40 protein-coding genes (2 of these 40 cut by a window edge) are annotated in these 57,671 nt (G+C 72.3%); 23 read left to right on the top strand and 17 right to left on the bottom strand.

The window, feature by feature from the left end:
- Positions 1 to 752, top strand: partial view of a patatin-like phospholipase family protein gene (locus WME75_RS21310; protein ID WP_437493765.1) — the 3' portion only. It extends 2,674 nt beyond the left edge of the window; 752 of the gene's 3,426 nt are visible here — the last part of the coding sequence; its start codon lies off the left edge, out of view; the stop codon is at positions 750 to 752.
- 38 nt (positions 753 to 790) lie between these two features.
- Here WME75_RS21310 and WME75_RS21305 read toward each other — a convergent pair whose 3' ends face one another.
- Positions 791 to 3,181: a heavy metal translocating P-type ATPase gene (locus WME75_RS21305; protein ID WP_437493762.1), complete on the bottom strand. Its 2,391-nt coding sequence runs from the start codon at positions 3,179 to 3,181 to the stop codon at positions 791 to 793.
- A 203-nt stretch (positions 3,182 to 3,384) separates the two neighbouring features.
- Between WME75_RS21305 and WME75_RS21300 the strand changes: the two genes are divergently transcribed.
- Entirely contained in the window at positions 3,385 to 4,020 is a 636-nt protein-coding gene (locus WME75_RS21300) for a cadmium resistance transporter (protein WP_437493759.1), read from the top strand.
- A gap of 364 nt (positions 4,021 to 4,384) precedes the next feature.
- Positions 4,385 to 5,179 carry a Sua5/YciO/YrdC/YwlC family protein gene (locus WME75_RS21295; protein ID WP_437493756.1) on the top strand — a complete coding sequence of 265 codons (795 nt, stop codon included), beginning with the start codon at positions 4,385 to 4,387 and terminating at the stop codon, positions 5,177 to 5,179.
- Between the two features lie 16 nt (positions 5,180 to 5,195).
- Here the strand turns inward: WME75_RS21295 and WME75_RS21290 are convergent, their stop codons facing one another.
- Both WME75_RS21290 and WME75_RS21285 read right to left on the bottom strand, forming a co-directional pair.
- Positions 5,196 to 6,548 (bottom strand): sigma 54-interacting transcriptional regulator, encoded by a 1,353-nt coding sequence (locus WME75_RS21290; RefSeq protein WP_437493753.1) that lies wholly within the window; start codon positions 6,546 to 6,548, stop codon positions 5,196 to 5,198.
- 147 nt (positions 6,549 to 6,695) lie between these two features.
- Complete coding sequence (locus WME75_RS21285; RefSeq protein WP_437493751.1) at positions 6,696 to 8,258, bottom strand: serine/threonine-protein kinase; 1,563 nt, start codon at positions 8,256 to 8,258, stop codon at positions 6,696 to 6,698.
- A gap of 76 nt (positions 8,259 to 8,334) precedes the next feature.
- Between WME75_RS21285 and WME75_RS21280 the strand changes: the two genes are divergently transcribed.
- A complete protein-coding gene (locus WME75_RS21280; RefSeq protein ID WP_437493748.1) occupies positions 8,335 to 12,465 on the top strand; it encodes a protein kinase domain-containing protein in 4,131 nt (1,376 codons plus the stop codon).
- A gap of 157 nt (positions 12,466 to 12,622) precedes the next feature.
- Entirely contained in the window at positions 12,623 to 13,474 is an 852-nt protein-coding gene (locus tag WME75_RS21275) for a hypothetical protein (RefSeq protein WP_437493745.1), read from the top strand.
- A 43-nt stretch (positions 13,475 to 13,517) separates the two neighbouring features.
- Here WME75_RS21275 and WME75_RS21270 read toward each other — a convergent pair whose 3' ends face one another.
- Positions 13,518 to 13,916: a hypothetical protein gene (locus WME75_RS21270; RefSeq protein WP_437493742.1), complete on the bottom strand. Its 399-nt coding sequence runs from the start codon at positions 13,914 to 13,916 to the stop codon at positions 13,518 to 13,520.
- A gap of 108 nt (positions 13,917 to 14,024) precedes the next feature.
- Positions 14,025 to 14,828, bottom strand: coding sequence for a DeoR/GlpR family DNA-binding transcription regulator (locus WME75_RS21265; protein WP_437494884.1), 804 nt, complete (start codon positions 14,826 to 14,828; stop codon positions 14,025 to 14,027).
- Between the two features lie 217 nt (positions 14,829 to 15,045).
- Between WME75_RS21265 and WME75_RS21260 the strand changes: the two genes are divergently transcribed.
- Entirely contained in the window at positions 15,046 to 16,260 is a 1,215-nt protein-coding gene (locus WME75_RS21260; RefSeq protein WP_437493739.1) for an MFS transporter, read from the top strand.
- A gap of 63 nt (positions 16,261 to 16,323) precedes the next feature.
- On the opposite strand, the gene WME75_RS21255 is transcribed toward WME75_RS21260, so the two are convergent.
- A complete protein-coding gene (locus WME75_RS21255; protein ID WP_437493737.1) occupies positions 16,324 to 16,944 on the bottom strand; it encodes a class I SAM-dependent methyltransferase in 621 nt (206 codons plus the stop codon).
- Between the two features lie 101 nt (positions 16,945 to 17,045).
- Positions 17,046 to 18,005: an alpha/beta fold hydrolase gene (locus tag WME75_RS21250; RefSeq protein WP_437493734.1), complete on the bottom strand. Its 960-nt coding sequence runs from the start codon at positions 18,003 to 18,005 to the stop codon at positions 17,046 to 17,048.
- A 224-nt stretch (positions 18,006 to 18,229) separates the two neighbouring features.
- On the opposite strand from WME75_RS21250, the gene WME75_RS21245 reads away from it, so the two are divergent.
- Positions 18,230 to 18,757, top strand: coding sequence for a hypothetical protein (locus WME75_RS21245; RefSeq protein ID WP_437493732.1), 528 nt, complete (start codon positions 18,230 to 18,232; stop codon positions 18,755 to 18,757).
- A 92-nt stretch (positions 18,758 to 18,849) separates the two neighbouring features.
- On the opposite strand, the gene WME75_RS21240 is transcribed toward WME75_RS21245, so the two are convergent.
- A complete protein-coding gene (locus WME75_RS21240) occupies positions 18,850 to 20,262 on the bottom strand; it encodes a hypothetical protein (RefSeq protein WP_437493729.1) in 1,413 nt (470 codons plus the stop codon).
- 242 nt (positions 20,263 to 20,504) lie between these two features.
- Positions 20,505 to 22,805, bottom strand: coding sequence for a response regulator (locus WME75_RS21235; protein WP_437493726.1), 2,301 nt, complete (start codon positions 22,803 to 22,805; stop codon positions 20,505 to 20,507).
- A gap of 845 nt (positions 22,806 to 23,650) precedes the next feature.
- Here WME75_RS21235 and WME75_RS21230 point away from each other — a divergent pair.
- Both WME75_RS21230 and WME75_RS21225 read left to right on the top strand, forming a co-directional pair.
- The gene (locus WME75_RS21230) at positions 23,651 to 24,550 is read left to right on the top strand and encodes an S-adenosylmethionine decarboxylase (RefSeq protein ID WP_437493723.1); all 900 of its coding nucleotides are present in this window, start codon (positions 23,651 to 23,653) and stop codon (positions 24,548 to 24,550) included.
- A 371-nt stretch (positions 24,551 to 24,921) separates the two neighbouring features.
- The gene (locus WME75_RS21225) at positions 24,922 to 26,406 is read left to right on the top strand and encodes a serine/threonine-protein kinase (protein WP_437493720.1); all 1,485 of its coding nucleotides are present in this window, start codon (positions 24,922 to 24,924) and stop codon (positions 26,404 to 26,406) included.
- A 142-nt stretch (positions 26,407 to 26,548) separates the two neighbouring features.
- Here the strand turns inward: WME75_RS21225 and gstA are convergent, their stop codons facing one another.
- Positions 26,549 to 27,154, bottom strand: a complete 606-nt coding sequence (gene gstA, locus WME75_RS21220; protein WP_437493717.1) for a glutathione transferase GstA — start codon at positions 27,152 to 27,154, stop codon at positions 26,549 to 26,551.
- 149 nt (positions 27,155 to 27,303) lie between these two features.
- On the opposite strand from gstA, the gene WME75_RS21215 reads away from it, so the two are divergent.
- Positions 27,304 to 29,589: an ATP-binding protein gene (locus WME75_RS21215; protein ID WP_437493714.1), complete on the top strand. Its 2,286-nt coding sequence runs from the start codon at positions 27,304 to 27,306 to the stop codon at positions 29,587 to 29,589.
- Between the two features lie 32 nt (positions 29,590 to 29,621).
- Here the strand turns inward: WME75_RS21215 and WME75_RS21210 are convergent, their stop codons facing one another.
- A complete protein-coding gene (locus WME75_RS21210; protein WP_437493711.1) occupies positions 29,622 to 30,125 on the bottom strand; it encodes a GNAT family N-acetyltransferase in 504 nt (167 codons plus the stop codon).
- Positions 30,126 to 30,955: 830 nt separating this feature from the next.
- Here WME75_RS21210 and WME75_RS21205 point away from each other — a divergent pair.
- Positions 30,956 to 33,727 (top strand): RICIN domain-containing protein, encoded by a 2,772-nt coding sequence (locus WME75_RS21205; RefSeq protein ID WP_437493708.1) that lies wholly within the window; start codon positions 30,956 to 30,958, stop codon positions 33,725 to 33,727.
- A 155-nt stretch (positions 33,728 to 33,882) separates the two neighbouring features.
- On the opposite strand, the gene WME75_RS21200 is transcribed toward WME75_RS21205, so the two are convergent.
- Positions 33,883 to 34,680 (bottom strand): DUF4336 domain-containing protein, encoded by a 798-nt coding sequence (locus WME75_RS21200; protein WP_437493705.1) that lies wholly within the window; start codon positions 34,678 to 34,680, stop codon positions 33,883 to 33,885.
- Between the two features lie 231 nt (positions 34,681 to 34,911).
- Here WME75_RS21200 and WME75_RS21195 point away from each other — a divergent pair, with 231 nt between their 5' ends.
- Positions 34,912 to 35,859 carry a glycosyltransferase family 2 protein gene (locus WME75_RS21195; protein ID WP_437493703.1) on the top strand — a complete coding sequence of 316 codons (948 nt, stop codon included), beginning with the start codon at positions 34,912 to 34,914 and terminating at the stop codon, positions 35,857 to 35,859.
- Positions 35,860 to 35,945: 86 nt separating this feature from the next.
- On the opposite strand, the gene WME75_RS21190 is transcribed toward WME75_RS21195, so the two are convergent.
- Positions 35,946 to 36,884 carry a UDP-glucuronic acid decarboxylase family protein gene (locus WME75_RS21190; RefSeq protein ID WP_437493700.1) on the bottom strand — a complete coding sequence of 313 codons (939 nt, stop codon included), beginning with the start codon at positions 36,882 to 36,884 and terminating at the stop codon, positions 35,946 to 35,948.
- Positions 36,885 to 37,101: 217 nt separating this feature from the next.
- Here WME75_RS21190 and WME75_RS21185 point away from each other — a divergent pair, with 217 nt between their 5' ends.
- The 3 genes from WME75_RS21185 to WME75_RS21175 all read left to right on the top strand — a co-directional run bounded on the left by WME75_RS21185 (position 37,102) and on the right by WME75_RS21175 (position 39,833).
- On the top strand, positions 37,102 to 38,070 hold the full coding sequence (locus WME75_RS21185; protein WP_437493697.1) for a radical SAM/SPASM domain-containing protein: 969 nt from the start codon (positions 37,102 to 37,104) through the stop codon (positions 38,068 to 38,070).
- Positions 38,063 to 38,863, top strand: a complete 801-nt coding sequence (locus WME75_RS21180) for an SDR family NAD(P)-dependent oxidoreductase (RefSeq protein WP_437493695.1) — start codon at positions 38,063 to 38,065, stop codon at positions 38,861 to 38,863. Before WME75_RS21185 ends, WME75_RS21180 begins: the two co-directional genes overlap by 8 nt.
- Positions 38,864 to 38,936: 73 nt before the next feature.
- Entirely contained in the window at positions 38,937 to 39,833 is an 897-nt protein-coding gene (locus WME75_RS21175) for a sugar transferase (RefSeq protein WP_437493692.1), read from the top strand.
- A gap of 51 nt (positions 39,834 to 39,884) precedes the next feature.
- Here WME75_RS21175 and WME75_RS21170 read toward each other — a convergent pair whose 3' ends face one another.
- Positions 39,885 to 41,150: an oligosaccharide flippase family protein gene (locus WME75_RS21170; RefSeq protein ID WP_437493689.1), complete on the bottom strand. Its 1,266-nt coding sequence runs from the start codon at positions 41,148 to 41,150 to the stop codon at positions 39,885 to 39,887.
- Positions 41,151 to 41,422: 272 nt separating this feature from the next.
- On the opposite strand from WME75_RS21170, the gene WME75_RS21165 reads away from it, so the two are divergent.
- From WME75_RS21165 to WME75_RS21140, 6 genes are read left to right on the top strand one after another with little or no spacing between them, the layout of a single operon-like run.
- A complete protein-coding gene (locus WME75_RS21165) occupies positions 41,423 to 42,820 on the top strand; it encodes a radical SAM protein (RefSeq protein WP_437493686.1) in 1,398 nt (465 codons plus the stop codon).
- Complete coding sequence (locus WME75_RS21160; protein ID WP_437493683.1) at positions 42,817 to 43,602, top strand: WecB/TagA/CpsF family glycosyltransferase; 786 nt, start codon at positions 42,817 to 42,819, stop codon at positions 43,600 to 43,602. The genes WME75_RS21165 and WME75_RS21160 overlap by 4 nt, the downstream gene beginning before the upstream one ends.
- Positions 43,599 to 44,765 (top strand): DegT/DnrJ/EryC1/StrS family aminotransferase, encoded by a 1,167-nt coding sequence (locus WME75_RS21155; protein ID WP_437493680.1) that lies wholly within the window; start codon positions 43,599 to 43,601, stop codon positions 44,763 to 44,765. The genes WME75_RS21160 and WME75_RS21155 overlap by 4 nt, the downstream gene beginning before the upstream one ends.
- 35 nt (positions 44,766 to 44,800) lie before the next feature.
- Positions 44,801 to 45,427 (top strand): YdcF family protein, encoded by a 627-nt coding sequence (locus WME75_RS21150; RefSeq protein ID WP_437493677.1) that lies wholly within the window; start codon positions 44,801 to 44,803, stop codon positions 45,425 to 45,427.
- A gap of 2 nt (positions 45,428 to 45,429) precedes the next feature.
- Positions 45,430 to 45,789, top strand: coding sequence for a hypothetical protein (locus tag WME75_RS21145; protein WP_437493674.1), 360 nt, complete (start codon positions 45,430 to 45,432; stop codon positions 45,787 to 45,789).
- Positions 45,786 to 46,007 (top strand): hypothetical protein, encoded by a 222-nt coding sequence (locus tag WME75_RS21140; protein ID WP_437493672.1) that lies wholly within the window; start codon positions 45,786 to 45,788, stop codon positions 46,005 to 46,007. The genes WME75_RS21145 and WME75_RS21140 overlap by 4 nt, the downstream gene beginning before the upstream one ends.
- A gap of 66 nt (positions 46,008 to 46,073) precedes the next feature.
- On the opposite strand, the gene WME75_RS21135 is transcribed toward WME75_RS21140, so the two are convergent.
- From WME75_RS21135 to WME75_RS21125, 3 genes are all read right to left on the bottom strand, one after another.
- On the bottom strand, positions 46,074 to 52,076 hold the full coding sequence (locus WME75_RS21135; RefSeq protein WP_437493669.1) for an AAA family ATPase: 6,003 nt from the start codon (positions 52,074 to 52,076) through the stop codon (positions 46,074 to 46,076).
- Positions 52,077 to 52,138: 62 nt separating this feature from the next.
- Positions 52,139 to 53,125, bottom strand: a complete 987-nt coding sequence (locus WME75_RS21130; protein WP_437493667.1) for a response regulator — start codon at positions 53,123 to 53,125, stop codon at positions 52,139 to 52,141.
- Positions 53,126 to 53,470: 345 nt separating this feature from the next.
- On the bottom strand, positions 53,471 to 54,424 hold the full coding sequence (locus WME75_RS21125) for a hypothetical protein (protein WP_437493664.1): 954 nt from the start codon (positions 54,422 to 54,424) through the stop codon (positions 53,471 to 53,473).
- A 524-nt stretch (positions 54,425 to 54,948) separates the two neighbouring features.
- Between WME75_RS21125 and WME75_RS21120 the strand changes: the two genes are divergently transcribed.
- Positions 54,949 to 55,530, top strand: a complete 582-nt coding sequence (locus WME75_RS21120) for a hypothetical protein (RefSeq protein ID WP_437493661.1) — start codon at positions 54,949 to 54,951, stop codon at positions 55,528 to 55,530.
- Between the two features lie 575 nt (positions 55,531 to 56,105).
- Positions 56,106 to 57,671: the 5' portion of a transketolase gene (tkt, locus tag WME75_RS21115; RefSeq protein ID WP_437493659.1), read on the top strand. It continues 423 nt past the right edge of the window; only the first 1,566 of its 1,989 coding nucleotides appear in the window; its start codon is at positions 56,106 to 56,108; its stop codon lies off the right edge, out of view.

Raw genomic sequence — 57,671 nt, 5'->3', positions numbered from 1 at the left:
ACGGGGGCATCTTCAACAACTTCCCGAGCGACACGGCGTTCTCGTACCTGAGGCGGCTCAGCGCGAAGCCCGAGACCCGGTGGATCGGCGCGGCCGAGCACCGGGTGCTCCTGCTCAGCCTGACGTCGCCCATGTTCCTGCGCGGCAAGGCCGCCGCCGCCCGCTGGAAGGACGAAGAGGGCCTGACCTTCGCGCTCCTGCGCTCCTACGCGATCGGCGAGGACGAGAAGGTGGAGAAGACCCTCATCGCGCAGCAGCACATCAACGCGCTGGCCGAGGCCGCGAACCCGATCCTGCGCAGCGCGGGGCGGCGGCAGGCCATCGTCGCGGACATGGATCTGATCTCGCCGACGTACACGATCTACGAGCACCCCTTCGCGTTCAAGTCGTACCTCGGCTTCGAGGAGCGCAAGCAGGGCGAGATGATCGCGTCAGGCTGCCGCCGCACCCGGATCGCGATGGAGTGGCGGAGCTACCAGGAGCAGCGGCCGGGGCGGAGCGACGAGCACCGGGACGGGTTCATGGAGATGATCCGGAAGGACGCGGAGGACGGGCGGCGCGAGGATCCCCGGCGGAAGGGGGGGCTCTGCGTGTTCCGGCAACAGCCGTCGACCGGGGAGCGGGAGCGAAGGCCGTGCCCCTTCTTCGAGGACGCGCGGACGCGCGGGGTGTACGAGCGGTGCTGCGACACCGTCGGCGCGGAGCTCGCGCCGTCCGACTGGAAGCTGCACTGGCGGCTCCGCCAGGGGTAGCCGGCGAAAGGGCGCGCGGGCGCCGCGGGGCCTCGCGGCTAGGTGCGGCCGAACGCGCGCAGCCGGAGGGAGTTGGCGAGCACCGACACGCTCGACAGCGACATCGCCGCGCTCGCGAGGACGGGGGAGAGGAGCCACCCGGTCAGCGGGTACAGGAGGCCCGCCGCGATCGGGATGCCGAGCACGTTGTAGACGAACGCCCAGAAGAGGTTCTGGCGGATGGTGCGCAGCGTGGCGCGCGCGAGCCCGAGCGCCACCGGCAGGCCGGCGATCCCGCCGCGGAGCAGCGCCACGTCGGCGGACGCGACAGCGATGTCCGCGCCGCTGCCAAGGGCGATCCCGACGTCCGCGCCGGCGAGCGCGGGCGCGTCGTTGATGCCGTCGCCGACCATGGCCACCCGGCGGCCGGCGGCCCGCTGCTCGCGGACGATCCTCGCCTTGTCCTCCGGCCTCACCTCCGCGAACACGGCGTGGATGCCGAGCTCCTCGGCGACGGCGCGCGCGGCGCCCGCGCGATCGCCGGTCACCATGGCCACCTCGACGCCGAGCTGCCTCATGGCCGCGACGGCGCGCCGCGCCTCCTCGGTCGGCCGGTCGGCGACCGCCACGAGCCCCGCGAGCCCCCCGTCGATGGCCACGAACGACGGCGTGCGGCCCTGCGCGGCGAGGCGCTCGGCCTCGGCCTCCAGCGCGTCCGTCTCGATGCCCGCCCGGCGCAGCCACGCCGCGGTGCCGACGCGCACGAGGCGCCCCGAGACGCGCGCCTCGATGCCGTGGCCGATCTCGGCGCGGAACGCCGAGGCCGGCGGGAGGCCGACGCCGCGGCCGCGCGCGCCCTCGACGATCGCCCGCGCCACGGGGTGCTCGCTCTCGTGCTCCGCGGCCGCCACGAGGCCGAGGAGCTCTGCCTCGCGGTGGCCCGCGTGGGCGACGACGTCCGTGAGCTCGGGCCGCCCCGAGGTGAGCGTCCCCGTCTTGTCGAGCAGCACCGTGTCGACGCGGCTCGCCGCCTCGAGCGCCGCGCCGCCCTTGACGAGGACGCCGAGCTCGGCGCCGCGCCCCGTCCCGACGGCCACGGCCGCCGGCGTGGCCAGGCCGAGCGCGCACGGGCAGGCGATCACGAGCACCGCGACGAACCGCTCGATCGCCGTGGCGAGGCCCGCGGCGGTCGGGTCGACCGCGAGCCACACGACGAAGGTGAGCGCCGCGACGGAGACGACGACGGGGACGAAGATGCCGCTCACCACGTCGGCGAGGCGGGCGATCGGCGCGCGCGACCCCTGCGCCTGCTCGACGGCCTCGACGATGCGCGCGAGCGCGGTGTCCGCGCCGGTCTTCGTGACGCGGAAGGTGAGGGCGCCGCTCTGGTTGAGCGTCCCGCCGAGCACGGCCGAGCCCGTGGTCTTGTCGACGGGCATGCTCTCGCCGGTGAGCATCGACTCGTCGACCGCCGACGCGCCGCGGACCACCTCGCCGTCGGTCGCGATGCGCTCGCCCGGCCGCACCAGCACGAGGTCGCCGGGCGCGAGCGCGGCGGCGGGCACCTCGTCCTCGGCGTCGCCGCGGATGCGCCGCGCGGTCTTCGGCTGCAGCGCCACGAGCCCGCGCACGGCGTCGGCGAGCCGCTTCCGCGCGCGCGTCTCGAGGAGCTTGCCGATCAGCACGAAGGTGACGATCGCGGCCGCGGCCTCGAAGTAGACGGGCGGCAGGTGGCCGTGCTCGGCGTGCGGGAAGAGGCCGGGCGCGACGACGGCGGCGGTCGAGTAGAGCCAGGCGGCGCCGGTCCCGAGGCTCACGAGGGTGTTCATGTCCGCGGCGCGGTGCCGGAGCGCGCTCGCGGCCAGGCGGAAGAACCGGCGCCCCGGCCCGAGGACCACGACCGTCGCGAGGGCGAGCGAGAGCCAGCGCCCGAAGGCGCCTTCGAGCGCCGGGATCGCGCCGTGGGACATGGCCACGACGAGCAGGGGGGCCGTGAGCAGGGTGGCGATCGCGACGTCGCGCCGGAGCGTCCGCTGCTCCTTCTGCTCGGCCGCGTCCATCGCGGCGGCGCGCTCGGCCGCGGCCGGATGCGGGCGCGGCGGCGGGGCGGCCGCGGCGGCCGCGGAGCGCTCGGTCGCGGCGGGGGCAGCGGGGGCGCCGTCGACGGCGGAGGTCCCGGGCACCTCGGGCACCTCGTAGCCCGCCTCCACGATGGCGTGGGCGAGCGCGGCCGGCGTGGTCGCCTGCGCGTCGTAGGCGACCGTCGCCCGCTGGGTCACGAGGTTGACGGTCGCCTCCTGGACGCCGGGCGTCGCGCGCAGCGCCTTCTCCACGCGGCGCACGCACGCCGCGCAGGTCATGCCCTGCACCGGGAGGTCCGTCCGGGCGCTCTGCGCAGCGGGCGCGGCCGTCGCCGTGGTCGGCTCCACGGGCTGGGGAATCGTCGCCATGCCCTCTCCATTACACGAGCGCGGGGCTCGTCTCCCGTCGCCCTGCACAGGCGCGGTCGCTCCGGCGGCCACGAGGAGTCTACCCCGGAACGACCTGCGGCGCTCCCGCAGGCGCAGACCGAGGCGGCGCCGGCCCTGACCTCGGTGGCCGCCCGCGCCGAGCGGTCGCGGGCTGCGGGAGGTGCTACGTCCGCGGGCGCGTCATGGAGCAGATCCTTCCGGTTCTCGGGGTGAGCGTGGTCGTGTTCATCTCCACGAACCTCGATGACCTCCTCCTGATCTCGGCCTTCTTCGCGGATCCTGGCTTCACGCCGCGCCAGGTCGTCGCCGGTCAGTTCCTCGGCATGGGGGCGCTCGTGATGGCCAGCGTCGGGTGCGCGCTGCTCGCCGTCCGCGTGCCGGACGGGTGGATCGGCCTGCTCGGCCTGGCGCCCCTCGCGCTCGGCCTGCGGGGCCTCTGGGCGCTCCGGCGCGGCTCCGGCCCCGCGAAAGCGGACGACGACGAGGACGACGACGCCGAGGCGCCGCGCGGCGGCGCGGCGCGCTTCAAGGCGCTCGCCGTGGCGAGCGTGACCGTCGCGAACGGCGGGGACAACCTCGGCGTCTACATCCCGCTGTTCTCCAGCACCCCCGGGCACGTCCCGCTCCACGCGGCCGTGTTCGCGGTCCTGACCGGCGCTTTCTGCGCGCTCGGCCACCACCTCGTCCACCACCCGATCCTGGGCAGCCGCATCCGGCGCCACGGTCGCGCGGCGCTGCCGTTCGTCTTGATCGGCCTGGGGCTCTGGATCCTGTCCGACGCCATCGCGCTCGCCCGTCCAGCGAGCGCGGGGGGTTGACCGGCCGACTGGAGCGGGCGCTCGCTGCCTGCTCCAGCCAGCACCTGCTGCCTGCTGCAGCCGGCACCCGGGCGCCGGAGGGGCCTCGGTCGTCAGCGTCGCGCTGTCCCGCGCTCGCCGGCCGCGACGCCGTCGGGCCCTCGTATCCCACCGAAATCAGGGCCGTTCGAGGCAGCGAGCGCCCTCGCCCCGGCCCGCGCCGCTCGTGGCGCGATGCCTGCTTGGGAGCGCGCGGCGGCGGCAGGGCGCCATCACCTCGTGCACCCCCGTGCACCTCGCCCGCCGTCGAGTGTGAATGCCATGGTTCAAGCAAGACACGAAGCATCCGTGACCGCGCAGCGTCGCGAGCGCACAGGAGGCCCAGTTGCCGGTCGCCCTGTTTGATGCCGAGGGCAAGCTCGCCATCGACGAGGCGCTCGATCGCGGCGAGGCGGTCGTCCTGCCCACCCCGTCACCGCTGGCTTACGTGGTCGCGGCGAAGACGGCCGCGGCCGTGAACCTCGCGCGGGAGCGACCTCACAACCATCCCGTCGCCACGTGGGAGCCGCGCCTCGACCGGCTCGCGCCGCACCTCGCGCTCGACGAGATGGAGCGCCGCCGCCTCGGCTGGCTGCTCGCGGTCGAGCGGGTGACCGTCCTCGCGCCGCAGGCCCGCGACGCCGCCGCGCCGAGCTGGATCGCGCCCGCTGCGAGCTACGGCATGGCGCTCCTCTTCGGCGTCGCGTGGGAGCCCATCGCCTGGCTGCTCGAGCGCCACGCGCCGCTGTTCGTGAGCAGCGCCAACCGCGCCGGCGCGCCCCCGGCGGTCGACCTGCGGCAGGCCGTCGCGGACCTCGGCCCCGAGGTGTGGGTGCTCGACGGCGACTCCCTGCGCGATCGCGCGCGGCCGCACGCGCCCACGACGACGCTCCGCTTTGTCCCCGGCCGCGGCTGGGAGATCCACAGGCGCGGCATCCAGGACGCCCTCCGCGCGACCGCCGGGCGGGGCGACTACCTCGCCGACGTCCTCTCGCGCGCCGACGCCGCCCTCCTCCGGACGCCGCTCCCCCGGCGGCAGGACGGGCGAGGCGGGCGGCATGCGCGGCGCTCGCGGACCTCGGACCGCGCCGGTCCCGTCGGCCTCGCGCGGTCCCATCGCCCGCGGTCCGGGGCCGCGTGAGGCCCGGGCGCGGCGCTCACGACTCGGTCGCCGTGACCCCGTGCCGGCGCAGGAGCTCCCGCAGGTGGTTCCGGTCCATCCGGCCGGCGCGCGCGGCGTGCGACAGGTTCCCCCCGTTCGCCCGGATCAGCGTCTTCACGTAGGCCCGCTCCCAGCGCGCGACCGTGCGCTCCTTGGCCTGGCGGAACGAGAGCTCGAGGTCGTCCGGGCGGAGCGCCGACTCCTCCTCGCCGCCCTCCCGCGCCGCGGCGCCGTCCTCTCCGATCGCGGGATCGCCGGTCAGCACGGCGCGCTCCACCGCGCTGCGCAGCTCGCGGACGTTGCCCGGCCAGTCGTGGTGGACCAGCCGCTCCAGGAGCTCGGCCGGCGGATCCGCCTGGTCCGCGAACTGCCGGTAGTAGTGCGCGACGAGCAGCGGGATGTCCTCCCGCCGCTCGCGCAGCGGCGGCACCCGGATCCGGACCACGTTGAGCCGGTAGAACAGGTCCGAGCGGAAGGTGCCGCGGTTCACCTCCTGCCGGAGGTCGCGGTTCGTGGCCGCGACGATCCGCAGATCGAGCGGGACGGGATCGAGGCTGCCGATGCGGCGGATCGAGCGCTCCTCGAGCGCCCGCAGCAGCTTCGGCTGGAGGTCGAGCCGCAGCTCGCCGATCTCGTCGAGCAGCACCGTGCCGCCGCGCGCCGCCTCGAAGGCGCCGGCGCGCGCCTGGTGCGCCCCCGTGAAGGCGCCCTTCATGTACCCGAACAGCTCGGCCTCGATGAGCGTGGGCGGGATCGCGCCGCAGTCGATCACGACGAACGGGCCGGCCGCGCGCGGGCTCTGCTGGTGGAGCACCTCGGCGAGCAGCCCCTTGCCGGACCCTGTCTCGCCCTCGAGGAGCACCGTGGCCTCCGACGCGGCGATCCGCGGGATCATCGCGAAGAGCCGGCGCATGGCCGTGCTCTGCCCCAGCACCCGCCCCGAGAGCACCGCGTCCCCGAGCGGCTCGCGGACCTCCTCGGGCAGGGGGTCGAAGCGCAGCGACGTCTGGCCCACGCCGAACGTGGCGCCCGGGGTCAGGTACGCCGTCTCCACGCGGAAGCCCGCGAGCGTGATGCCGTTCGTGCTGTCGAGATCGCGCAGCAGATAGCCCTTGGGGGTCGCCGCGAGGAGGCAGTGATGGCGCGACACCGAAGGATCGGTGAGCACCAGGTGGTTGCCGGCCGCGGTGCCGATCGCGAGCTCCGGCGCGTCGGCCACGTGGGACGCGCCCTGATCCGGGCCGCTCACCACCTGGACGCTGAACTTGCCGAACGCCACCTCGCGCGGGCGGACCTTCAGCACGGTGGTCGCGTCCTGGCCTGCTGCGGGTACCGGAGTGCGGCTCACTCGTACAAGCTTACCATGGTGACCCTGGCCCGAGCCGCGCCCCGGACATCGCGCGAGGCGGCGCCTGCCCGGGCACGCAGCAGCTGATGACGCTCGCAGGCAGCACCAAGAGTGAAATTTTCCAGCATGCGCTCGTGGCGGTCTTCGCTACCGTGCCGGGGCGGGCTCGGCGCTGGCGAGGACGAGCATCGTCCCCTCGAGCGCCGTCGGCCCGGCGACGATCCCGAGGCCTGCGAGGGCCTCTGGCGAGGCGAAGACGCCCTCCTGCGTCCCCTCGGGCGCCCAGCCGCCGACCTCCGCGAGCGACCCGCCGAGGAGCTCACCGGAAGGGCCGAGGAGCAGCTCCCCCGTGTGGACGCACAGGCGAACCTGCACCCTGGGATCGCGCCCGGCGCGGCCCTCGAGCCGCCGGAAGATCCAGAGCGCGGCGTCCACGGCGCGGCGGCGGGTCTCCGCGTCGTCGGCCGCGTCGTCGGGGCGCTCGGCGCTGAAGAGCAGGCTGTTGCCGGTCTCGGCCGCGGGGGACAGGCCGGCCTCGGTGAGCTCGGCGGCCACGAACGGCAGGATCGCCTCCAGGTCCGCGAGCAGGCGATCGTCCGGCGCGTCGAGCGCCTCCGGCGCGGCGCCCACCTCCGCATAGACCGCCACCCCGGGGCGCGCGCGCGCCCCGCTCGGCGTGTCGCTCACGCCCCGCGAGGCCTCGAGCGCGCCGCGGAAATCCTCGAGGAAGGCGCCGGCCGTCGGGTAGCGCGCCTCGGGGTCCTTGGCGAGCGCCCGGAGGATGACCTCGTCGAACCCCGGGGAGAGCCGCGCCTTCGCGCTCGGGCGCGGCGGGCTCGCGAACAGGTGCAGCTGGCGCAGGAGCGCGCCGATGTCCCCGCTGAAGAGCGGCTCGCCGACGAGCATGCGGTAGGCGAGGGCGCCGAGCGCGTAGACGTCCGCCCGCAGGTCGACGGGCTGGCCGAGGAGCTGCTCGGGGGAGACGCTCGAGGGGCTCCCGAGGACCTCGCGCGAGGTGGTCAGCGCCGGCCCGGGCGCGTCGAGCAGCTTCGCCACGCCGAAATCGAGCAGGACGACGCGGCGGCGGCCGCCCTCCTCGAGGAAGACGTTCGACGCCTTGAGGTCGCGGTGCACGACGGCCAGGGCGTGCGCGGCCTCGAGCGCGTCGCAGAGCGGCGCCAGCAACGCGAGCGTCTCGTCGGGCGACAGCCGGCCGCGCGACCGGAGGTGCTGATCCAGGCTCACGCCGGTGAGGAGCTCCATGACGTAGTAGGGCCGCCCGTCCTCGAGCTGCCCCTGCTCGAAGACCTGGACGATGCCGGGGTGCTCCAGCCGCCGGACCGTCTCCACCTCCCGCTGGAAGCGGATCACCACGTCCGGCTGCACGCTGAGCTCCGGGTGCAGCACCTTCACGGCGGCCGGCGTGCCGCGCTCTGCGTGCCGCGCGCGGTAGATCACGCTGAAGCCGCCCGCGCCGAGCCGGCCCTCGGTCACCCAGTCGCCCGCGCGCGCCCCGGGCGAGAGGTCGTCCAGCGCGCGGCTGTCGCCGAGCGCCCCCGCCGGGGGGCGCATGTCCGTGAGGGTCGGCGTGCTCGGCGTGAGCCGCGTGTCGGCGTCGGCCGGCGCGGCCGTGGGCGCCTGCGCGGACCGGACGGTGTGCTCGGTGGATACTCCCGCGCTGGGGAGGGTGTCGGACTCTTCGCTCGCCATGGACCGGCCGACCGACGGTACCATAAGCGGGGCGGCGAGCTGATGGCTCTCCGTCCTGCCCCCTGGGAGCAACGACGTGTCCCGCTGCCCACAGTGCCACCGCCGGCTCCCCCCGGCGGGGGTGTGCCCTCGAGACGGCGGGACGACGCCGCCTTCGGCCGAGCGCACCCCCGCGCCGGGGGCGCCGCGCGTCCCGGGCTTCCTTGTCGGCGGCCTGCTCGGTCAGGGCGGCTTCTCCGCCGTGTGGTCCGCGCGGCGCGAGGCGGACGGCCTCCCCGTCGCCCTCAAGGTCGGGCGCTCCCCCCGCGCGACGCTCCAGGCGCGGTTCCGTCGCGAGGCGGGCGCGCTCCGGCGCATCGGTCCGCCGCACGTCCCGCGGGTCCACGCCGAGGGGCAGCTCGAGGACGGCCGCCCCTGGTTCGCCATGGATCACGTCCCCGGCGAGACGCTCGCCGAGGCGCTCGCGGCGCTGCCCGGGCCCCCGGAGCCGGCCTGGGCGGCGGCGCGCGCCGCCGCGCTGCTCGCCGCGCTCGCGGCCGCGCACGCGCGCGGCGTCGTCCACCGTGACCTCAAGCCGGAGAACGTGATCCTCGCGCCGTCCCGCGCGCGCGCCGGTGCGGGGGCGGGCGCGGTGCGCGCGGTGCTGCTCGATCTCGGCCTGGCGCGGCCCGCCGGAGCGCCGCACCACGACGACGAGATCGAGATCACGCGCGGGGGAACGGTCGTCGGCACGCCCGAGTACATGGCGCCGGAGCAGATCCGCGCCGAGGTCGACCTCGACGAGCGCGCGGATCTCTACGCGTTCGGCGCGATCCTGTTCGAGCTGCTCACCCTGAGGCCGCCGTTCGTGGGGGACACGGGCGCGGTCGAGCACGGGCACCTCACGCTGCGCCCGCCGCGGCCGGGGGAGCTCGCGCCGGTCCCCGCGGCCCTCGAGGAGCTCGTGCTCTCGTGCCTCGCGAAGGATCCCGGCCGCCGGCCCGCGAGCGCGCTCTGGCTCCGGAGCGCGATCGAGGAGGCCTGCCCGCTCGGCGCGGCCGCGGAGCCCGGCGCGGCCGCGGAGCCGACCTCGCGGCCGGCGATCGCGCCGGGGCCGCCTTCCGGCAACGGAGGCGGCAGGCTCATCGCCGAGGGGCTCCAGCCGGCCGTCGTGCTCGTCGCCGAGACGGGCGCCGCCACGCCGGTCGTGATCGCCGCGCTCGCGAGCCGCAGGGGGATCTGCGTCCGCCAGCGCGGGCGCCGCTACACCGCCGTCTTCTCGGCCCACGACGCAGAGGACCCGGTCCGGCTCGCGCTCGCCGCCGCGCGCGAGCTCGTCGAGCGGCACGGCGCCCGCGCCGCGCTCCACCTCGCGGGCCTCATCATCCGCCCGCGCGACAGGGCCCCGCCCGCGGTCTACGGCGCGGCGGTGGATCGCCCGGAGACCTGGATCCCCGCATCCCCATGGACCGGCGTCACGCTCACCGAGGAGATCGAGCGCGCCCTCGCGGAGGCCGAGGCGACGATGACCCCCACCTCGCCCCCGGCTGCGCCGGCGTCGGAGCTCGAGGCGCCGCCGCCGGCCACGGTCGGGCGGAGCGACGTGATCGCGGCGCTCGAGGCGAGCGCCGCCGTCGCGTTCGGCGGCGTGTGCCCGGCGCTCGTCACGGTGCTCGGCGACGACGGCCTCGGCAAGAGCCGGATCGCGGCCGAGGCGGCCGCCGTGGCGCGGCGCCTCCGCCCCGGCGCCGCGGCGCTCGTCGTGCGGGCGGCGCAGCCCTTGCCGGGCGAGGCGAGCAAGGACACCGCGGCGATCCTGCGCTTCGCGCTCGCCGCGCCCGCGGCCGCGCCGGCCGACCCCCGCGCCTTCTGCGTGGCGCGGCTCGGCCCCGAGATCGGCGCCTCGACCTTCGCGTCCGTCGCCGCGGCGCTCGGGTGGGCGCTTCCCGGCGCCGCGCGCGCCGCGCCCGCCGCGACGCCCCACCACCTGGCGCGGGCGATCGCCGAGGGGCTGCGCCGCCGCGCGCGCCGCGCCCCCGTGGCCGTGATCGTGGACGATGCGCAGTGGGCGGACGTCACCGTCCTCGACGCGCTCGAGGTCGCGACGCTCGACGGCGCCGGCGTGACGCTCTGGGCGGCGGTCGTCGCGCACCCGCGCTTCGAGCGTTTTCGCCCCACGTGGGGCGCGCGGACGCAGCGCGCCGACCGGGTGACGCTCGCCCCGCTCGACGAGGCCGCCGCGGCGGAGCTCGCGGCGCAGCTGCTCCTCCCCGCGGCGTACCCTCCTGCCGACGCGCTCCGGGGGCTCGCCCGCTGGGCCGGCGGCAACCCGGGTTGCCTCGCCGCGATCATCCGGTCGCTCAAGCAGGCTGGCCTCGTGCGCCGCCGCCCTGGGGGCGGCGACTACTGCGTCGAGGCGGCGGCGCTCGAGGGCCTGCCGGTCTCCCCGGCGTGGCAGTGGCTGGCGATGCGGCAGCTCGGGGCGCTGCCGCAGGAGGTCGCCGCGCTCGCGCGGCTCTGCGCCGTGCTCGGCGAGTCGTTCACCCGGGCCGAGCTGGAGTGGGTACAGGACGCCGTGGATCGCGCCGGAGGCGCCGGGACGCCGGTCGACGCGGGCTACGGGCTCGGCGTGCTCCTCGAGCGGGGCATCATCGGGCGCGGCGCGCACGGCGGGGACGCGGCGCGCGGCGCCGCCGAGCGGTGGTGGTTCCAGAGCGGGCTCTTTCGCGACGCCGTGTACGAGACGCTCGATCCCGAGCACCGCGCCCAGATCCACCGGCACGCGCTCGCCTTCTGGCGGGCGCGGGCCGAGCGCGGGCGCCCGCCCGCGCCCCCGGCGGCTCCGCGGGCCGATCCGGTCGCGACGTCCGCCGAGGTCGATCCGGCCGCGGCATCCGACGAGCTCTCGGCGCAGCCGGGGCCGGAGGAGCTCGAGCCGCTCGCCCGGCACGCGGGCGCGTGCGGGGAGGGGGAGGAGGCGGCCGAGGCGCACCTCCGGCTCGGGGATCTCGCGTTCGCGCGGCACCGGCACGTCGAGGCGGAGCGCTGCTACACCGCCGCGCTCAGGCTCGCCGGCGAGGACGATCGCCGCCGGCGCGCGCTCGCGCTGGCCGGGCGCGGCAGGATCCGTTACCGGCTCCACCTCATCGAGGAGGCCCTGGCCGATCTCTCCGCGGCGCTCGAGCTCGCGGACGACGCGCTCCGCGCGGACGTCTTGCTCGAGGAGGCCACCGCGCTCGACTGGACGGGCGCCTACGAGGCGTCGTCGGGCCGGGTCGAGCTTTCGCGGCCGCTCGTGGAGCGCGCGGGCTCGCCGCGCCTCTCGGCGCGCCTCCGCGTGGCCGAGGGGCGCACGCGTCTGCGGCGGGCCGAGGTCGCGGAGGCGATCGCGCTCCTCTCGGAGGGGGCGTCGCTGGCGGAGTCCGCGGGGGACGAGGAGAGCCGGATCATCGCGCTCGTGCTGCTGTCGACCGAGCTCGCGCACGCGGGTCGCTTCGCCGAGGCGGAGCGGCGGGCCGCGGAGGCGATCGCGCTCTGCGAGCAGGCCGAGGACCTGCCGCACCTCTGCGTCGCGATCATGAACCGCGTCGTGCTCTGGACGCTGAAGAAGGACCTGCCGCGCGCGACCGCGGATCTCCGGCGCGCCATCGCGCTCGCGCGGGAGATCGGCAACCCGTGGCTCGAGCGCGTCGCCACGTACAACGTCGCCGAGCTGCTCTACTGGAGCGATCAGCAGGGCGAGGCGCTCGCGCTCGCGCGCCGCGCGCACACGCTGGAGCGGCGGTTCGTGGATCGCCCTGTGCCGGAGTGCTCGCTGCTGCTCGCGCGCATCCTTGCGGCGCGGGGGGAGCTCGGCGAGGCGCGGCGCCTCCTTGCGTGGATCGCCGGGTCGTGCCCACCGGAGCCGTCCGCGAAGGCGGCGCACGGGTGCTACATGATGCTGCGCTGTCTCCTGTCGCACGACAGCGCCGGCCTCACGCCGCGCGAGCTCCTCGGCGGTCTCGACGAGGCCGAGCTCGAGGCCGGCCCGTTCCTGTTCGTCGACGAGCTCCTCGAGGTCCTCTACTGGCGCGGCCGTGCGGCATTGCGCCACGGTGCTGTCGAGGTTGCCGCCGCGAGCCTGGGCAGGGCCGGCGCGCTGCTGGCGGAGCATCCGGCCTGGCGCTCGCGGTTCGACGAGCTCGCGCGCCGGCTCGGCGGGTCGCCGGCCGCGTCGAGCGGCCGCTGATCGCTCCGCACCCCCCCTGCTGAGCCCGGTCCCGGCGGCTGCGGCGACCGGCCGGGCGCGGCTGCGGATCGAGATTTGCTAAGAAGAGTAGCTAATAAAAGTCGCTAACAAGCCGGTGTGATGCGCACACATGTGCGCCTGAACTGGAGGTCGGGTGATGCTTCGCTTACGAAACGACGCTGCCGGGTTGATCGGTTTCTGCTTGCTTGCGGTCGGGTGCGGCGCCGCGCCGGCCGAGGAGGGCGAGTCGATCGGGGTCGCGGAGCAGGGGATCATCGTGATGAACGGCCTCGATCCGGACTTCTTCTGGAGGTCCTCGACGCAGCAGGGGCTGCGGGCGCTCGCGCAGGCGCCGCTCGCCGACGCGCTGGGCGGCGCCCGAGGTGCGGTGCTCCTCCGGACCGAGCAGGGCAGGCACCTGGCCGAGCGCGTTGTCGCCTGCGCCCTGCCTGCGGGGGCGGCGGTGGAGGAGGGCACCGGGCGGTCCTTCCGCGGGTCGATCGGGCTCGCGCCGGAGTGGGCCTCCGCGCCGCTCTCGGATCCTGCGTCGCGGCGCTGGGTGACGGCTTGCCTGCTGCAGTCGCTGAACGCGCTGAGCGCGCGCGTCGCGGTCCACCTGACCGGTGGCCACCCGGCCCTTGCCGACGCGCCGGACAGCGAGGCGTCGGAGTACACGGTCCGGGACGCGATCATGTTCGGCGATCTCTTCGACCGGGCGCGCCCGACGGCGTTTGCTTGCGCCGACAACTCGCTGATCGACGACTGCGGCGTGGCGCTGAGCGCGAAGACCCTCGAGCGCATCTGCGGGCAGTCGCCCACGTGCAGGCTCACCCTGCTCGGCCGTTGTGATGCGGTCTGCACCCGGGACCGCGCGGGCGCGCCGACCTGCCGCGCCTCCGGGAGCGGCGTTTACCCGGAGTCGATCGCGTCGAGTTTGGAGCCCCTGGTCGCGCTCTCCTCGGGGGGCCTGACGTGCGATGTCCTGGGGCTGCTCCCTGGGTTGCTGTAGGGCGATGGCCGGGGTCGGGCTTGCCCGGAAAGAGCTCACAGGATCAATCGCACACGACCGGCGGCAGAGCGTCCAGCGGCGTGACACCGTGGTTGTCGAGCAGCGTGGCGTTGCTCGAGGGCACCACCGTCTCGCCGCAAAACACGTTTCGCACGAACGCGCCCGAGTTGCCGGTGATGCTGACATCGCCTCGGACGAGCGAGAAGCTGATCCCGAAATTGTTGCCTCTTGAGACGAGATCGCCCGCGATCGTCAGGCCGCGCAGCCGCACCGCCTCGCCTGCCACCGTGACGCTGCCATCGAGGATCACCGCGCGATCGAGGAACCCCTCGCCGTAGAGGAGCGTGCCCTTGCCGGTGATCGTGATGCTGCCGGTGTATGTGCCCGGGCGCAGCACGACGATGCGCTCGTCCTCGGCCAGGTGCGCCTCGATGTCCGCCATGGGCACCGACGGATCGAGGAAGATCGCGCCCGAGGCCTCGCCGATAGCGTAGCGGATCGGGGTGTTCTGCTCCGGAGCGCCGATGGGCCCTGAGTCGCGGGTCGCACCTCATCCTCCAGGTTCGTCCCTGGGCGAGAGTGCCTGAGCCGGATCCGTCTCCAGCGCCTGCGTGATCGTGACTCCCGCTTCCCGATAGGGCGCGAGCGCCTCCTTCGACACCCCGCGCTCGGTGAAGAGCCACGTCAGCTCGCCCAGCGGGGCGACGACGTACGGCGACACCGTGCCGAGCTTGTCCGCGGTGACCAGCGCCACCACCTCGGCCGAGGCCTCGACCATCGCCCGCTTCACGTACGACTCATCCAGATCCACCGTGGTGATGCCGAACGTCGGATCCAGCGTGCACACGCCGAGATAGCAGAGGTCCGCCCGGATCTGGCGCACGCCCGCGATGGTCACCGCGTCGGCCGCGGCCAGCGGGTCCTTGCGCATGCGCCCGCCGAGCAGCACCACCTCCACGCGCGGGTGCTCGGACAGCGCGATCGCCACAGGGGGGCTGTTGGTCACGACCGTCGCCTCGAGATCACGCGGGAGGTGGCGCGCGACAGCCACGTTGGTCGTACCGCTGTCGATGAACACGATCTGACCCTTCTTGATCAACGTGGCCGCGGCCCGTGCGAGCTCTTCCTTCACGCGCGGCTGCTGCCGCTCGCGCGCAGGGAAGCTCGGGCTCACCCGGGCGAGCGGCAGGCCGCCGCCGTGCACCCGCTGCAGCAGCCCCTCGTTCGCCATCTCGCGCAGATCGCGCCGGACCGTGTCCTCCGAGACGCCGAAGGCGCGGCTCAGCTCGGCCGCCACCACCTTCCCGTCACGTTCCAGTGTCGCGAGAATATGCCGCCGCCGCTCGGCGACCATGAGGCCGGAGGTGTCTGCGTTGTTTTGCACGTTTATTCCTGTTTGTGCACGCAACTGCTTGATTCTGTCGCGTTCGGCTGCATGATTCTTCCTTGATGTTCACGATAATGCACGAAAATTCGTGGGCGCTCCCTGCTCACCATGCCGTCCGCTGGACGGCCCTCCCCGATCCGCCCGGCGCCGGCGTCTCGTTCGGCTCGGCGCGGGGGGTGCCGTGATGCTCGCGCCCCCGGCGCCCGTCGACGACGTCGCGCGCGCCCGGCGCGCCGTCTCGGTCATGTTCGTGGCGAACGGCATCGCCTTCGCATCGTGGGCCGCGCGCGTCCCCGCGGTCCGCGAGCGGCTCGGGCTGAGCGACGGCGCGCTCGGCCTCGCCCTGCTGGGCATCGCCTGCGGCGCGATCCTCGCCTTCCGCGCAGCCGGGCCGCTCCTCGCTCGCTTCGGGAGCCGGCGCGTCACCCGCGTCTCGGCCGTGCTCCTCTGCGCGGCGCTGCCCGTGCCCGCGCTCGCGCCCTCCTTCGCCGCGCTCGTCGCCGCGCTCCTGCTGCTCGGCGCGAGCAACGGCTTCATGGACGTCGCGATGAACGCGCAGGCCGTCGAGGTCGAGCGGCGCCACGGCCGGCCGATCCTCGCCTCGTTCCACGGCATGTTCAGCCTCGGCGGCCTGATTGGCGCGGCCCTCGGCGCGCTCGCGGCCGACCGGGCGCTGTCGCCCGCGGCGCACCTCCTCGCCGTCGCCGCCGTCCTCGCCGCGGCGGTCACCGCCGCGGGCGGGGCGCTCTCGGCCGACGCGCGCCCCGAAGCCCCGGCCACGGCGGCCGCGGGCGCCTCCGCGGAGGGCCGCTCGACCCGGCTCGTCCTGCTCGGCCTCATCGCGTTCTGTTCCTCCATCGGCGAGGGCGCGATGGCCAACTGGTCGGCCGTCTACCTCCGCGATGAGCTCCACACCTCCGCGGCCGTGGCGGCGACCGGCTACGCCGTGTTCTCGCTGGCGATGCTCCTCGGGCGGTTCTCCGGGGACGGGCTGACGCAGCGCTTCGGCGCCGAGCGGCTCGTGCGCGCGGCCGGGCTCCTGGTCGCGGGCGGGCTGGGCGCGGCGCTGATCGCCAACGTGCCCACCGCCATGTTGCTGGGCTTCGGGTGCGTGGGCGCCGGCCTGTCCGTGGTGGTGCCGCTGGTCTTCCGCGCGGGGGCGAGCGCCCCAGGCGTCGCGCCTGGAAGGGCGCTGGCGACGCTCGCCACCATGTCCTACGGCGGCTTCCTCGTCGGGCCGCCGGTCATTGGCCTCGTCGCCGACCACCTCACCCTGCGCGGCGGGCTCGTCCTGGTCGTGGCGCTGGTCCTCGTGATCGTCGTCCTGGCCCCGGCGGTGGCTCGTGGATCCGTTGCGGGCGCGCCTGCCGCGCGCCCGCACGCGATCAGGGCGCACTGACCGCCGACGCCATTGCCGTGGAGCCGGCGTGCCGGGCAGCGGCTCGACGATACGCCGCCCTACTCAGCGCTTGCGCCACACCGACGCCAGCCACGGCTGCTGCTCGCGCGGCCGGCCTGCCGGACGGTAGTAGTGCTCGATCTCCTCGAACCCGGCGGCGGTCACGTGCTCGCGCCACCGCTCGAGCGACCAGTAGGAGCCGTACCGATCGCCCGACCACCCCTCTCGATCGTCGCCGCGCGGGTTCGAGCTGAACAGCACGCCGCGCGGGCGGAGCGCCGCGTGGAGCTCGCGGAGCACGCGCGGCAGCTCGCGGCCCGGCACGTGGAACAGCGATGCGTTGGCGAAGATCCCATCGAAGCGCTCGGCCCCGAGATCGAGGTGCAGGAAGTCCTGGTGGAGCACCTCGCACCCCGCGTGCCGCCGCGCCATCTCGACGAACTGCGCCGACCCGTCGAGCCCGATCGGGAGGTGCCCCGCCGCGCGGAACGCCGCGAGATCGCGCCCGGGGCCGCAGCCCAGATCGAGGATCGTGAACGGGCCCGCCCCCTCCAGCGCCGCGATCAGCGCGGCGCGGTTCTGCGAGACGTCGTGGTCGCGCGTGCCCTCCCAGAACGACAGGGCGTGATCCTCGTAGTGAGCCAGGGTCTTCGCGGTGAGCTCGGAGCTGTCGTCGTCGCGCATGGCGGCAGTGTGGGCCGGAAACGCCTCGCCGAAAAGGACCCGTAGGCGCTCGCGGCGCGGCGCGGTGGGACCACCCGCCCGGCCCGCCTGCGCGCGCTCCCTCACGCGGCGTCGAGCCAGGCCTCGAGCTCCGCGGCGAACAGGGTCGGCGCGTCGAGCATCAGCCAGTGGCTCGTTCCCGGCAGCACGACGGACGTCAGCGCGGGCCTCAGCACGTGCAGGCTCTGCGGCCACGCGTTCGAGGGGGCGAGGAGGGCGTGGGCGCGGGCGCCGGGGGCGGCGAGGTAGCGGTCCAGCGCGTTCACCGCCTCGAACTCCAGCAGATGCCGGGACATGCCGAGGATCCGGTCGTGCGGCGTTGAGGCGACGCGCGCCAGCACCGTCTCCCGCGTCGCGGGCGTGCTGCCCGCGAGCGCCTCGTTGAAGGTGGCCAGGGCGGTGTCACGCCAGCTGTCCGCCTCGAGGGCGGCGAGGTAGGGTGGGAAGTGCTGCGCCTGGACCTCCGCCGGGATCTGCGTGACGTCGCGGGGCGGGTCCGCGAGCACGAGGCGCGCGACCCGCTCCGGATGGGCGGCCGCGGCGGCGAGCGCCACGAGCGCGCCGTAGCTGTGGCCGACGAGCGCCACGCGGGGGAGAGCCAGGGCGTCGAGGACCGCGAGCACGTCGGCCGCGCACGCGGAGGGAGCGTAGTCCGCGTCGGACGGGGGCTCCGACGCGCCGTGTCCCCGGAGGTCGATGGCCACGGCGCGGCGCTGGCCGGCGACGTGCGCGAGCGGCGCCTCCCAGAAGCCGGCATGGCCGACCATCCCGTGCACGAGCACGACCGGCAGCGCCTCGCGCGAGGGATGAGCGCCTGCGGCGGGGTGAGCGCCTGCGGCGGGGTGAGCGCCTGCGGCGGGGTGAGCGCCTGCGGCGGGGTGAGCGCCTGCGGCGGGGTGAGCGCCTGCGGCGGGGTGAGCGCCTGCGGCGGGGTGAGCGCCTGCGGCGGGGTGAGCGCCTGCGGCGGGGTGATCGACGATGTGGAGCGCGCCCGCAGGGCCCGCGACGGTCAGGGAACGCATGTGCGTCTGCTACCTCGGTGTGGTTGGCCGCGTGAAGGAGCCGTGTTGCGCTGCGCGAGCTGCCCTTGGATGCGCCGCTCGATGGTGGATGTCAACTTTTGGCGTGAGGGCGGCGTCTTCGATGCATGGATGACTTGTCGATGTGCCCGGGATCGCGCCTCGCGACGCTCACGGCGTCCTACGGGGGCACGCGCGCCGCCGAGCCGTGCTAGAAGGCGGCGCACATGAGCAGGCTCTCCGAGCGCGCGTTTGCCGAGATGGTCGAGGCGGGGTGTCCCTCGTGCGGGGGACGACAGCTCAACCTGCGCTCCTACGTGGACGGGCTCGTGCCGCTCATGGAGGGCGAGCCCGTCGGCCCGGTCAAGTGGGTTTACAAGGGCGAGATGTTCGTCGACGGGCTGTACGAGATCGCGTGCGGCGCGTGCCAGCACCTCCTGTTCAAGGACGATCGCTGCCCGCGGTGCCACGACGAAGGCGGCCTCGCGCGCGGGCTCACGACGACCAACGCGTACGCGGCGCCGGAGCGGTGCTCGCGGTGCGAGCACATCGAGGTGCGCTTCATCGCGTTCGTGCCAGCGCGCGTGAAGTACGAAGGAAAGCGCGCGAACAAGGCGCAGACGAGCGTCGAGCTGCACGACCCCGGGTTCCACGGCTACCGCGTCGACTGCAAGGATTGCGGCAAGGTCGCCGAACGCGCGGACGCGTGCCCGATCTGCGAGAGCCCGGCGCCGATCCGGGCGCGCTTCAGCTGACCGAGCGGCCAGGAGAGGCCGCGGCCGGCGGCGTGGAAGGGGCGGCGTGGGCCGCGGAGGCCCGGCGACAGAGCGGGCGGGCCGAGCGCCCGTCAGTTCTTGATGAACCCGTTGAAGAGGCCGACGCACATCTCGTCGAGCGAGCTCTCGCCGAGGACGATATCCCGCGGAGCGGTGAGGTTCTCCTCGTGGAGCGCCCTCCTCACGAAGGGATTGTCCATCGTGTTGTCGTAGAGGCAACGCGCGCTCATGATATCGCCGGTCTTCAGGACAGGGAGCTCGTCGATCGGCGCATCGAGGGTGTACGTCTGCTGCCAGTTGAAGTCCCACCGCGGCGTCTGGACCACGCACTCCTCGGCCGGATCGCCGCCCTGCGGGCTCGGGCGCTGAACATCGACCTTCATGTCGGTCCCGACATAGTGCATGTGGGTCATCGCGCTGTAGAGCCTGATGCCATCCACCAGCGACTCCCCCATGAACGTCTCGGGGAGCGTGATCTTCATGACCTCGGTGTGGTCCTTGACCCCTGCCGGGACGAAGAACTCGACCCCATCCCTGTCATTGGGCCCCGGCTGGAGACCGTCGCCGTCCGGCCACTGCGATGGGAAGTTGCCGAACGCCAGGAAGACGACCCTGTACTCCGGCGGCTCCGGGAGGAATCGCAGCTCCAGCTTGGACTCGTCAGGCTCGGCGACGGTGCCCGCCGGGTGGTAATGGACCTGCATCACCAACCTCGAGCCCGCGGGGACGAGGAAGCCGGCGTTGGGAGGGTACTCGGTCGGTCGTCCGCCCGGCACCCACACGCCGAGGACCTGGGTGTCCTGGACGCCGGCGCTGCCAAAGCACTCGTAGCCGCCGTCGGCGTCGGCCAGAGCGTCGCTCTCCGCGTGCGGGTCGGTGAAGACCACCACGTGGTGGACGACCTTGGAGTTCCCCGGGACCACGTTCATGCCGTTCACGAACGTGTCCTGCGTGAGCTTCGGATCCATGACGAAGCAGCGGAACTGGTCCTCCTCGCCGCTCGTTACATACGGCTTCGCGGGCTCGATGGTGGCGCTGACGCCCTCGAGGCCGTGGAGCGCCGACGGCTCTAGCGCGGGGGGCGCGTCCGCGGGGTCGCCCGCGGGGGCGCCGGCGTCATGCCAGGCCTCGAGCGTCGCGAGCTCCGCGTCGGAGAGCCTGCTGTCGTCCTTCCACCCGAAGCGCGGCGCGCACTCGTCCGTCTCCATGGCGCCCCAGGGCGGCATCGTCCGGTCCTGCGTCACCGCCACGATCCGGCTCGAGACCTGCTTCACGTCGGCGTAGTCGGTCAGGCCAAAGGGCGCGATCTCGCCGGGCGAGTGGCAGCCCTGGCAGCGCTTCTGCAGGATGGGCGCCACGTCCTTGTGGAACGTCGGGCCCGCCGCGGGGGCCTCGAACAGAGGATTCGTGCCCTCAGGCTCGCTGGTGCAGCCCATGACGGGGGCAAGCGAGGCGAGAACGATGATCCAAGGCTTGTTGATCATGGTCATGATCTCCTCTTCTCCCACGCGTCATGATTTCTCTCGGGTTCGCCGTCAACAAGGAGCGCCTTGGTCGCGCCGTACGGCGGCGCCCTCGTCGGTCAGCACGAAGTCGTCGCTCGTGCGCTGGAAGAGGGTGTGTCGAGCCGCCTCCTCAGATCGCGCGGAGCCGTCGTCCACGGAGCCGGGCGGCCCGGCAACACCTCCGGTACACCCGGAGACGAGCTTCTCTGTGCGCCGAGGCGCTAGGCCTCGGCGCGGTGGAGCTCCTGGACGAGCGCGGCGAGCCCCGGCGGCGAGGACGTGAAGTGGATGCGCACCACGTCCTCGGCGCGCGGGTCGAGCTCGATCACCTTCGCGTGCAGCTCGCCGCCGAGCTGCTCCGCGAGCGCCACGGACGGGTGGAGCTGGAGGTTGGTGAACGGCGCAGGGCGGGGGTGCAGGCGCAGCACCGCCCCGAACGGGGAGAGCCCGAGGATGAAGGCGGACTGCGGCTCGCCCTCCACCCGCTTGCCCGCGAGGCGCGCGCACACGACCGGCAGCGGCGAGGAGAGCGCGAGGATCTCGACGCGCCGCTCGGCCAGGTAGAGCCGCTCGGGGTTGTCGAGGCCCAGCACCTCGTGGACCAGCACGCGGTTCGAGAACCCCTTGACGGCCAGCGCGTGGCTCTGGCCGAGCAGGATGCCGCCGCCGGCGGCGCGGCGCGTGGTGTCCGCGATGAGGATCTGCCGGCCCACCGTGCACGACTCGATGCGGGACGTCAGGTTGACCTGCGAGCCGACCACCCCGTATTTCGTGCGCGCCTCGGAGCCGATGTTGCCGACGATCACCGGGCCGGTGTTGAGCGCGATGCCCATCTGGAGCGTCGGCAGGCCCTCCGCGCTGTTCTTCTCGTTCACCGCGTCCATCGCGATCTGCATCTCGAGCGCGCAGGCGACCGCCCGGCGGGTGTCGTCGCCCGTGGCGAACGGCGCGCCGAAGAGCGCGAGGATCGCGTCGCCGATGAACTCGATGATCGTGCCGCCGCGCGAGACGATGATGCGCGCCATCTCGCCGAGGTAGCCGTTCAAGAGGCGCATGACGACCTCGGGCGGCATGTTCTCGGTCATCGTGGTGAAGCTGCGCAGGTCGGTCATCATGATGGTGACCTCGCGCTCCTCGCCGCCGAGCAGCTGGGCCTCGGGCGAGGAGAGCAGGCGGTTCACCACGTCCTCGCTCAGGTAGCGGCCGAACGTCTTGCGGATGAACTCGCTCTTGACCGACAGCTCCCCGGCGAGCTGCGAGAGCTGCTCGCGCGATCGCTTCAGCGTGAGCTGCGTGTCGAGGCGCCCGAGCAGGATGTCGAAGTCGATGGGCTTCGTCACGTGGTCGTTGGCGCCGAGCTTGAGCGACTCGACGACGTCCTCGCTCGCGCCCCGCGTGGTCACCATGATCACGGGCAGCTCCGCCTGCGACCGGCTCTGGCGCAGCGCGGAGAGCACGCCGAGGCCGCTGATGCCGGGCATGTTCACGTCGAGCAGCACGGCGTCGAACCGCTCGCGCGCGGCGAGCCCGAGCGCGCGGGGGCCGTCCTCGGCGGCGACCGCGCGGAAGCCGTTGTTCTGCAGCACGCGGCAGAGCACGTCGCGGTTGCCCCGGCTGTCGTCGACCACGAGGATCGCGCCGCGCCCGCCGCCCTCGATCTCGGCCTGGAGCGCGGGCTCCTCGCGCGGGGAGCTGACGTTGAGGTTCACGCTCGAGGGCGCGTCCTCATCGCCGTTCTCCATCGCCTGCACGATCCCGAGCAGCTTGCGCGAGGCGAGCTCGATGTTGCGGATGTCCTCGATGTGCTGCGGCGCGACCTTGCCCTGCAGCGACGCCACGAGCAGGCGCGTGTAGCCGAGGATCTGGTTGATGGGCGTGTACGGGTCGTGCCCCCCGCCGTGCGGCTCGTGGAGCCGCTGCGGCTCGCGCCCCGCCGACGGGCGGGCGGCCGGCTGGTGCGCCGAGGGCGGGCCGCCGGGCGAGACGCGCCTGCCCGGCGACGAGGCCGGCGCGTGGCCGCGGCCCGGGTCGTCGTGGCGCGACATCTCGGGCACCCGCGAGCTCGGCGGCTCGGGCGGCTGGGTCGCGGGCATCGTGAGCGGCCCCTCCGGCGGGTCCCATCGATCGAACGGATCCTGCAACGCCTGGCCGCCGCGCGCCGCGGCCGCTGCCGCGCCGATCGGCCGCTCGCGCCAGCGCGCCTCCTGCGAGGGGGGGCTGCCGTGCGGCACGTTCGGTCCGCTCGGCCGCTCTCGCCGCACACGCGCGTCGGTCGGGAAGTGGCTGCCGCGCGTCGGGGGCGGCGCGAGCTGCGGGGGCGGGAGGGTGCTGCCGCCGCGGTTCGATGCCGGCGCCGGCGGCAGGCCGCTGCTGTTGTTGCGCGCCGGGTGCGGCGCTGGAGGCACGTAGCTGCCGGTGGTGTTGCCGCGCGACGGGATCGTCTCCGGCGGGGTCCCTCGCGACGACACGGGGCTGACCGGTGCCTTCTTGTGCGCGTCCTTGTCGGAGGGGGATCGGGTCATAGCTCCGGCGATTCTACGCCTGCGCGCGCCGGGGCAACGATGGATGACACCTGCGCTTCAATTTTTATCGCACCCCGCCACCTGATCCACAGCAGGTGGATTTCCTCCGCCGGCGCAACGCGCGCCCCGAGGGTGTCCGGGCCGTCCTGGTGAACTCTTTCAGTGTGCCGGCATCCCGAAGGCGAGAGAGGTTCTGGCTCTCTTCCGGGGCCAACCCGCCTGTCGCAGCGCGTGATCCCCGGAGGGAGCGCGCGCGCCGGGCCGCGCTGGGGACCGGGGAAACGGCCTCGGGGCGCCGCAAAGGGGGCTTCGAGCGCCCCGCCGCGCGTGGGGCGGAAGACAGGCCCGTCTTGGACGCCGAGCGCCCCATCGATATCGTCCAGTTACACGACTCCTGCGCTGCCTGACCGACATGCGCGCCGCCGGTCGCGCGGTCCGGAAGCGATTCGGCGCGTGGTCTGGAAGCCATTCATCACGCCGCCTGGAAGCGAAATGAAAGACTTTTTTTGAAGTCAAGCGTCTCCTGCCTTCCCCGCGGGCCTCGCCGCTCCCGCTGCGCAGCGGGGCGGCGGCCGCTCTCAGAGGGAAGCCCGGCGGCGGGCGAGCGCTGCCGTACCGTGCGCCGTCCCGGCGAGCTCATCGTGCACGGCGAGGTGAGCCGATGGGCGAATCGGTAGCGGATCGCGGGTCATGGCCGCACGACAGCCATGCTTGTATCCGGATTCCCCACCTGATCATCGGATGGCGCACACGAATGTGCGGACGGAAGGCAGCTCGCGAAATTTCTCCGCTCGCGCCTGCTCCGCGTGGAGTAGCATCGCTCAACTCATCGACGAAGGGGCAACATGCATACGGCACGCAAGAGTCTCACCCATTTCACGATGGATGGCTTCCACGGCTTCCGCAGCCGTTTTGACGATGTGAAGCTGGCGCAGGAGCTCCTGGAAGAGATTCCCGGCGTGCTTCGGCTGAAGCCGGTGATGCCTCCGTTCATCCTCCCGTACTACAACGGCGTCGTGGCCGAGGACTGCGGCATCAGCGCCTTCGTGCTGCTGCTCGGCGGCCACCTCACCATCCACACCTTCAGCTTCCGCGAGTGCTTCTTCGCGGATCTCGTGTACCCGGGGGCGTTCGATCCCCAGCGCGTTCAGATGATGCTCCAGACGACGCTCCCCTGCCGCAGCGTGTTCACGCAGACGGTCGATCGCGGCGACGGGGGCGATCTCCAGGAGCGCAGGGGGCACGAGGTGGTGAGCCCCGACGCCGATTTCGGCCCCCACCTCTTCCTGCAGTTCAGCCCGTACCGCGGGCCCACCTCGCTCGACACGCTCTTCGACATCTTCGATAGCCTGCCGTCGAAGATCGGGATGACCCCGATCATGCGCCCCTTCGTGGTGAAGACGGCGACGCGCGATGGGGCCCCGGTGATCAGCGCGATGGTGATGATCGCGGAGTCGCACATCACGCTGCACATCTTCCCCGACAGCCAAGAGGCGTTCTTCGATCTGTTCAGCTGCAAGTTCTTCGATGTGCCGTCGGTCGTGCAGGTGCTGGCGGAGCAGTTCGGCGGCAACGTGACCGAGCAGGTGCTCGTCCCGCGCGGCCAGCGCTACCTGCAGCTCAGGACCGAGCGCCCGCACGTGATGAGCCACGTGAACCAGTGGCTCGCCGCCTCGCACCCCGGCGTCTACGCGCGGATGCCGGGCGACGGGGGCCCGCTCGGGCCGAAGCCCTCCAAGGGTTGAGGCGCGGCGCGCGACGGAGCGCGGCGCGCGAATCCCCTCACATCGTGCGCGCCGCCCTCTGGGCTCGACCGGCTGGATGATATTTGTGCGGCTGTACGCCTATGCGCCGACATCGGTGCAGGCCAGGTGTCCGTCCATGCCGTGAACCCCGCGGTATCCCGCGTGAATCCTCCGCGGGATCCCTGCGGTCGTGGGAAGTGGGAATCTTAACGTTGCGACATTGCGGCGTCGTGAAGTTGCGACGTCGCGGGAGAGCGCTTGTTTCTCTTGCGGAGACAATGAAGGCGTCGTAGTGATCTATTTACGCGAGTTATCGGCTAGAGCTGACACGAACCACCGGCTCGGGCCTCTTCGAGAGGAGTAGCAGAGGTATGCCCCTGCACACCGGACAGATGGTGACCCCTGCGCTGCGGCTCGTACGCATTCTCCGGCGGGGCGGGATGGGGAGCATATGGGTCGCCGATCGCCTTTCGCTGAAGGCGCAGGTGGCCGTGAAGTTCATGTCGCCCGAGTTCGCGGACGATCCGGGCTACGTCGAGCGATTCCGGCGAGAGGCGGTCGCGGCGGCGCAGATCACGAGCCCGCACGTGGCCCAGGTCCTCGATCACGGGCTGACGTCGGAGGGCATGCCGTACATCGCGATGGAGCTCCTCCGCGGCGAGGACCTCAGGGCCCGCATCCGTCGCCTGGGCCGGCTGCCGCTCGGCGAGGTGGCGCGCATCGTGGCGCAGACGGCCAAGGCGCTGGGGCAGGCGCACCGGCTCGGCATCGTCCACCGTGACATCAAGCCGGACAACCTGTTCCTGACCGAGGTGGACGGGGAGACCTTCGTCAAGGTGCTCGACTTCGGCATCGCCAAGCGGGCCAGGGACCTGCGCGTCACCTCGACGGGGAACGTCGTGGGGACGCCGCTCTACATGAGCCCCGAGCAGCTCATCAGCTCGCAGGACCTCGATTTTCGCGCGGATCTCTGGGCCCTCGGCGTCGTGGCTTACCACGCGATCACCGGGCAGGCCCCGTTCGGCGGGGATACGCTCGTGGCGCTCACGCTCTCGGTGCACACGGGCAAGTTCAGGCCGCCGAGCGCGCTCCGGCCCGAGGCGCCGCCCGCCCTCGACGACTGGATGCGGAAGGCCCTGCAGTTCGACCCGAGCGCGCGCTTCGGCTCCGCCAGGCAGATGGCCGACGCGCTGGAGCGGGCGCTCTCTTCGCGCACGCGGGGCGCCGAGTCGTGGGACTCCGCAGCCCGAGACGCCGGCGCGGAGACCCTGACCCCATCACGGATCGCGGACGCGCAGGACTGCGCGGTCACCCGGCGCCACCCCGCGCCGGCGCTCCTGCCGTTCGCGCTGGCGGAGACGGATCCCTGCGAGGCAGACGCCCCCGATCGCACGACGACGGTCTTGATGGCGACCTCAGGCCGCAAGAAGCTCAGGCCCTCGGTGCGGCTCGCCTCGATCGTCGCCGTCGGCGCCGTGGTCGCCGCCGCCGGCCTGTTCCTCGGCGTCCGGCACCTCGCGTCCACCGCGGACGGCGCCGCGCTCGCCGCCGTCGCCTCCCGCGGCGCCGGGTTGACCGGCCCGACCGAGGCGATGCTCCTCGCCAGCGTCGTGGATACGCCGCGGCTGCTGCTCGCGCCGGAGCTCCCGGAGCCCGTCCAGGCCGGCGCCACGTCGGAACGGCCCGAGAACACGCCTGCGAGCGAGGCGACCCGGTCCGCCGCGAAGAAGAAGCCCACCGCGCGCCCCGCGCGGTCCCCAGGGCGGGCGAAGCCGACGCCGTCGACCCCGTCGTCGGGGAGGCTCACCCGGCGCATCAAGCCGTTCCCCCGCAACGACATCGCGATGCACAGGTAGCCCCTCGCGCCGCTCCTGCGAGCGGTGGTGCGGGGCGCGTCAACGCGCGGTCGCGCGCAGCGCGCCCGCCTGAGCGGCGGGGCGAGCACGCCGGCAAGCTCGTGATCGCGGTCAGTTGAGACGCTGGAGGGGGAAGGGGCCGCTAGCTCCCCTGCTCGGCCGCGACGGCGGCCTGCACGGCAGGACGGGCGCCGACGCGCTCTCTGTACTGGCCGAGGACAGGCCAGCCGCCGAGATCGACGCCCGCGAGCTTCGTCCAGGTGAGCACGGTATAGAGGTAGGCGTCCGCCACCGTGAACTGCTCGCCGAGGAGGTGCGTGGTGCCGTCGAGGCGCTGCGCCACGTAACCGAAGCGCCGGCCCAGGTAGGCCCTGGCCGCGCTCTTCTGCTCGTCCGGCAGCCTGGGTTTGAAGAGGGGCGCGAACTGCTTGTGCAGCTCGGTGCCGATGAAGCTCAGCCACTCCTGCAGCCGGTAGCGACCGAGGGTGCCTGCCGGGGGCGCGAGCCCGGACTCGGGCCTTCGATCGGCGATATACTGGACGATCGCCGGCCCCTCGGTGAGCACCTCGCCGCTCTCTAGCTCGAGCGCGGGGACATAGCCCTTGGGGTTGATCAGGGTGAAATCGGCGCCCGATCTCGTCTTCTTCGTGCCGAGGTGGACGCGCTCGAGGTCGAACTCCAGGCCAGCCTCGCGCAGCGCGATGTGGGGAGAGAGCGAACAGCTGCGAGGGCTGAAATAGAGCTTCATCGTGGCCTCCACCGGAGCTCGGAGGGCCGCATCCTTCCCGTCGCCGACGGCTCCGTCAAGAGGAGCGCTCGGTCAACCTCGCTGTCCCGCTCGCCGACTCCGTTCGTTCACCGCTGCTTGCGCGCGTGCTATGGAGCCTCGTGGAGCGGATGCGTCCTGAGGGCGAGAGCATGAAAAGCCCAAAATTCCTGGCGCCTGGTACCCCGGTCGATCTCACCAATTGCGACCGGGAGCCAATCCATATTCCCGGAGCCATCCAGCCTCACGGAGCGTTGTTCGTTCTGCAGGAGCCTGCGCTCGTCGTCACCCAGGTGAGCGCCAACGTGGGCGGATTCCTCGGCATGGGCCCGGAGGATGTGCTCGGCGCTCCGCTCGGGAAGGTGCTTGGAGAGCTCGCCGGCGAGCGCGTCCGGCAGGCGCTCGACCGGGAGCACCTGGAGGAGAGCAACCCGCTCGCGCTCGCTGTCTCGGGGCGTCCATTCGACGGCATCCTCCATCGGCACCTCGGAGCGACGATCCTGGAGATCGAGCCTGGGGTCCCCGCGGCGTCACCCGGCCTGCATCGCCCGCTGCGCGGGGCCATCGGCCGGATCCAGAGGACGACCGGCCTGAAGGAGCTGTTCGAGGTCACCGTGGAGGAGATCCGCGCCCTCACCGGGTTCGAGCGGGTCCTGCTCTATCGGTTCGATGAGGAGGGGCACGGTGAGGTGAGCGCCGAGTCGCTCGCGGAGGGCCTCGACCCCTACCTGGGCCTGCGCTACCCGGCGTCGGACATCCCCCGGCAGGCGCGGCAGCTCTATATCTCGAACTGGCTGCGGATCATCCCCGACGCGCGCTATCGGCCGATCCCTATCGTCCCAGCCCTGCGCCCCGACTCCATGGAGCCGCTGGACCTGAGCTTCTCGATCCTGCGGAGCGTCTCGCCCATCCACCTGGAGTACCTGCGCAACTTCGGCGCGCGCGCCTCGATGAGCGTCTCGCTCGTCCGCGGAGAGCAGCTGCTGGGGCTCATTTCCTGCAGCGACCGCTCTCCGAGGTACGTCCCGTACGAGGTCCGCTCGGCCTGCGAGATGCTCGGCCGCCTCATCTCGCTGCAGGTCGCGGCGCAGGAGGAGCTGGAGATGCGGCAGACGCGAGCTCGGAAGAGCGCCATCCGGTCGAGGCTCTTCGACGCGCTCGCCGCCGGTCCAGCGGACGACGTGCTGATCGACCTGCTGAACCGCTCCGACGACCTGCTGGCCATCGTGGGCGCCACAGGGGCGGCCGTGCAGTCCGACGACCGCTGCGCGACCGCCGGCAGCACGCCGCCGGCGGGGGAGATCCAGGAGCTCGTCCGCTGGCTGGAGCCAGGGAGGATGACGGGCGGGCTGTTCTGCACGTCCTCCCTTCCGCACGCGTTTCCACCGATGGCGCCGTACCGGGACGTCGCGAGCGGGCTCATCGCCATCATGCTGCCTCGCCCCGAGCCGTATTATCTCCTCTGGTTCCGGCCGGAAGCGGTCCAGACGGTGCGCTGGGGCGGCGATCCCAACAAGCCCGTCGAGGTCGAGGAGGGGGCGCCGGGGGTGCGCCTGCACCCGCGCCGATCGTTCGACATCTGGCGGGAGGTGCTCCGCGGCAAGTCCGTGCCCTGGAGCGACGGCGACCGCGAGGCGGCGGCGGATGTCCGGCGCTCGGCGATCGAGGTCGATCTCGGGCGCCAGGTGGCGCGCGAACGCATCGCCGTACGCACGCGGGACGATCTGATCGCCGTGGTCTCGCACGATCTGAAGAACCCGCTGAGCGTCATCCGGATGGCCACGGCGCTCCTGCTGGCGCCGCTCGCGCCCCAGCCCACCGAGCCCGCGCGCCGGACGCTCGGCATCATCGAGCGCATCCAGCGCTCGGTCGAGAGGATGGAGACGCTGATCCATGACCTGCTGGATCTGGCCAAGATCGAGGCGGGGCGCTTCGTGATCTCGCCGCGGCCCGCCCTCGCATCGGCGTTGCTCGACGAGGTGCTCCTCGTGGTCCTTCCGCTCGCCGAGGCGAAGAGGATCGAGGTGAGCCGCGCTGCACCGGAGGGCCTCTGGGTCCTCGCTGATCCGGAGAGGTTCTTTCAGATCTTGTCGAACCTGGTCGGCAACGCCGTGAAGTTCACGCCCGAGGGCGCGACCGTCCACATCGAGGCCAGTCGCACCCCTGCTGAAGCGCAGTTTCTGGTGCGAGATTCCGGCCCCGGGATCCCGGCGGCTCAGCAGGCGCGCCTCTTCGATAGATACTGGCAGGCGCCCCGGCGCGCCGGCGGCGGGAGCGGGCTCGGCCTCTACATCGCGAAGGGGCTCGTCGAGGCCCACGGGGGCAAGATCTGGGTCGAGAGCGAGCTCGGCCGAGGCAGCTCGTTCCTGTTCACGATGCCGCTGGCGAACGCCGACGAGGTCGAGCCGCCGCCGTGAGCTCCGGCGCCCGCGGGCCGAGCAGCTGCGCCTCACATCGGCTCCGCGCCGTCGCGCGGGGCCGGGTTGCTCAACGGGTCGGCGTAGACCCCCGGGGTGGAGTCGGGGATGAGCGTCGCGCCGACCGTGCGCGCGTAGAACTCGGCAGGCCCGACGCCGCCGATGATGCCGTACGCATAGCCCATCTGCGCGAGGCCGTGCAGGGAGGCGAGGAGCAGCGCCTTGCCGACCCCGTGGCCGCGCTCGCTCTCGGCGACGCCTGTCGGGCCGAAGAAGCCGCGGCGGGTGCACTCGTAGGCGGAGAAGCCGATCACCTCGCCGTCGCGGATCGCGAGATAGATGCTGATGGGCTTGTTCGCGTAGCCGACGCTGAGCTCATCGGCCCAGGCCGTCGTGAAGCGCTGCTCGACGAACCGCCGGACGCGCGTGATCTCGTAAGGCCCCGCCCGTCGCACGACGACGGAGGCCCGCCGCATGGCCTCGATCACCGGTTCGAGCGGCGGCAGCTTGAGCAGATTGACGAGCATGTCGGACATCGGTCCTCCCGAGCAACAAGAGACAAGCGCTGAGGGCGGCCCCGGAAGCGAGCCCGCCCCGGTCGTGCATTTTACCAGGATCCCCGAGCTGCCGGCGCGGAGCTCGGCGGTCTCTGCCGCAGGAATCTGGATCAATCCGCCGAGAGCGCCCACAGCGCCCTGGGCGCAAAAGCACCAGGGAGCGCCGAAATTTCAAAGCACCAGGGAGCGCCGAAATTTCCTGTCTCGCGGGCGCGATTGGCATCTTGACGCCTGTGCGTCAAATTTCTTCTCCTGACGTCCTGGTGCCCCGGCCCCTCGGCCGCTCGTGCCATCCCGTCCAGTCCCCGCGTAAAAGAACCGACCCCTCTGGATTCTTGAAGCCGTCGGCGCTCGCGAAGACCTGGTCGCTGGTGGATCCACCCGGGCGTCGCAGCGCGCTCGATTCAAACAGGGCTTAACCAGTTCAGTCTCACGGGCGAACTCACGGGCGAAACCCCGCCGAGGCTTCGGTTGATGTCGGATAGTGCGCTACCAATTATCACCTCATAAATGTCGTTGTTGTGACTCCGGAATAGTCACGTCGGCTCGCAAAACACCTCGAATTGCAGGTTCTTCTTGACCTGCAAGTCGACATGAAACAATAACTACCCTCGTCGCAGTGCCTGACCGAGCACGGAACGAGCCCACTCGCTTCGTGCACCTCGCGAGAGAGATTCACCGGACGGCCACCGCGGCAAACTCTCGGCAGCCTTAACCTTCACCGCGCGGCGAGCGCGTCCGATCAACGAAGGGCAGCGTCGAGCTGTAGACAGATCGGCTTTTTACTTGGTTACAATGAGGAGAATCCTATGAGACTCACATCCAGGCATGCCTTGCTTGCCGCCGCGACGGGCCTTCTCGCCGTCTCCTGCGTAGGGCTCGCGGAGGACTACGACAGCGAGGAAGGCGGCGAGCTCGACGAGAGCCTCACGATCGATCCGAGCGCGGCGTACACGATCGTCGGCGTGGCCAGCAACAAGTGCGTGGAGATCCGCGGCGCGAGCAGGTCGAGCTCGGCGGCCGCGCAGATCGCCACCTGCAGCACCGGCAACACGAACCAGCAGTTTCGGGTGGAGTCCGCGGGCAACAACTTCTTCCGGCTGCGCAACGTGAACAGCGGCCTCTGCCTCGGGGTCAACGCAGGGTCGACGTCGAACGGCGCTACCATCGTCCAGTCGAGCTGCGGCAACGCCACGAGCCAGCAATTTTCTATCGCGGACGTCGGCGCCAACCAGCGGCTCACGAACCGCAACAGCAACAAGGTGCTCGACGTCACGGGGCGGTCGACGTCGGACGGCGCCGGCCTCCAGCAGTGGAGCTGGGCCAACGGACAGAACCAGATGTTCTCGATGAGGGCCGTGGCGGGCTCCTCGTCGTCGTCGACGACCTCCTCCTCGACGACCTCGTCGTCGTCGACGACCTCCTCGTCGACCACCGGGACCGGCGCGGGCGGCGCAGGCGGTGCGGGTGGCGCAGGCGGCGCGGGCGGCACCGGTGGCACGGGCGGCACCGGTGGCACGGGTGGTACCGGTGGCACCGGAGGCGGCGGCACCGGCGGCACCGGCGGCACCGGCGGCGGCGGCACCGGCGGCGATACGGGGGTTTCCCCCGCGTCCGGGTGCGGGCTCGGCTATAGCCAGCTCCCGAACGGCAAGGGCGGCGTCAACGTCGAGGCCGTCTGCATTCCGAGCGAGATGAACTTCAACATGGCCACGTCGCTCGCGGCCTTCAAGACGACGGTCTATCCGTTGCTGACCGCCAACTGCTCGGGCTGCCATAGCTCGACGGGCAAGGCCCAGGCGCCCCTCCACTCCGACGTCGATCCGGCGCTGGCCCACGAGTACGCGCTCACGCGCGTGAACTTCAAGAAGCCGGCGGACTCCAAGTTCGTGGTCCGGATGGGCATCGACCGGCACAACTGCTTCGGCTCGAGCTGCAGGGACGCGAACACGCAGATGCTCTCCGCCGTGCAGGCGTGGGCAAACGCCGTCTCGTCGACCCTGCCGGCGACCCCGCGCCCCGTCGCGGCCGGCGAGCAGGTCACCGAGGCCACGGTCAAGTCGTGGATCGCGACGGACAAGGCGACCGTCCCCGCGGCCGACGCCGAGTTCATCAAGTACGCCTCGCTGCACGAGATCCACAACAAGGGCGTCACGGCGGAGGAGATGAACGTGGCCCGCGTCGGGGTGTCGAAGGCGCTGAACTCGACCGCGCGCTGGGCTCCCACGATCGTGAACCCGGTGGACATCAACGGCAAGGGCATCGTCTACCGCTTCGATACCCGCAACTACTGGGGCTACAACAAGGGCGTCACGAAGCTCCACTTCGGCGGGTCGGACGACGACGTCTTCTTCGGGAGGACCAGCGTCAACTACCTGGGTGAGCCGGTCGGCTCCGACGTCACCTTCAGGGAGAAGTACCGGTATACGTCGGAGGTCCAGAGGGATCCGAGCTTCGCGCGCCTGGTCTGGGGTCGCGTCCTCGCCGGCAACGTGGAAGGCGCCACGGACAGCGCGGTGCTGCCGCCCTACGTCGACGGCTTCAAGACGGATTACATCGAGGCGAGCCAGCTCGTCTACACGCTGACCCGTCCGGACGTCTACAACTCCATCATGGCGATCCCGTGGTACGCCCAGGATCTCGAGAGCGAGCTCGGCGTCATCAAGGACGCGGGGATGAAGTCGTACGAGTACATGCTCACCAAGCAGGCCATCACCGTCGACTCCCGCATGTACTTCAGGGCGAAGACGAGGCGCGGCGGGTACTACTGGAAGACGTGGGACGTCTTCTCCGGGCAGCTGGACGGCGTGAACACGATCGAGCAGGCGTGGGACTCGGGGCAGATCCGGTTCCCCTTCTGGGCGCACCCGATCCCGAAGTTCATCAGCGGGACCGGCGTCGGCGGCACGGCGAATAACTACAGCTTCATCGCGACGCTGGCTCAGCCCCAGGGCACGGAGCCGCCGGGGTGCGACGCGGCGCCGAGCTACGGCGGCAGCGGCTTCGTGAACTGCCGTTACTACACCGGGACCGACGGGCTCCAGCAGTCGGCCGAGGAGGTCATCTGGGATCTGCCGAACGGCCTGCAGGGATACTCCCTGTGGGGCGGCTTCAACCAGCGCCGCGTCGACGCCTTCGTCAACATCGTGCGTGATCCGCGCATCCTCCGGAACGCCTCGGACGCGGCGATCAACAGCACGCTGGGCTTCGCCGCCCAGGACCGCCGCCTGAACACCGGCAGCTCGTGCATCGGCTGCCACGCGGACGGCATGAACCGTGGCAACAACGATCTGCGCGACTGGCTGGACGCCGGCGGCGAGCGCCTCCCGAAGGGCGAGCACGGGGTCGACGGGTGGATCAACGACGCGGCGGTCGTGGCGCAGGTCAAGGAGCTGTACCCGCCCTCGACCGTGATGCGGTCGCGGATGGAGGACGACCGCCGCGTCTTCCTCGCGGCGATGGCGAAGATGAAGCGGGAGATGATCCTCGGCACGGACAAGAACCTGTACGTGGAGCCGACGATCTGGACCATCGAGTGGGCGCAGAACTTCTACAAGTACCCGGCGACCCGCTCCAACTAGCGCGATGACAGGCTCTGTCTGACGAGCGCCGCCCGGCGGTTCGTCAGACAGAGCCGAGGCCGCGCCTGGTACATCGACCCTCCCCTCGCAGCACCGACCCTCCCCTCAAGAAGAACGCCAGGAGCGCCGAGGGCGCCGAGAGAGCCCGCGCGCGCTCATCTCGCCGGCAGGAGCGGGGTAGCCCCGCCGCCGATCCAGGCGAGCGCCCGCTGCGCTCGGTCCTTCGCGTTACCCTCGTCCTTCGCGTTACCCTCGTCCTTCGCGTTACCCTCGTCCTTCGCGTTACCCTCGTCCTTCGCGTTACCCTCGTCCTTCGCGTCGCCCTCGACGACGTCGCCGTGAGCGACGACGACGCGCTCGAAGTCCCACGCGAGGACGTCGGCGACGCTCCGCGCGGCCGCGGCGCGGTCCCTCATGAGCACGCGCCACACGTGGTCCTGCGCGGTCTTCTTCCACGCGCCGCCGAGCCAGAGGAAGACCTTCATGCCGAAGCTGCGGACCTCGTGCACGTTGAAGAGGAGATCCGTCACGATGAGCGTCCGCGAGCGCGCGTGCAGGAACACGTGCTCCGTGATGTACGGCACGCCCTCCACGAGGCGAACGCCGAGGTCGTCGCCGAGCTCGGGCGCCACGCCGGACCGAGGCAGCGGGGTGAAGCGAAGGCCGGACAGCTTCTTCTCCAGCCCGGGCGCCCCGAGCACGCTCGCGCGCGGCCAGCGCTCGGTCGCGGCCTTCACGAAGAGGTGGTGGAGGCGGCTCGGGGCGACGATGGCGCGCACCTCGCCGAGCGCGTCGATCGCCCGGGCCGCGGCGTCGTCGAACGCGAGCGGCGAATGGATGACGATCCCGCCGTCGGCCCGCCTCACGACGGTCGCGCGCGACGGCAGATAGCCGACCGGCAGCCGGAGGTCCCTCTCGTACGCCCACACGTCCTCGGCGATCGCTCGGAGCATCCGCTCATACAAGGCGCGCCCGACCCCGTCGTCAAGGCGGCAAAACGGCCTCGATCCGCTGCCGGGTCGCCCGTTCGTCGTCGTACGCATAGCCCAGCAGGCGGGGCTCGCTCCAGAGAGGGACGACCCCATAGGCGTCATTGCTGATTCGCCGACGCGCCCCGGGAGACGCCGGCGCGGCCCGCGCTTCGTGTGACATCCGAGCCGGCGCGGTGCTATGCGTCGGAGCCGATGTCAGCCAGTGTTTGCCTGCCGGCGTACAACGAAGTCCGCACCATCGAGGCGACCCTCACCGAGCTGTCGCGGCTCGGTTCCGACGTGGACGAGATCCTCGTCTGCCTCAACGGATGCACGGACGGCACCGAGGGCGTCGTCGACGCCTTTCGAGGGCGAGAGCCGCGACTCGCCGTCATCCAGAGCGACCTCGGCAAGAACCACGCGTGGAACGCCCTTGTGACCCGGGCGCGGAACAGCCGCCTCGTGTTCACGGACGCGGACGTGCGCCCGGCCCCGGGCGCCATCTCGGCCCTGCTGCGCGCCCTGGAGCGCTCGCCGCGCGCCGCCGTCGCCGCGGCGTTCGAGCAGCCGCGCGGGGTGCCGCCGGCGCCGCTCGGCACCGTCATCCGCCTGCTCACGACGAGCCTCGGTCAGGACTACATCTCCGGTCGCCTCTACGCCATCGACCGCGACCGCCTGGGCGCGGTGATGGCGAACCGAGGGCTGCTGCGCGAGGGGACGCTCCCTCAGCTGCCCATCGACCTCGTCACCGAGGATTCGTGGCTCACCGCGCTCGTCGCGGGCGACACGCTTGTCGTGGTCCCCGAGGCGCCCATCCATTTCGAGGTCGACAGCCTGGCCGACGTGGTCCGCGCGCTGGCGCGCAACGCCGCCGCGAGAGAGCAGCTCCGCTCGAGCTACCCGGAGCTCTATCGGCGTGATGACGCCCGCCTGCTCTCGATGCGGACCGCGCCGCGGATCCTCATGGAACGGTTGAAGTCGGCGCCCGGGCCGGGCGCCGTCGTGCGCGGGCTGGGCGGGATGGCCCTCAGGGCCGTGCTCCACCGCGCGCTCGAGCGGCGGATCGCGGCGCAATGCGATCGGATCCTGGCGGACGTCCGCGCCGGCCGCGGCGGGCGCGTCATGGCCACCTCCGGTCGCCTCCCCTCGAAGGGCGGCTGAGCGCGGAGCGGCCGGAGCGCGGACCCATCGATAGAGGGGGTGGCGGGCGAGCGCCTCGACAGGCCTCGCCCGCCCGGGCCGACGCGTCAGACGCGCGGGCGGAACCAGTCGATCGTGCGGTCGAGGCCCGACTCGAGATCCACGACCGGACGCCAGCCGAGGAGCTCGCTGACCCGGGAAATGTCGGGCCTGCGCCGGTGGGGGTCGTCGATCACGGCGGCGCCCGTCGTCAGCTTCGCGCGCCCGCCGGTCTTGCGGATGATGAGCTCGGCGAGCGCCGTCATCGTCGTCTCGGCCGGATTCCCGAGGTTGACGGGTCCGGTCAGGTCCCCGGCGTTCATCACGCGAACCAGCCCCTCGATCAGGTCGCTCACGAAGCAGAACGAGCGCGTGCGATCGCCGCCGCCGTACAGCTCCAGCGCCTCGCCGCGCAGCGCCTTGACCACGAAGTTGGCGATGACCCGGCCGTCGTCCCGGGCCATGTTCGGCCCGTAGGTGTTGAAGATGCGGACGATGACTGTGTCGACGTTCCGGGTCTGGCGGTACTCCCAGAAGTAGGTCTCCGCCACCCGCTTGCTCTCGTCGTAACAGGCCCGCGGCCCGATCGGGTTGACGTTCCCCCAGTAATCCTCGTGCTGAGGGTGGACCAGCGCGTCACCATAGACCTCGGACGTGGAGGCCTGCAGGACGCGGGCTCCCAGCTTCTCCGCGAGCCGGAGGACGTTGATCGCGCCGAAGACGACCGTGTTGAGCGTGTGCACCGGATCGGCCCGGTACTTCGGCGGCGAGGCCGCGCAGGCCATGTTGTAGATCTGGTCGACCTCGAAATGGAACGGCTCGCTGACGTCGCAGCGATGCCACTGGAACCGCGGGTTCTTGATCAGCGGCGCGAGGTTCTCCTCGCGCCCTGTCACCATGCTGTCGACACAGATCACGGTGTTGCCCTCGGCCAGCAGCCGAGCGCAGAGGTGCGACCCGAGGAAACCTGCCCCGCCAGTGACCAGGATTCGCTTGCTCGCGCTCATCGTAAAAAATGCCTCCTTGACGGCCGCTCGGTGAGAGCTCCGGAACGTCTTGAACCGTCCAACCCTTACCATAAGAAAATGTGTTTATAAAGAGTGGATGACATCCGGGGGCCAGTTCTCTATAGTGCCGGGCGTGCACCGCTCTCCTCGGTACCTGGGCTCACTCGTTCGCGCCAAGCTCGCCCGTGAAGCGCGTCCCGTCTGGGTGGACGTTTCCGTGACCAATCGATGCCACCTGAGCTGCGAGTACTGCTACGGAGACTACCACCACCGGCGGGACAGCATCGGGCAGTTTAACTATGAGCAGCTGTGCGCCATTGTGGACGATGCGGCGGCGCTCGGGACTGCTGTCATGACACTCACGGGCGGCGAGCCGATGCTGCACAAATCGATCGGCCGGGTCGTCGAGCGGGCGGTGGGCCGAGGGATCTCGGTGGGGATGGTCACGAGCGGATTCCGCGTCAAGGAGCGCGTGGACGAGCTCGTGCACCTGAGCTCGATCGTCGTGAGCGTCGACGGGCCAGCGCCTATCAACGATCTGAATCGCGGCGAGGGGACCTTCGCCGTCTCCGTGGGGGCGCTGGAGGTATGCCAGGCGCGCGGCATCCCGCGCATCGTGAAGGCGGTGCTGAACCGCCGGAACAAGGATCAGGTGCCCTGGCTCCTCGACCTCGCGGCCCGCTTCGACGCGCGGCTCGAGGTCGTGATGAGCTACGCCCCGCAGTCGAACCGTCAGCTGCGCATCCACGGCGACAACTCCCTCGACTCGGGCGAGCGCCAGGTCCTGGCCGACGCCCTGCTCGCCCTCAAGCGCGAGGGGGCGCCCCTTGTCTTCCGCGAGCGCGTCTGGGAGAACATGGCGCGCTGGTGGGAGCACCACGGCGAGGACCGCGTCACCGAGGAGGCGCGGCGGGCGAGCTTCCCGTACCTCCCGTGCAGCGCGGGCCGGTACTATGCGTTCATCGACGGCGATGGACGCATGTACCCGTGCAACCAGCGGCTCTCGGACTTCCCCGCGAAGAACGTGCTGGAGGTCGGCTTCCGGGCCGCGTGGGAGCACCTGCACGATCATGGCTGCTTCGCGTGCGCGGCGCCGTGGCTGAACCAGCAGCACCTCGTGAGCAACGAACAGCTCCTCGTGCGCAGCCTGGGACGAGATCTGCTGGCGCGGGTCGCGCGTGCCTGAGCGCGCCCTCGCCATCGTCGTGCTCGGCGGCTCGCGCGGGATCGGGCGGGCCATCGTGGCGCGCGCGCTGCAGGAGGGACATCGGGTGTTCGCCGGCGCGCGGGGCGAGGAGGCGCTCCTCGCGCTGCAGCAGCGCTTCGCGTCGGAGCACGCGGGCCGGCGGCTCGGCACGGGCGCGGTGGACGTCGGCGACGACGCCTCCCAGGGCGCCTTCTTCGGCGCGGCGCGCGCTTTCCTGGGCGGGATCGACGTCGTCGTCAACAACGCTGCCCGGGAGGGCTACGGGCGCCTCGACGAGATGGCTCTCGAGGAGGTCGAGTCGATCGTCCGCACCAACCTCGTCGGCGTGCTCCTCGGCTGCCGGCACGCGGTGCAGGCGATGGGGGGCGGGGGAGGGCACATCATCAACGTCGGCTCCGAGGTCTCGTTCCGCGCCGTGCCGCTGAAGAGCGTCTATTGCGCCACGAAGTTCGCCGTCCGTGGCCTCAGCGACGCGCTGGAGCTCGAGCTCGCGCCCCGGGGGATCCGGGTCTCCCAGGTGCACCCCGGCTGGGTGGATACGGGCCTGCACGAGGACGAGCGGCGGCGCCGGGGGGCTGTGTCTCGACCGCAGGACGGCGGCGTCCCGGTGGACCAGGTCGCCGAGAGCGTGGCCGCGCTCTGGCGCGCGCCGCGGGCCCGCGGGAGCGCCGCGCTGCGGCTCCGCCTCCGCAGCGCGGTGGGAGAGCTCTTCCCGGCGTGGGCGCGGTGGCGAACACGCCGGGCGTTCGGGGAGCAGCTGAGAGAGGGCTGAGACGAGACGGCAGCGCGTCCGGCAGCGCGGGAGCACCGTCGCGACGCCGGACCGGACACCCCAGGAGGTTTGCTTGAGCTGTGCATCGACGTCTTTCGCTGGCAGTGAGACCGCGTCGCCTCCTCCGCTGGATCCGAGCGCTCCCATCGCCGTCGAGGGCCTCGACGCCATCGGGGAGGTGCTGCGGCGGGCGCGGCGGGCGAGCGGACAGGCGCGGGCCGTCGCGATCGCATCGCGGGACCTCGAGTGGCTCGCGGTGCGCCTCGGCCTCACCGAGCGGACCGCGGAGGGGATCCCTGTGGTCCGGTTCGGCTCGGGCGAGCGGAGCGGCCTCGACGCCACGGCGACCCAGGCCGTCGAGAAGCTCGTGGCCCTGGCGGTGCTGCTCGGGGGCGCGCCGCTGTGGCTGGTGATCGCGCTGCTGATCCGCCTCGAGTCCCCGGGCGGGGCATTCCACGTCGCCCCGCGCGCAGGGCTGGGCGGGAAGCCGTTCGCGTTCTTCAAGTACCGGACGATGCGAGCGCGGCGACGCGACGGCGAGGACGGGGGCGACGCCGCGCGGCTCTCGGTCATCCGCGGCGACATCCCCGGCTTCGTGCGCGAGGACGGGGTCGTCATCCCCAAGCACCCCAGGGATCCGCGCATCACGCGGCTCGGAGGCGTCCTCCGCTGGCTGTGCCTCGACGAGGTCCCCCAGCTCTTCCACGTCCTCACCGGCGACATGGCCCTCGTGGGCCCCAGGCCCTATCCGATGGCGGAGTTCGACGCGCTGAAGGCGTGGCACCGGCTTCGCAGCGACGGCCGGCCCGGGATCACCGGCCTGTGGCAGGTCGCGGCGCGCAACCAGGTCACCTTCGACCAGAGCGTCCTCCTCGATATCTATTACCTGGCCAACGCCAGCTTCCGGCTCGACCTGAAGATCATCGCGCTCACGCCGCTGCGCATGCTCTTCGGCGTGGGGAGCTACTGACCCGTGCGCCGGGCGATCGACGAGCGCGGGAGTGACCCGCTCCGCGGCCGCTCACGGCGCCCCGAGGCGCTCCCGGACGCGCCAGAGGACGAGCACCTCGCCTGCCACGAGACCGAACGTGACAACGAGCTTCACCAGGGCGGCGCCGGCGGCGCCGTGCGCCGGGATCGCCCACAGGTTGCCGGCCGCGATGAGGAGCACGCTCGTCACCCAGAGGGCGGCGTACGGGCGCTGCTGGCCCGTCGCGAACAGCATCGGGCCGATGGCGAACTCCGGCAGCATCCACACGAGCGCCGTCGTGAGCAGCTGCAGCGGCAGCACGGCGCCTGCGTACTCCGCGCCGAACACGAGCCGGACGAGCGGCTCGCCGAGCCACCACACCGCGGCGCTCAGGAGCACGCCTGCGGCCATGAGGCCGAGGAAGGTGGACGCGGCGAGGCGCCTGCGGACGCTCGCCGAGCCGCTGGCGACGAAGGCGGGGAAGACCGCCGCGCGCACGACGCCCGGCAGCACCATGGCGCCGCCGATGACGCGCTGGACGGCGCTCATGTCGCCGACCGCCCCGGCGGTGCTCATCCAGCCCAGCATCAGGAGATCGATCTGGAAGTAGGCGGGGCTGGCGACCATCACCACCGCGAGAGGCCCAGCCTCCCGGAGGAAGCCCCGCGGGAGCATCGCGCCCCCGCCGGACCCCGGCCGGCGCTCGATGAGCTGGGCGGCGAGGGCCACGGCCAGCGCGAGGGCGAGCAGGTGGCCCGCGACGAGGGCCCACGCGAGGCCGAGCGCGCCCAGACCCGAGAGCAGCGCCGCCGTCCCCAGCCCGAAGGACGCGAGCGCCATGGTGATCGCCACGAGCACCTCGCGCTCCATCCGCTGGTGCCCGCGAAACACCTGGTTCAGCATCTCGACGAACGAGGCCATGAGCCACGCGGCGGTCAGCAGCCACACGAGCGCGCGGCGCGGCGAGGCCGCGTCCGCGAGGAGGCCGACCCCGAGGCCGACGCCGCCCGCCGCCAGCGTCACCGCGAGCTTGAGGCGCACGAGGGGGCCGATGGGCGCGCCCGGATCCCGGGCGACCTCCCGCGCGATGAAGAGGTGCAGGCCGAGGTCGGCGAGCTCGCCGAGCAGGAAGCCCACCGCGAAGGCGTAGCTGTAGTCGCCGAAGCCCGCCGGCCCCAGCTGCCGCGCGGCGACCACGGCGAGGAGCATGCGGACGCCGCGCGAGACGAGATCGCTCGCGGTCTTCAGCGCCATGCTGCCGGAGACGCTCCGCCTCGCCGGAGGCGGGGGGTCCTCGCGCGGGGCCGGCGCCGTCACGGGTGGAGGAGCGCCTTCGCCGGGGGTCGTGGCGTGAGCATGGCGCTCCTCTATCGCCCTGATCGCGGAGCAGTTCAACTGCCCGTCAGCGGATCCGGCGAGCGGCGGGGCGCGGCGCGCGAGGCCACGTCGCCGCCCACGTCGCCGCCATCGAGAGACGAACCCCCGAGCCGTGTCGGCGCCTTCGCAGCGCGCGGCGCGTTGCCGCGCGTGAAGGATTGAACCCAGGTGAGGCCCAAGTGAAGACCAGCACGGATGGTAACGGTTCGTTGGTGCAGCTCAAGCGCAAGGGGTCGCAGGCCTCGGCGCCGCAGGAGCCCGTGGAGATCGAGCCGCCGGAGGTCCTGCTCGAGCGGGCCCTCGCCCTGGCGGTGCCGGCCGCGCGCCCGGCCGCGGCGCCGCCGCTGCACACCCGGCGCCGGGAGATCACGCGCCGTGGCGTGCTGTGGCTCGGGCAGACATGCAATCTCCGCTGCCACTTCTGCTACTTCCTCGATCGGATCGAGGACAAGGAGCACCCCGAGCACCCGTTCATGTCGCTGGAGAAGGCGCAGGCCATCTGCCGGACGCTCGTCGATTTCTACGGGAACACAGCGATCGACATCCAGGGCGGCGAGCCGACCATCTGGCGCGACATCCACGCGCTGGTCCGGTACTGCGTCGGGATCGGCCTCTCGCCGACGCTCATCACCAACGCGCTGGTGCTCGACAAGCGCGACAAGGTGCAGCAGTTCAAGGACTCCGGCGTCGCCGACTTCCTTGTCAGCGTCCAGGGGCTCGGGAAGGCGCACGACCTGGCCGTGGGAGCGGACGGCGCGCACGTGCGCCAGATGCGCGCGCTGAACCACCTCATCGCGCTCGCGGTGCCGTTCCGGGTGAACTGCGTGATGTCGAAGCGCGCCGTGCCGCAGCTGCCGGCGGTCGCGAAGCTGGCGGTCGAGGTGGGCGCGCGCGCGGTCAACTTCCTCGCCTTCAACCCGTTCGCGGATCAGCGCAACGCGGGGGTCCGCACCGCCGAGAACGTGCCTCGCTACGCCGAGCTGCGGGAGCCGCTCGACGAGGCCCTGGACGTGCTCGCGCGCGCCGGCGTGGAGGCGAACGTCCGGTACCTGCCCCACTGCGTCGTGTCCGAGCGCCACTGGCCCTCGGTGTACGATTACCAGCAGCTCCCGTACGACCCGCACGAGTGGGATTTCGCGAGCTGGACGTGGACCAACAAGGGACCGCAACGGATGCGGGGCGGTCTCCTGACGCCGCCCGTTCCGCTCGGCGCGCGGCCGCGCCTCGGGCCGCTCCGGCAGCCGCTGCTCCGCCTGGCCGACGCGCTCGACCTCCGGGGCCGGCTGCTCCGCGCCGACGTGAGCTCGCGGCTCGGCCCCTCGCTGAGGAAGCTGGAAGGGCTCTCCTACCGGCTCTTCCGTCGCCGCGGGGATCAGGACGCCGCCTACCGCGGCGACGCGCTGAACCGCGTCGAGCACAACGGCTACGAGAAGGGCGCCGGATGCCGGAGCTGCGCGCTCCGTGGCATCTGCGACGGGTTCCACGGGGACTACGTCGCGATGTTCGGCAGCGACGAGGCGCGGCCCGTCCTCGATCGCGGGCCGGTCACCGATCCGCGCGCGTTCATCGGCACCCAGGCCAAGGTGGCGCCGGCCGGAGGTGCTGCATGATCGCGGACCCGCCCGCGGCGTCGCGGGTCGACGTGCTCGGCGTCCCCGTCGCGCGGCTCACGTTCGAGCAGCTGCTGCTCGATCTGGACGACGCCTTGCTCAGGTCGTCGAAGGCCGGCGGCAGGCCGTCGTACTACACCTATGTCAACGCGTACTGCGCCACGCTGGCGGAGCGCGAGGCGCCGTACCGCGCCGCGGTCGGCCGCGCCGACGTCGTGTACGCCGACGGCATCGGGGTGGTGTGGGCGGCTCGCCTGCTGGGCGGCCCGTGTCCGGAGCGCATCAACGTGGGCCCGATCGAGCTGGGGAGGATCGTGGACCTGTGCGCCGAGCGCGGGGCCTCGGTCTTCCTGCTCGGGGGGGCGCCGGGGATCGCCGACGAGGTCGCTCGCCGCCTCGTCGCGCAGCGGCCGGGCCTCCGGATCGCGGGGGTTCACCACGGCTACTTCGGCCCCGAGGAGGAGGCGGCGGTGGTCCGGACGATCAACGACTCGGGCGCGGCCTTGCTCATCGTCGGCCTCGGCCCGCCCAAGCAGGAGCTGTGGGTGGACCGGCACCTCGCGGCGCTGCAGGTGCACGCCGCGTGGTGCATGGGTGGGCTGCTGGATCAGGTGGCCGGGGCGGTGACCTACCCGCCCGAGTGGGTCCGTCGACATCACGTCCAGTGGCTTTACCGCCTCGTTGTCGAGCCGAGGCGGCTCTGGCGGCGGTACCTGCTCGGCATCCCCGAGTTCATCGGCCGCGTTGCGCTGCAGCGCCTATCCCTGGAGAGACAAGCATGAGCGACCCGCGACCCTTGATCCCCATGGTCCTGCCGCAGGTGGACGATCCGGACGCGATCGCGGCGCAGCTCGCCGAGGTCCTGCGCTCGGGGCGGCTGAGCAACGGCGGCCCGTTCGCGGAGGACTTCGAGCGGGCGATCGCGACGTTCCTCGGCGTCGAGGAGGCCGTGGTCGTCTCGAACGGCGCCGTCGCGATCAGCCTCGCCATCGAGGCCGCGGCGGTGCGCCGTGGTAAGGCGATCCTCCCTGCCTTCACGTTCATCGCGACGCTCAACGCCGCGGTCCATGCGGGCTTCGAGCCGGTCTTCTGCGACATCGATCCGGAGACCTGGACGCTGGATCCGGAGCACCTGCGCGGCCTGCTCGCGAAGCACGACGTGACGCTGGTGCTCCCGGTCAACGTGTTCGGCGTCCCGCCCGATCTGGCCGGCGTCGCGCGGCAGGCGCGGGCCGCGGGGGCGGCCGTCATCTACGACAACGCGCACGGCATGGGCACCGAGGCGGCGAGCCGGGAGGCGGAGGCGCTCCTCACGGCGACGACCTACTCGCTGCACGCCACGAAGATCCTCGTGGCCGCGGAGGGCGGCGTGGTCGTCTCCCCGGATCGGGAGGTGAGCGCGGCGATGCGCCGGCTGCGCAACCACGGGCTCACGCAGCCGCTGCGGGCGTCGGTCCCGGGGATGAACGCCAAGCTCGACGAGCTGCGCGCCGCGCTGGCGCTGGCGTCGCTCCGCCGGCTCCCCGAGGCGCTGGCCCGCCGGCGGACGTACCTCGAGCGGCTGCGCGCGGCCCTGTCCGGGCATCCGCAGGTGTACCGCACCCAGCGCATTCCGCCGGGCGTGATCCTCAATGGACAGAACCTCGGGGTCCGGCTCGTCGACGTCCCGATCGACGACGCGGTCGCCGCCTTCGCCCGGCGCGGCGTCGAGGCGCGCCGGTACTTCTACCCGCCCTTGCACGAGCTGACGTGCGCCCCGGCGGGCGACGCCCTGCCGAACACGGACCGGCTCTGCGCGGGCCAGGTCTGCCTGCCCCTGCACAGCCACATGAGCGAGGAGACGCTCGAGCGCATCGAGGCCGCCATCCACGGCGTCGCGGAGGAGCTGGAGGCGCCGCGGCTCGCGGTGCGTCCCTCGCGGCCAGCCCTCCTGGCCGCGACGTAGGGCACGACGCAGGGATCGGTTCCGGGATCAGCGTCATGCGCATGGGAGCAGCGTGGGACCGCCTGAGCACGGCGGCCGGCGGGGTCGGGCTGGCGGTCTTCGCCGTCGCCGCGTTCACCCCGGCCGCCGCGCCGCTCGATCGCTGGATGGCGTCGGCGCCCGACGCCGGGCAGGCCGACGCCGTGGTCGTCCTCGGAGCGGACGTCGATCCGGACGGGCGGCTGCCGGAGGATTCGCTCCGGCGCGCCGTCGAGGCGGTCGCGCTGTACCATCAGGGGCGCGCGCCGCTCGTGCTGATGCTTGGCAGCCGCAACGGGGCGGCCAGCGAGGCCGAGTCGCGCGCCCGCCTCGCGCAGGGCCTCGGCGTCCCCGCGTCGGCCCTCCTCACGGAGCCGCGGGGGCTGACGACGGCGGTGGAGGCGCAGCGCAGCGCGGAGCTCCTGCTGGGAAGGGGCGCGAGGAGGATCTTGCTCGTCACGGGCGAGCACCGCGTCTGGCGGGCACGCCGGCTCTTCGAGCGCGCGGGCTTCGAGGTCCTCGCCGCGCCGGTGCGCGAGGGGGCGCCGACCTCGAACCTCCCGGGCGAGCGCCTCTCGACGATCGGCGGGCTGCTCCAGGAGCTCGCGGCGCGCGCGCTCTCCTGGCTCCGGGGGGACGTGTAGCGATGTCGGACTCGCTCTACATCCTGGGCGTCGTCGCGGCCACGTCGTGCGCGGCCTACGCGGTGGGGCGCCGCCGAGGGATGCGCGCCGGGCTCCTCCCGCCCGCGGTCCGGCGGGCGATCCGGCTTGCGGGCGTGTGCCTTTTGTTCTGGGGCGGCAACGTCGCGGTCGGGGTGGGGGTGGCGCTGCTCGTGCGCGGCCTCGGGCTGGGGTTCATCTGGCTCTACGTCAACACCGACGTGTCCGTCCTGGTCCTCTCCGTGGTCCAGGCGCTGATCTTCGAGGCGTGGCGCACCCAGCACGACCTCGAGCGGGGGCGGCCGACGGCCGGAGGCGGTCCGGGAGGAGGCGGGGAGAGTTGAAACTCAACCCGGAGGTTGTCGAGAGGGTCCGGGGAGAGTTGAAACTCAAACCGGAGGCTGCCGAGAGGGTCCGGGGAGAGTTGAAACTCAAACCGGAGGCTGCCGAGAGGGTCCGGGGAGAGTTGAAACTCAACCCGGAGGTTGTCGAGAGGGTCCGGGGAGAGTTGAAACTCAACCCGGAGGCTGTAGACAACCGTCTCACTGAACGAATCTTGTGAGACTGTAGCGCCCGCGCACCCTGCGCCGCTCCTCGCCGGATGCCCCGGACCCGTTCGTCGTTCCACCTACATCGATGCCTGCGGATCCGCGGGGCCGTCGGCGCCGACCGCGCCGCCCGGGCCGTATGCATCGAGAAACTCCCGCAGCTTCCGGGTCTGGTAGCCACGCGCGAGCGTCACGAGCTGATCGAGCCAGGGCCTGAGGCGCGGATCGCGCTGCCTCATCCGCTCCGCCTCGTCCAGGATCTTGTGGACGAGGCCCCTGTTCGCGAGCGCCGACAGCAGGGCCAGCTCCTCGGCCGGAGGCGGCGCGAGGGGGCCGCCGTCCGTGGGGACCTCTGCCGGTGAATCCCGCGCGGGGGCCTCTTCGCGGTGGAGCCACTCGACCCCCAGCAGGCGCGATATCCGGTCCAGGAGCGCGCTCGCCTGGATGGGCTTGGGCAGGAAGTCATCGCAGCCGGCACGGGCGCACTTCTGCCGCTCGGCCTCGGAGACGCTCGCCGACGAGGCCAGGATGACGGTCCGCCGGAGCTCGGGCACGAGCCTGAGGCGGCGCGCTGTCTCGTAGCCATCCATGCCCCGCATGTACACGTCCATCAGGACGAGCGCCGGCGCGCGCAGGGCGGCCACGCGCAGCGCCGCTTCACCGCCGTCCGCCTCGCACAGGTCGAAGCCGAGCGGACCCAGGAGCCCGCGCGCCACGGCGCGATTGTCGGCGTTGTCGTCCACGATGAGGATCGTGCGGCGCTCCCCGCGATAGCCGACGATCGTGTCCCAACCCCTGGCCTCGCCCGGGCTCGCCGCCGGCTGCACCTCGGCGAGCGGGAGCGTCACGGTGAAGACGCTGCCCACGCCGATCTCGCTCTGCACCTCGATCGCTCCACCCATCTGCTCCACGAGCTTCTTCGTGATGGCGAGGCCAAGCCCCGTGCCCTCGCTCCTCGCGCTCTGCTCCCCCACCTGCTCGAACGGCTCGAAGATGCGCGACAGGTGCTCCGAGGCGATGCCAGGCCCCGTATCCTCGACGCGGAAACGCACCCTCCGGCCCGCAGGGACGCTCTTCTCCAGCGCCTCGACATGGAGGGATACAGCGCCCCGCTCGGTGAACTTGATGGCATTGCCGAGGAGGTTCAAGAGCACCTGCATCAGCCGCTTCTCGTCGGCGTGGACGGCCCCGAGCGCGGGGCCGCGCAGCTCGTGGGTGAACGCGATCCCCTTCGCTTGGGCGCGCACCCGGCACACGTCGACGACCATCTGCGCGAGGGCGGGCAACCGGACCTCCGTCAGGACGGAGTCCAGCTTGCCCGCCTCGATCTTGGCGAGGTGCAGCAGGTCATTGATGAGCGAGAGCAGATGCTCGCCCGACTTCTGGATGACGTGCAGCCCTTCCCGCCACGCCGGCGCGAGTTCGGGTGTTCGCTCCAGGATCTGAGCATAACCGATGATCCCGTTGAGCGGAGTGCGCAGCTCGTGGCTCATGCTGGAGAGAAAGTCGCTCTTGGCCTGGCTGGCGCGCTCCGCCGCCTCCTTGGCGACGCAAAGCTCGAGGGTGCGCTCCTTGACCTTGGCCTCCAGGTCCCGGTACAGGAGGGCGTTCTCCACGGCGATGGCCGCCTGCGCGGCGAGCACCGACAGGAGCTCTACCCGCCTCTCGGGGAACGCCGCAGGCGCCTCGCGGTGCTCGAGGTACAGCACGCCAAGGAGGCGCCCTCGATGCGCCAGGGGAAGCGAGAGGAGCGAGAGGACGGGGCGCGAGGCCACGTACGGATCGGCCGCGAAGCGGGCGTCGGCCCTGGCGTCGTCCAGCACGACCGGCTCGCTCGTGCGCGCCACGTAGCGCACGACCGTCCTCGCCACCTCGTCGCTCTGCGCGAGCGGCTCGGACAGGCCCGTCTCGATGCGGGCCCCCTCCACCGAGAGCCGCGCCACGATCGAGAGCTCTTCTCCTTCGACGAGCAGGAGGACGCCGCGCTGCGCCCCGGCGCTCTCCAGCAGGAGCTCCATCAGCCGGCCGATGACCCGCTCCGGATCGAGCTCGCTCGACAGCGCCTGCGCCGCGCGCACCGCGGTGTTCACGTCGAGCTGCGCGCCGCCTTCGACGCCCGTGGTGGTCAGCGAGACGCCCGCCGCGAGGCGGCGCTCGGCGCTCGCGGGCATCGCGGGCTGGGCAGGCGCGCGGAGCAGGGCGGGCCACCTCGCGTCCAGGTGGGCCACCACCGCGTGCGCGCCCCAGCGGACATAGGCGTCCCTCGCCTCGCGCAGGTACAGCGCGGCGATACGGCGCCTGCCCGCCTCGAGGTGGAACTCGGCGCAGAGCTGAGCGGCGAGGGCCTCGATGTGCAAGAAGCGCTGCCCGCGGGCAAGCTCGATGGCCTCGTCGTACCTGGCCATGGCCTCGTCGGTCCTGCCTTGCACGCGGGCGTGCTCGGCCTGGAGGAGGCGCAGCTTGTGCAGGAAATTGTCCGCGCTCCCCTCGGCAAAATACGAGAGCCGCGCGAGGCCTTGCTCGATGTGCTCGCCGAGCCTGGCCCGCTCCTCCGCGTCCGTGGTCCCCGGCCAGCACCTCGCGGCCGCGAGCGCGAGCCAGAGCGGTACGTCCGTCACCGGGGGAAAGCCGAAGATGGACATGCGGTGCTGCTCGGCCTCCCGAGCCCGCGAGAGCGCCATCGGGTACGCGCCGGCGACGAGGAACAGGTGGGCCTCGAGGATGCGCGCAAGCTCGGCGGCCATCCCATCGCCGTCGGCCAAGAGGGAGCGCGACCCGCGTGAGAAGGGCTGCTCCGAGAGGAGCTGCCCCGCGCCGCCCGCCGTCATCAAGAGGCCGCACCACGAGGCGGCCGCCTCGAAGTAGTGGGCCCCGAGCGCGGTCCCCGCGCGCTGCACGAGCCCCGAGCGAGCCGCCCGGTGCGCCTCGATCTGTCCGAGCGGCTGGCCACGCCACACCCGGTAATAGAACAGGTCGCCTTCCAGCCCCCAGCTCGTGCCCTGGAACGACCCGATCTTCAGCCCGGTCGCGCAGGTCCGCTCGAAGATGGGCGCCATCTCCTCCGCGGGGCGGACGTAGGCCGTGTACTGCCCCTGGAAGGACAGACACTCTGCCAGGAAGGGCGACGCGACGCGCTCGGCCGCGCGCACCCCCGGCCCGATCCAGTCCGCGGAGCGGCGATATTGCCCCCTGGTCAACGACCACACGTTCGCGAAGCAGACGATGATGAAGGGAGAGACCGGCGTGAGCACGCCCTGTCGCCGCACCCTCAGCACGGCGCGGACCACCACGAGCCCCGACAGGAGCGGCTGACCGCCGATCGCGGCGCACACCATCAGGTGCATCGTCAGCGCATCGACGAGCACGCGCTCCGGGGAGGGATCGGCGGGCATCCGGTCGAACGCGTCGGGGTCGCGCTCGAACCATCGATCCAGCTCGGCGGACTCCTCGAGGAGCGCGGCGTGGCGCGCCTCGTCCGTGTCCGGAAACACGATGTCCTGCTCGGCGAGCGCGGCGAGCCCCAGCTCGACCCCTCGCGCGAACTGGCCTGCCGCCTGGGAGCAGCGGACGCGGATCTCGTGCACCGAGAGCCTGGCGAGCGCCGGCAGCGGCGTCGCGAGCAGCCGCACCGCCCGCGCCTCGACGTCGTCGAACTCCCGCATCAGAAAGGCCGCCTCGAGCCGCTCCAGCGCGAGCTGCGCGGAGAGCGCCGGGTCCTTGCGAGAGGCGTCGTCGCCGAGCAGGGCCTGCGCGGTCTCGGTGAGGCTCGCCAGGAGCCGGTGCGAGCTCGCCGCCTTCGCGGCGAGCGCGGCCTCGAGGTTCAGCCGCGCCAGCGCCTCGCGCTCGTCCACGGAGTCCATCCGCGACGAGCCGAGGTTCAGGTGCCGCACCAGCTCGAGGAGCTGCTGCGGCGTGCCCGCCTGTGTCCGGTGTCGCGCCCAGAGCCGCCGGCCGATCTCCAGGTGCGCCAGGACGCGCTGCTCGGGCGGGGCCCGCTCGTAGCTCGCCTGTTGCACGCGGTCGTGCAAGAAGCGGTATTCCGCGTCCAGCGCCCCTTGCCCGACCTGTCCCAGCGCCTGCGCGGGCCGGTAATCCCCGTCGGCGGGCACCAGGAGCTCCTCCTGCAGGGCGGGCCACAGCGCCCCGGTCACCCGGGCGCGCTCCCATCCGCTGAGCCGCTCCAGGTCGTGGAGGTGGAACGTGTGCCCCGCGCACGCCGCGAGCCCCAGGAGCTGCTGGGTCGCCTCGGGCATCTCGAGCACCTTGTCGGTCAGGAGGGCCACGACGTTGTCCGTGACCTGCGCCTGCGCGAGCTCCCTCGGGTCCCAGCCCCACGCGCCGCTCTCCGGGTCCCGGACCACCTTGCCCTGCCGGTGCAAGGAGAGCAGCAGCTGCTCCATGAAGAACGGGTTGCCTCGCGTCTTCTGCCAGAGGACCCGCGAGAGCGGCTCCACCCGCGCCGCCTCGCTGCTCAGCGTCCGCGCCACCCACGCCTGCACGTGCTCTTCCGACAGGGGGCGCACCGACATCCTCGACACCTTCGCCCCGCTCTCGTCCACCGACGCCACGAGCCGCCACAGCGGATGCTCCGGCGGCGCCTCGTTGTCGCGGTACGCCGCGATCACCAGGAGCGCGCTGCGCTCCGCGTCGGTCAGCAGCGTCTTCAGGATCTCCAGCGTGGCGCTGTCGGCCCACTGCATGTCGTCGAGGAACATCACGAGCGGCGCGTTCGGCGTCGTGACCGCCCGCACGAAGCTCAGCCAGGTCAGCCGCTGGCGGGCGAGCACCTGCTCGCCGTGCACCGGCGGCACCGGCGCGAGCTCGCCCATGATCCGGTCGAGCTCCGGCACCACGTCGGCGATGAGCCGCGCGTTGTCCCCCACGTCCGTCTTGATTCGCTCCTGCCATGCCGTGAGCACAGGCCTCGGGCTCGCCAGCCACTGCTGCATCAGCCCCCCGAACGCCTGCGCCATGGCCGCGTAGGGCGTCGACCGCGCGAGCTGGTCGTGCTTGCCCGAGATCAGGAGCCCGCGCCCTGCTCGCGCGATGTCCCGGTAGACGGTGCGCACCAGCGCCGTCTTGCCGATGCCGGACGGGCCGCCGAGGAGCACGAGCTCCACCGCGCCCTCGGCGGCGCGGGCGAAGGAGGCGCTCAGCAGATCGCGCTCGCGCTCGCGCCCGACGAGGACGTCCGGCAGCCGTAGCTTGCGCGAGAAGTCCTTGTTCCCGAGGGGGAAGGGCTCCACCGTGCCGCGCTCGCGCCACATGCGGAGCGCTTGCTCCAGATCCTCCGCCGTCCCCCTGGCCGTCTGGTACCGCCGGTCGGGGTTCTTCGCCAGGAGCCTGGACGCGATCGCCGCGAGCCCCGGAGGCACCCCCGGGGCGACCTCGTCGAGGCAGGGGGGCTCTCGGGCCAGGTGCGCGTGCACGAGCGAGAGCGGGTCGCGCTCGGTGAACGGCAGCCGCCCTGACAGCGCCTCGAAGAGCGTCACGCCGAGCGAGTAGAGGTCGGCGCGCGTGTCGATCGCCCGCGCGGTGCGGCCCGTCTGCTCCGGTGACATGTACGCCAGGGTCCCCTCGAGCCCTTCGGGGATGCTCGCCGCCGTCGCCTCCAGCGGCAGCGACGAGGCGATGCCGAAGTCGAGCAGCTTGACCTGCGTATACGCCGCATCGACGAGCACGTTCTGCGGCTTGATATCCTTGTGCGTCACGCCCGCCGCGTGCACGGCCTCGAGCACCCGCGCGAGGAGCGCGCCCAGCCTCAGCCCCGCTTCCACCGGCAGGCGCCCGCGCTCGGCGAGCAGGCGATCCAGCGACCGGAGGCCCGGGTCCTCGAGCGCCAGCCCGACCGTGCCGTCCTGCTGCACGAGCTCCCGCGCCCGCGCTATCCCTGGCACCGCCCCGAGCTGCGTCAGGATCTGGTGCTCATGCAGGATGCGCCCCGTCACGCGCGAGCTCGGCGCGGCCGCCGCGGGGAGCTTGAGCACCACCCTGTCGCCCGAGGGACGATGGACCGCGCGGCACACGCGGGTCTCGGCCCCTTCGTGCAGCACCTCCCCCACAGCGTAGTCTCTCAGATCCATCCCGGTTAAGCTCCTCTTCAAGCCCGGCGGAGAGGCCGGGGAACGACGGATTCATCCGGTCTTCAGGGCTCGCCCTCGCCCCGGCGACGACCGCGCGTCCGCAGCGCGTGCTCCACGCCCGACTGCAGGGTGCCCTTCGTCACGAGGCAATCGAGGTGCAGGTCGAGCCCCACGAGCGTCTGCGCCACCTCGGCGCGGATGCCCGTGACGATCGTGCTCGTGCCGAGCAGGGAGAGCCCCATCGCCGCCTGGACGAGCATGCGCGCGACCGTCTCATCCACCGCCCTGACACCGGTGATGTCGATGATGAGATGGTCCGCCCCGCGCTCGCTCGCTCCGTACAGCGCTGTCTGGATGGCTTGCCTGGCACGCTCGACGTCCACCGCGCCGACGAGGGGCATCACGAGGACGCCATCGATGATTGGAATGAGCGGCGCGGCGAGCTCGAGGAGCCGCTCCCGCTGGGCCGCGATGACCTGCTCCTGCAGCGCGGCCCTGGCCGCTTCGGCGCGCTCGTTCTGCGTCAGCTGATGCGAGAGCTGCGCGTTCGCGTCGCGCAGCCTCTGCGCGGCCTCCGCCAGCGCCTCCTCGGCCCTGACGCGCTCCCGGACCTCGTCCGAGAGCCTCGCATTCTGCTCCTCGAGAGCCCGCGTCGCGCGCCGGAGCGAGACCTGGGTGTGCACCCGCGCCAGCAGCTCGGTCTTCTCGAACGGCTTGGTCACGTAGTCCACAGCGCCCACGCGAAAGCCCTGGAGCCTGAACTTCGCCTCGGCGAGCGCCGTCATGAAGATGACGGGGATGCTCCGCGTCGCCGCGTCGGCCTTGAGCCGCCGGCACGCCTCGAACCCGCTGAGGCCGGGCATCAGCGCGTCGAGCAAGATGAGGTCCGGCTGGGACCGGCCGGCGAGCTCGATCGCCTCCTCGCCGTCGCGCGCGACGGCGACCTCCAGTCCATCCGACATGAGCGCGTCCGACAGCACATTCAGGTTGTCCGCGCTGTCGTCCACGATGAGGACGAGCCCAGACGGCGGCGTTTCTTGCTCTTGCATCGATCTCTGCCGGTCTCGGTACGCCTGAACGGGCCTCCCGCGCCCGGTCGGCATGTCTCGCCGGACAGCGAGCGAACAGACACATGCACTGTGAGCAGTGCGGCTCTGCCGCAGAGGACATTCCCCCTGACGTTTTCCTCTCGTACCACGGGACGATCGGCTTTCACATGTGTTTTGTGGACGGAAGAGGAGGGTGGGCTGCGCCACACGGGTCGTCGATGACTACCCCCTTCGTGTCATCGGCGTCGCCCTGAAGAAGCGACCCGACCCAGGTTCGGGCGGGGCGACCACGTACGGCTGGCTGCTACCCCGACCCGGATCGGGGCGCTTCGACGCGCCGGCCGTTCATGGTGCGATGCGGCGGGCCTCGTAGATGTCGGTCCCGCCGCTCCGCTCCGAGGAGAAGAACAGGATGGACCCGTCCGGCGACAGGTAAGGATCGTTCTCGCGCGCCTCCGGTACGTTCACCTCGTCGAGCGCCTGCGGCGGCTCGAAGGCGTCGTTCGTTCCCGGGCGTCGTGCCCAGAACAGGTCGTCGCCCGAACGGAACAGGAGCTGCCGGCCGTCATCGAACAGGAACGGCGCCAGCTGGTCGCCCGCGTCGTTCAGCTCGGCCAGCGGAACGAACTCGCCCCAGTCGTCCTCCGGGCGCTCGCGGGACGCGATGGCGAGGTCCCAGCCCTGGGTTTCAGGCCCGTTCAGGCCGACCACGGCGCGGAGCTCGGGCAGATCGACGTGAGGGTTCATCGCCTGCGTGCCATCGTCGCGGCCGGGGTTGAGCGCGTCGACGAAGGAGGGGTCGCCCCAGGGGTCGCCCCGGCTCGCGCGCTCGGACATCCAGATGCCTGATTGTTGCTCGCTCTTGCGGAAGAACCACATCCTGAGCCCGTCATTCGAGATGGCAGGCGTGTCGTCGTCGTCCGCGCTGTTGAGCTTCTCGGCGAGCTCGACGGTCGGTGTCTCCCAGGGTGAGCCCAGGTCCGCTCGGCGCGAGACCCAGATATCCTGGCTCGCGCCGCGCTCGGACATGAAGTGGATCTCGAGCAGATCGCCTGTGAGGGTCGGGTCTTCGTCCCTGGCGGTGTCGTCGTTGAGCGTGGCGACCTCCTGCGGTGCTGTGAACCGCGGCCGCTCCGGCGCGAACGCGCCGATCACGACGCGCTGATCCTCGCACGCGACCGCGCCGAACGCGAGCGCCAGCCCCGAGGACGCGCTGAGCCAGCGGGAACGCCACGCCGGGGCGGTCCATTCGAGCAGACCGGCGGAGGGGGTAGGCCGAGCAGATCGCTGTTCAGACATGGACAAGCCGGAACCTCCAGGGTCGATGAGCAGGGGATGAATGCGCGCGCGCATCTCGGCATCTAGCACATCGTGGCCTACGCTCCCCGCGTCCAGCACCAGGGGAGCGTTCGGATACCAGTTGCCTGTCAACGAAAGATGGAGCGCATGGGATACAGAGGCACCGGAGCGTGGCAGGGGTTCAGAGAAGCCGCGATGCTGGCGATGTCGCTGGCCATCGGCTGCACGAGCGGAGGTGGCAGCGGCGGGGGGCAGGGAGGCGGCGGGGGAGAGCCGGCGACCGGCGGCGGGGGGCAGGGAGGCGGCGGGGGGGAGGCGGCGACCGGGGGAGGCGGGCAGGGAGGCGGCGGAGGGGAGCCGGCGACCGGGGGAGGCGGGCAGGGGGGCGGCGGAGGAGAGCCGGCGACCGGGGGAGGCGGGCAGGGAGGCGGCACAGATGTTTGCGTGCCGGGATCGCAGCTGAGCTGCTATTCGGGGCCCCCGGGGACGCAAGGGGTAGGACTCTGCACCTCCGGCGCTCAGCCGTGGACAGCGCCGGCAACGTCGTCGTGGCCATGGCGCACGCCTCGGGCGTAGGGCTATGTCCCTGCGACTTCTACTTCGACGTCCAGAAGCGAGACCCTGCGGGCACCATTCTCTGGCGCAAGCTCCTGTCCGGATCCGAATCGCACTTCTCGGATGACGGCGGCGAGGCAAAGGATGTCGCCGTCGACCCCGAGGACAACATCCTGGTCGTGGGCCGCAGCCTGGGAAACCTCGATCTCGGCGGTGGGCCCATCGCTCCTGAAACGCACTTCGTGGTGAAGCTGAGCCCGTCCGGCGATTACATCTGGCACCGGGAGTCCCCGAGCGACGCCGTGGTCACGGACTCCGCCGGGAACGTCATCGCCCTGGGAGGGCAGTCCCTCGCCAAGTTCGATGCTTCCGGCGCGGAGCTCTGGCGTCGCACGTCCACGGACACGCTCGCCACGATACACGGCCTGACGAGCTATCGTGACGACCAGCTCGCGCTGGTCGGCGAGTTCACGGGTACAGCCGACTTCGGCACCGGCCCGCTCACCGCGGCGGGCGGCAGGGACGGCTTCGTCGCGGTCTTCGCTCCCTGACGCCCGCCATCGCGCGTGCGTCAGGGGTGAGGGCCGCCGGTGTCCGCGAGCTTCCTCCACGCCCGGCCGGCGCTCGCCGCGCTACACCACCCGGCGCGGCCCCGCCAACCTGGGTCGGGTCACGGCCAACCTGGGTCGGGTCGCGGCCAACCTGGTGGTCGCGGCCAACCTGGGTGGGGTCGCGGCCAACCTGGGTGGGGTCGCGGCCAACCTGGGTCGGGTCACGGCCAACCTGGGTCGGGTCGCGGCCAACCTGGGTGGGTCGCGGCCAACCTGGGTCGGGTCGCGGCCAACCTGGGTCGGGTCGCGGCCAACCTGGGTCGGGTCGCGGCCAACCTGGGTCGGGTCGCGGCCAACCTGGGTCGGGTCGCGGCCAACCTGGGTCGGGTCGCCGCCGGCCAACCTGGGTCGGGTCGCGACCTGGGTCGAAGCTGGCGACCGGCGATCGTCGCGCATCCCGAGAAATCGTGGACATCGAGCGCGCGCCGAGGGGCCCTCTCCAGGCAGACCCGACGCCGGCCGGGAGGGTGAGCGAAGGGGCGCGCTTCGCGGCGAAGTAGGTTAGAGTGCGCGCCATGCCTGATTTTGCCAAGCTCGCCGCCGCGTGCACGATGGCCCGCGGCCTCGCCATGGACGCCGTCCACGCCTGCTCGTCCGGTCATCTCGGCCTGCCGCTCGGTGCCGCCGAGGTCGGAGCCGCTCTCTATGGCGACCTCCTCCGCCACGATCCGAGCGAACCGCACTGGTTGAACCGCGATCGCTTCATCCTGTCCGCCGGCCACGGGAGCATGTTCCTGTACAGTTGGCTGCACCTCTCGGGCTACCCGGTGTCCATCGACGACATCCGCCGCTTCCGGCAGTGGGAGTCGAAGACGCCCGGCCACCCGGAGTACCACTACACCGAGGGTGTCGAGGCGACGACGGGCCCGCTCGGCCAGGGCGTGGGCAACGCGGTGGGGCACGCGGTGGCCGCCAAGATGCTGGCCGCCCGCTACAACACGCAGGAGCACACGATCTTCGATCTGAACGTCTACTGCCTCGCCGGCGACGGCTGCCTCCAGGAGGGCGTGGCCGCCGAGGCGGCCTCCTTCGCGGGCCACTTCAAGCTCGACAACCTGGTCCTCATCTACGACGCCAACGACGTCACCCTCGACGCGATGGCCGCGAAGACCCAGAGCGAGGACACGGCCAAGCGCTTCGAGGCCTACGGCTTCGAGGTGCTCCACGTCGAGCAGGGCAACGATCTGGAGGCGGTCCACCGGGTGCTCAGCCAGGCGCGGGCGTCGAAGAGCGGAAAGCCCAGGTTCGTCGTGGTCCACACCCTGATCGGCAAGGGGATCCCCGAGGTCGCCGGCACGCAGAAGGCGCACGGCGAGGGCGGCGCCAAGTTCGTGGATCAGGCGCGCAAGAGCCTGGGGCTGCCCCCGGAGCACTTCTATGTGAGCGAGGAGGTCAAGCAGTTCTTCGCGAAGCGCAAGGAAGCGCTCAGCAAGGGGCGCGGCGCGTGGGAGGCGACGTTCCAGGCGTGGCGCGCGAAGAACCCGGAGCTCGCCCGGCAGCTCGACGAGGGCACCTCGAGGAAGGTGCCTGCGGATCTTGACGCGCGCGTGCCCGCCTTCGCCGCCGGCACCAAGGTCGCCACGCGCAAGGCCGGCGAGACGGTGCTGCAGGCCGTCGCCGAGGCGGTGCCGGCGCTCATCGGGTCGAGCGCGGATCTCTACGGCTCGACGTTCAACTACATCGCGTCGAGCACCGACTTCGATCCGGAGCACCCGGGCGGCCGGAACATCCGCGCCGGCATCCGCGAGCACGGCATGGGCGCGATCATGAACGGCATCGCCTACCACGGCGGCCTGCGCCCGAGCGGCGCGACGTTCCTCGTGTTCGCCGACTACCTGCGGCCGAGCATCCGCCTGGCGGCGCTGTCGCACCTGCCGGTCATCTACGTCTTCACGCACGACTCGGTGGGCGTGGGCGAGGACGGGCCGACGCACCAGCCCGTGGAGACCGTCGCCGGGCTGCGCGCCATCGTCGATCTGGACGTCATCCGGCCGGCGGACGCCGAGGAGACGGCCGGCGCATGGATCTCCGCGCTGGAGCGCACCGACGGCCCGACGGTCCTCGCGCTCACGAGGCAGGCC

Origin of the sequence: Sorangium sp. So ce1014, from assembly GCF_051521505.1 — a bacterium.
Classification (GTDB): domain Bacteria; phylum Myxococcota_A; class Polyangia; order Polyangiales; family Polyangiaceae; genus Sorangium.
The sequence above is the reverse complement of the archived record's forward strand: the minus strand, read 5'-3'. Positions and strand labels throughout refer to the sequence as shown.

What these genes read in the sequence shown, in the direction of transcription:
- WME75_RS21305 (WP_437493762.1), bottom strand. Translation starts at nt 3,181, where the DNA reads ATGGCGACGATTCCCCAGCCCGTGGAGCCGACCACGGCGACGGCCGCG.
- WME75_RS21300 (WP_437493759.1), top strand. Translation starts at nt 3,385, where the DNA reads ATGGAGCAGATCCTTCCGGTTCTCGGGGTGAGCGTGGTCGTGTTCATC.
- WME75_RS21285 (WP_437493751.1), bottom strand. Translation starts at nt 8,258, where the DNA reads ATGGCGAGCGAAGAGTCCGACACCCTCCCCAGCGCGGGAGTATCCACC.
- WME75_RS21275 (WP_437493745.1), top strand. Translation starts at nt 12,623, where the DNA reads ATGCTTCGCTTACGAAACGACGCTGCCGGGTTGATCGGTTTCTGCTTG.
- WME75_RS21270 (WP_437493742.1), bottom strand. Translation starts at nt 13,916, where the DNA reads ATGGCGGACATCGAGGCGCACCTGGCCGAGGACGAGCGCATCGTCGTG.
- WME75_RS21265 (WP_437494884.1), bottom strand. Translation starts at nt 14,828, where the DNA reads ATGGTCGCCGAGCGGCGGCGGCATATTCTCGCGACACTGGAACGTGAC.
- WME75_RS21260 (WP_437493739.1), top strand. Translation starts at nt 15,046, where the DNA reads ATGCTCGCGCCCCCGGCGCCCGTCGACGACGTCGCGCGCGCCCGGCGC.
- WME75_RS21255 (WP_437493737.1), bottom strand. Translation starts at nt 16,944, where the DNA reads ATGCGCGACGACGACAGCTCCGAGCTCACCGCGAAGACCCTGGCTCAC.
- WME75_RS21250 (WP_437493734.1), bottom strand. Translation starts at nt 18,005, where the DNA reads ATGCGTTCCCTGACCGTCGCGGGCCCTGCGGGCGCGCTCCACATCGTC.
- WME75_RS21245 (WP_437493732.1), top strand. Translation starts at nt 18,230, where the DNA reads ATGAGCAGGCTCTCCGAGCGCGCGTTTGCCGAGATGGTCGAGGCGGGG.
- WME75_RS21240 (WP_437493729.1), bottom strand. Translation starts at nt 20,262, where the DNA reads ATGATCAACAAGCCTTGGATCATCGTTCTCGCCTCGCTTGCCCCCGTC.
- WME75_RS21235 (WP_437493726.1), bottom strand. Translation starts at nt 22,805, where the DNA reads ATGACCCGATCCCCCTCCGACAAGGACGCGCACAAGAAGGCACCGGTC.
- WME75_RS21230 (WP_437493723.1), top strand. Translation starts at nt 23,651, where the DNA reads ATGCATACGGCACGCAAGAGTCTCACCCATTTCACGATGGATGGCTTC.
- WME75_RS21225 (WP_437493720.1), top strand. Translation starts at nt 24,922, where the DNA reads ATGCCCCTGCACACCGGACAGATGGTGACCCCTGCGCTGCGGCTCGTA.
- gstA (WP_437493717.1), bottom strand. Translation starts at nt 27,154, where the DNA reads ATGAAGCTCTATTTCAGCCCTCGCAGCTGTTCGCTCTCTCCCCACATC.
- WME75_RS21215 (WP_437493714.1), top strand. Translation starts at nt 27,304, where the DNA reads ATGCGTCCTGAGGGCGAGAGCATGAAAAGCCCAAAATTCCTGGCGCCT.
- WME75_RS21210 (WP_437493711.1), bottom strand. Translation starts at nt 30,125, where the DNA reads ATGTCCGACATGCTCGTCAATCTGCTCAAGCTGCCGCCGCTCGAACCG.
- WME75_RS21205 (WP_437493708.1), top strand. Translation starts at nt 30,956, where the DNA reads ATGAGACTCACATCCAGGCATGCCTTGCTTGCCGCCGCGACGGGCCTT.
- WME75_RS21200 (WP_437493705.1), bottom strand. Translation starts at nt 34,680, where the DNA reads ATGCTCCGAGCGATCGCCGAGGACGTGTGGGCGTACGAGAGGGACCTC.
- WME75_RS21195 (WP_437493703.1), top strand. Translation starts at nt 34,912, where the DNA reads ATGTCAGCCAGTGTTTGCCTGCCGGCGTACAACGAAGTCCGCACCATC.
- WME75_RS21190 (WP_437493700.1), bottom strand. Translation starts at nt 36,884, where the DNA reads ATGAGCGCGAGCAAGCGAATCCTGGTCACTGGCGGGGCAGGTTTCCTC.
- WME75_RS21160 (WP_437493683.1), top strand. Translation starts at nt 42,817, where the DNA reads ATGATCGCGGACCCGCCCGCGGCGTCGCGGGTCGACGTGCTCGGCGTC.
- WME75_RS21155 (WP_437493680.1), top strand. Translation starts at nt 43,599, where the DNA reads ATGAGCGACCCGCGACCCTTGATCCCCATGGTCCTGCCGCAGGTGGAC.
- WME75_RS21150 (WP_437493677.1), top strand. Translation starts at nt 44,801, where the DNA reads ATGCGCATGGGAGCAGCGTGGGACCGCCTGAGCACGGCGGCCGGCGGG.
- WME75_RS21145 (WP_437493674.1), top strand. Translation starts at nt 45,430, where the DNA reads ATGTCGGACTCGCTCTACATCCTGGGCGTCGTCGCGGCCACGTCGTGC.
- WME75_RS21135 (WP_437493669.1), bottom strand. Translation starts at nt 52,076, where the DNA reads ATGGATCTGAGAGACTACGCTGTGGGGGAGGTGCTGCACGAAGGGGCC.
- WME75_RS21130 (WP_437493667.1), bottom strand. Translation starts at nt 53,125, where the DNA reads ATGCAAGAGCAAGAAACGCCGCCGTCTGGGCTCGTCCTCATCGTGGAC.
- WME75_RS21125 (WP_437493664.1), bottom strand. Translation starts at nt 54,424, where the DNA reads ATGTCTGAACAGCGATCTGCTCGGCCTACCCCCTCCGCCGGTCTGCTC.